Consider the following 56880-nt stretch of genomic DNA (forward strand, 5'->3'; position numbering starts at 1 on the left):
GGCGACCAGCCCGAGGTCGGCGACGGGCGCGAACATCGCCGCACGGGTGCCGACGACGACCTTGACGCTGCCGCGGCTGACCGCGAGCCAGCGCCGGTAGCGCTCCTGCGGCCCCGCGTCGGCGGTGAGCAGGACGTGGTGTCCGGCGCCGAGCAGTCCGGTCAGGGCGGCGTCCACGCGGGCGGCGCTGCGCCCGTCGGGCAGCACCGCGAGCGCGCCGCGGCCGGCGGCGCGCGCGGTGGCGAGCGCGGTGGCCAGTTCCTGCGGCCAGTGCGGTCCGGGCAGCGCGAGCCACACCGCGCGGGGGGTGTCACCGCGGGCGAGCGCCTGGAGGTAGGCGGGGCCGGTGGCGTACCGGGACCAGGTCGCGGGCGGCGGCAGCGGCGGGTCGGAGAGCGGGTCGGGCGAGGGGTCGCGTTCGGCGCGGGCCATCCGGGGCGGCACCGCGAGCTGCACCACGTCGGCGAGCGCGCCAGCGTACCGATCGGCGACCTGGCGGCACAGCCGCAGCAGCGGCTCGGTGAGCACCGGTTCGGTGGACAGCACCTGGGCGAGGGGCGCGAGCGGGCCGGCGTAGTCGCTGTCGGCGCGGCGCTCGACCACGAAGCCGTCGTGGAGGGTGCCGCCCTCGCGGCGGCCCTTGACCACGCGGGCGCCGAACCGGACCCGGACCCGCACGCCCGGCTGGGCGTCGGCGTCCATGGCGGCGGGCACCGCGTAGTCGAAGAACTGGTCGAGGTGGACCAGGCCCTTGTCGACGAGGACCCGAGCGACCGGCAGGCCCTCGGCAAGCGCGGCCCCGCGCCAGGTGCGCGGCTTCGCGCGCGGCTGCCTGGCCTTGCGGACCGTCTCGCGGATCAGCGCGAGCTGCTCCCCGCCGCCCGCCTCCGGCGGTTCGGCCGCTCCCTCCCGCTTCGGTCCCTCGTCACCGCTCACCTTGTGATTCTTACCAGACCCCTACGACACCGCGGCCCGGACCGGGAACGTGGCGGGCGTCGCCACCGGCCGGTGGAAAGCCGAACGCGCAGTCCTCCCCCCAGAGGCTTCGCCTGGGGGGGAACTGCGCGTGGCGGGGCGGCGGGCCGCTTACAGGCCGACCGCGGCGCGGAGCGCGTCGACCCGGTCGGTCTTCTCCCAGGTGAAGTCGTCCAGCTCGCGGCCGAAGTGGCCGTAGGCGGCGGTCTGGGCGTAAATCGGCCGCAGCAGGTCCAGGTCGCGGATGATCGCGGCCGGGCGCAGGTCGAACACCTCGCCGATGGCCTGCTCGATCTTCTCGACCTCCACGTTGGCGGTGCCGAAGGTCTCGACGAACAGGCCGACCGGCTCGGCCTTGCCGATCGCGTAGGCGACCTGGACCTCGCAGCGGGCGGCGAGCCGCGCGGCCACCACGTTCTTGGCGACCCAGCGCATCGCGTACGCCGCGGAGCGGTCCACCTTGGACGGGTCCTTGCCGGAGAAGGCGCCGCCGCCGTGCCGGGCCATGCCTCCGTAGGTGTCGATGATGATCTTGCGGCCGGTCAGGCCGGCGTCGCCCATCGGGCCGCCGATCTCGAACCGCCCGGTCGGGTTGACCAGCAGCCGGTAGCCGTCGGTGTCGAGCTTGATGCCCTCGTCGAGCAGGGCCTTCAGCTCGACCTCCACGACGAACTCGCGGATGTCGGGGGTGAGCAGCGACTCCAGGTCGATGTCGGAAGCGTGCTGCGAGGAGACCACGACGGTGTCCAGCCGGACCGCCTTGTCGCCGTCGTACTCGATGGTGACCTGGGTCTTGCCGTCGGGCCGCAGGTAGGGGATGGTGCCGTTCTTGCGGACCTCGGTGAGGCGCTTGGACAGCCGGTGCGCGAGCGTGATCGGCAGCGGCATCAGCTCGGGCGTCTCGTCGGAGGCGTACCCGAACATCAGGCCCTGGTCGCCGGCGCCCTGCTTGTTCAGCTCGTCCTCGTCGGCGGCGCCGCCCTCGACGCGCTTCTCGTACGCGGTGTCGACGCCCTGGGCGATGTCCGGCGACTGGGCGCCGATCGACACGGAGACGCCGCACGAGGCGCCGTCGAAGCCCTTCTTCGAGGAGTCGTAACCGATCTCCAGGATCTTCCCGCGCACCAGCGAGGCGATGTCGGCGTAGGCGGTCGTGGTGACCTCGCCCGCGACGTGCACCTGGCCGGTGGTGATCAGCGTCTCGACGGCCACCCGGGAGGTCGGGTCCGCGGTCAGCAGGGCGTCGAGAATGGTGTCGCTGATCTGGTCAGCGATCTTGTCGGGGTGACCTTCGGTCACGGACTCCGAGGTGAACAGACGGCGCGACACATCGCTCCCTGGGGTTGCAGCGGCTGCTGGCTCTAGCTGGTGGAGTGCACAGGGCTGCGCCCGGCGCTCCGCGGCTAGCTTAGCGTGAGCGCCCCCGGGACGGGCCAGGCATCTCGCTCTTTGGATATGCCACACCCTGCACCCCGATGTCCACTACTCGGCCACTCGCCGCCCGTCCGTCAGCCGATCGCACCCCTCCCGGTGACCGGGAAAGACGGCAGGTGGCGGCGGGCGCGGGCCGGGCGCGGGCCGGGCGGCCGGCGGGCCCGGCGGGCCGGTCGGCGGCTGGCCTGATTTCACCGGTTGTTCACAGGCCGCCCGGGCGTGGCAGGCCGCCGGCCGCCGACGGTACGTAACCGGCGGCCCACACGCCACTCCCCCACCACCGGCCCCGTACGCCCGCCGGTCCCCGGCGGCGGCTTTCGAAGCGGCCCTCAGGGGGCGTCCGAGGCCGTAGGGGTGACGGGGCCGGGCCGGGGCCTGGTCCAGGCGGGTGGCGCCGCCTGTGGCGGCGCCGTCAGAGGCGGGCGGCGACCAGGTCCCAGACCTGGTCGGCCAGCGCCTCCTTCGGGCCGTGCGGCACCGGCGTGGCGCTGCCGTCGGCGCCGAGCACCACCGCTTCGTTGTCGTCGGTGCCGAAGGCCTTGCCGCCGCCGACCTCGTTGACGACCAGCAGGTCGCAGCCCTTGCGGGCGAGCTTGGCCCGGCCGTTGGCCAGCACGTCGTCGGTCTCGGCGGCGAACCCGGCGACGATCTGCCCGGGCCGGGCGCGGTGCGCCGACAGCTCGGCGAGGACGTCGGGGTTGCGGACCAGCTCGACCGGTGCGGGCCCGGCACCGTCGTCGCTCTTCTTGATCTTGCTGGTGGCGTACGCGGCGGGGCGGAAGTCGGCGACGGCCGCGGCCATCACCACCGCGTCGGCGTCGGACGCGGCCGCCAGCACCGCCGCGCGCAGCTCCTCGGCGGTGCCCACGGCCACCACGTCGGCGCCCGCCGGGTCGGCGAGGGTGTCGGTGTTGGCGGCGACCAGGGTGACCCGGGCGCCGCGGGCGACGGCGGTGCGCGCCAGGGCGTATCCCTGCTTCCCGGAGGAGCGGTTGCCGAGGTAGCGCACGGGGTCCAGCGGTTCGCGGGTGCCGCCGGCGCTGACCACGACGTGCCGCCCGGCGAGGTCGGGGGCGGCGGTGCCGCGGGCGAGGACGCGCCGGCCGACCTGGAAGATCTCGTCCGGGTCGGGCAGCCGCCCCTTGCCGGTGTCCACACCGGTCAGCCGCCCGACGGCGGGCTCGATGACCACGGCGCCGCGGCGGCGCAGCGTGGCGGCGTTCTCCCGGGTGGCGGGGTGCTCCCACATCTCGGTGTGCATGGCGGGGGCGAAGACCACCGGGCAGCGGGCGGTGAGCAGGGTGTTGGTCAGCAGGTCGTCGGCGAGGCCGTGCGCGGCCTTGGCGAGCAGGTCGGCGGTGGCGGGCGCGACGAGCACGAGGTCGGCGTGCTGTCCGATCCGCACGTGCGGCACGTTCTCGACGCCGTCCCAGACCCGGGTGGAGACCGGCCGGCCGGACAGTGCGGCCCAGGTGGCCTCTCCGACGAAGTGCAGGGCGGCGTCGGTGGGCACCACCTGGACGTCGTGCCCGGACTCGGTGAAGCGGCGCAGCACCTCGCACGCCTTGTAGGCGGCGATGCCGCCGCTGACGCCCAGTACGACCTGTGGCCTGCCCATACCCGCTCCGCTCCCGCCGCGCCGTCACGCCGCCGTGGTCACCCGATGACACCACCCCATGACACACCACGGGCCCGGCGGTCGCGCCGCCGGGCCCGTGCTGAGGTGCCTACCGCCTCACTGGGTGGGCGGTGCCTCGACGGCCTCGGAGGTCAGCAGGCCGGCGTTGATCTCGCGCAGCGCGATGGAGAGCGGCTTCTCGTGGACGTGGGTGTCCACCAGCGGGCCGACGTACTCCAGCAGGCCCTCACCGAGCTGGGAGTAGTACGCGTTGATCTGGCGGGCGCGCTTGGCCGCGTAGATCACCAGGCTGTACTTGGAGTCGGTGGCTTCGAGCAGCTCGTCGATCGGCGGGTTGATGATGCCCTCGGGCGTGGTGATGGAAGAGGACACGCTCTACCTACCCCTACTTGTGGAAGGACTTCTGGGACGGGACCCCGGGACCGGGGGCTCGCTGCCGGGCGGCCGCGCGGAAGCGCGAGGTCACCCGATGTTCATCAAGGCTAGCAGCTCGCGTGCTACATCCTCGACGGAGGTGTTGACAAGCGTCTCGTCGAACTCGGACTCCGCGGCCAGTTCGATCCTCGCCGCCGCGAGCCGCCGCTCGATCACCTCGGGCGACTCGGTGCCGCGCCCGGTGAGCCGGCGGACCAGCTCCTCCCAGCTCGGCGGGGCGAGGAAGACCAACCGCGCCTCGGGCATCGAGGTCCGCACCAGCCGGGCGCCCTGCAGGTCGATCTCCAGCAGCACGGGCGCGCCGGAGGCGAGCCGGTCGAGTACGGCGCGGCGCGGGGTGCCGTAGCGGTTGCCCGCGAACTCCGCCCACTCCAGCAGTTCGCCGTTGGCGACGAGCTTGTCGAACTCGTCGTCGTCGACGAAGTGGTACTGCACCCCGTCGCGTTCGCCGGGGCGGGGTCTGCGGGTGGTGGCGGACACCGAGAGCCATACCTCGGGGTGGGACGCGCGCAGATGGGCGACGACCGTGCTCTTGCCGACCCCGGAAGGGCCGGAGAGCACGGTCAGTCGCGGGTGTCTGACCGGAGCGGCCGGGGAAGCCCCCTGCGAGGCGGGGGGCGTGGCCGGCCCCGGTGAGGCTGGAGAACTCATGAGGCGATTATCCCCGGTTCCCGAGAGCGGCGGGAACCGGTGTCACCGCCTCGTCTCCGCGAGGACGGCGCCGCCCCACCTGCGGGCGGGCTGCGGCGGCGTCCGGAGACGCGACTCAGGCGGGGGTGCCGCCGAACTCACGTTCCAGGGAAGCGATCTGGTTGGAACCCAGGCCACGCACCCGGCGGCTCTCGGAGATGCCGAGCCGCTCCATGATCTGCTTGGCGCGGACCTTGCCGACGCCCGGCAGGGACTCAAGGAGGGCGGAGACCTTCATCTTGCCGATGACATCGTTCTCCTGGCCCTGCTTGATGACCTCGTGCAGGCTGGCGCCGGAGTGCTTGAGCCGGTTCTTGACCTCGGCGCGCTCCCGGCGAGCCGCGGCGGCCTTTTCGAGCGCGGCAGCGCGCTGTTCAGGGGTAAGGGGCGGAAGAGCCACGCCTACGTCACCTCGGATGTAGATCAATCGGATAAGGAGTAGGAGCCGACCGGAGGCACCGGTCGACCTGCAGCGCACCTGGGCGGCGCGCTCCTGTCGGAGACTAGCGGTCCCAGCGGCCCAAGTCAGCGAGAACAGATGAAAAGTCCAGGTCAGCCTTGATCCGAGGGGATATACGGGACATACCGGAACGGGATTCGGCGTCAATGAGCCCAGTTGTTGAAACCGGCCCTTTTTTCGGCCGTTTCCCAGCCCATTCACCGGCCGATTCAGCGGCCGATCGAGCGGCGGATCGAGCAGCGGAATCAGGGTCCGATTCAGCGGCCGGCCGACCGTCCCGCGATACCGCCCGGTGCGGCCGCACCGTCCACGGCCGCCCGTACCTCCGCCACATACTCCCGTACCGATTTCAACAAAGCCGCCGGGTCCGGTCCGTGCCGCAGCACGTCCCGGCTCACGCTCGGCAGCACGTTCGGCAGCACCGCGCCGAAGAGCGCCGGCAGGTCCGCCGGCGTCGCGCCCTGGGCGCCGACACCGGGGGCCAGCAGCGGGCCGTTGACCGCGAGGTCCGCGCCCGCCTCGGCCAGCGTCGCCCCGACCACCGCGCCCACCGAACCCAGCGGCGCCGCGCCCTCGTTCTCCGCCGCGACGGCGTCCAGCATCACCTGCGCCACCGACCGCCCGTCGGCCGCGGTCGCCCGCTGCACCTGGCCGCCCTCCGGGTTGGAGGTCAGCGCCAGGACGAACACCCCCGTGCCCGCCGCCCGCGCCGCGTCCAGCGCCGGGCGCAGCGACCCGAACCCGAGGAACGGGCTGACCGTCAGCGCGTCGCTGAACAGCGGGGCGCCCGGGGCGAGATAGGTCGCCGCGTACGCGTCCATGGTGGAGCCGATGTCCCCGCGCTTGGCGTCCATCAGCACCAGCGCGCCCGCCTCCCGGGCTCGGGCCACCGTCTTCTCCAAGACCGCGACACCGCGCGAGCCGAACCGCTCGAAGAACGCGGACTGCGGCTTGAACACCGCGGTGTGCTCGCCCAGCGCCTCCACCACGGTCAGCGCGAAGCGCTCCAGGCCGGACGGGTCGAAGGGCAGCCCCCAGCGGCTGAGCAGGCCCGCGTGCGGGTCGATGCCGACGCACAGCGGCCCGCGGGTGTCCATCGCCCGGCGCAGCCGCGCGCCGAACGGCTCGGGCGGTGCGACGGACGTCTTGGGGGCGGGCGGCGGGGTGCTGCTGCCGGTCATGCGGTCACCTTCCGGGAGTGGGCGCCGACCGCGTCGGCGAGGGTGGCGTACGGGCTGGCGGCCAGCCGGGCGGCCAGCCCCTTGTGCATGCCGCGCATCCAGAACGGGCCGCGGTAGATGAAGGCGGTGTACCCCTGCACCAGGGTCGCGCCGGCCAGGATGCGCTGCCAGGCGTCCTCGGCGTCCTCCACGCCGCCGACGCCGACCAGCGTGACCTGGTCGCCGACCCGCCGGTACAGCCGGCTCAGCACCTGGAGCGAACGGTCCTTGAGCGGCGCGCCGGACAGCCCGCCGGCCTCCGCGGTCAGCGCCGCGGGCGAGCGCAGGCCCTCCCGGCCGATCGTGGTGTTGGTGGCGATGATGCCGTCCAGGCCCAGTTCGACGGCCAGGTCCGCGACCGCGTCCACGTCCTCGTCCGCGAGGTCGGGGGCGATCTTCACCAGCAGCGGCACCCGGCGGGTGGTCACCGTGCGGTCCGCGGCCGCCCGTACCGCCGCCAGCAGCGGGCGCAGCGCCTCGGTCGCCTGGAGGTCGCGCAGGCCCGGGGTGTTGGGCGAGGACACGTTCACCACGAGGTAGTCCGCGTGCTCGGCGAGGCGCTCGGTCGAGGTGACGTAGTCGGCGATCGCGTCCTGCTCGGCGACGGCCTTGGTCTTGCCGATGTTGACGCCCACGGTGGTCCGGAAGACCTGCCTGCGGGTGGCCAGGCGCGCGGCCACCGCGGCCGAGCCCTCGTTGTTGAAGCCCATCCGGTTGATCAGCGCGCGGTCCGCGACCAGCCGGAACATCCGCTTCTTCGGGTTGCCCGGCTGCGCCTGGCCGGTGACGGTGCCGACCTCCACGTGGTCGAAGCCGAGCATCGCCATCCCGTCGATGGCGACGGCGTTCTTGTCGAACCCGGCGGCCAGCCCGAACGGGCCGTGCATGCGCAGGCCCAGCGCCTCGGTGCGCAGGCTCGCGTACCGGGGGGCCAGCGCGGCCGCGACGAACGTGCGCACCACCGGTACCCGCGCCGCCAGCCGAATCCACCGGAAGGCCAGGTGGTGCGCCTTCTCCGGGTCCATCCCGCGGAAGACCAGCTTGAAGAACAGGGCGTACATGGCTCGCTTTCGTTCGTCAGGGGGCGCCCCGGTGCGGGGCGCCCCGAAGGCGCACAGGGGCGCCCGCCTACCGGGGCCGCGGCGCCGGCTACCGGGCCCGGGCCTGCTCCAGGGCCGCGGCGTGGTCCTGGAGGGACCGCACCCCGATGTCGCCGCGGGTGAGCGCGTCGATGCCCTGGACGGCCGCCGCCAGCGCCTGCACGGTGGTCAGGCACGGCACGCCGCGGGAGACCGCGGCGGTGCGGATGTCGTAGCCGTCCAGGCGGCCGCCGGTGCCGAAGGGGGTGTTGACGATGAGGTCGATCTCGCCCTCGTGGATGAGGGTGACCACGGTGGGCTCCCCGTCCGGTCCGGTGCCCTCGCTCTGCTTGCGCACCACGCGCGCCTCGATGCCGTTGCGGCGCAGCACCTCCGCGGTGCCGGAGGTGGCCAGCAGTTCGAAGCCGTGCTCGATCAGCGCCCGCGCCGGGAAGATCAGCGCCCGCTTGTCGCGGTTGGCGACGGAGACGAACGCGCGGCCCTTGGTGGGCAGCGCGCCGTAGGCGCCGGCCTGCGACTTGGCGTAGGCGGTGCCGAAGACCGCGTCGATGCCCATGACCTCGCCGGTGGAGCGCATCTCCGGGCCGAGGATGGTGTCCACGCCGCGGCCGGCGGCGTCGCGGAAGCGGCTCCAGGGCAGCACCGCCTCCTTGACGGAGATCGGCGCGTCCAGCGGCAGGGTGCCGCCGTCGCCGGCGGCCGGCAGCAGTCCCTCGGCGCGCAGTTCGGCCACGGTCGCGCCCAGCGAGATCCGGGCGGCGGCCTTGGCCAGCGGCACCGCGGTGGCCTTGGAGGTGAAGGGCACGGTGCGCGAGGCGCGCGGGTTGGCCTCCAGGACGTAGAGGATGTCCCCGGCCAGCGCGAACTGGATGTTGATCAGCCCGCGCACGCCGACGCCCGCGGCGATCGCCTCGGTGGAGGCCCGCAGCCGCTTGATGTCATGGCTGCCCAGGGTGATCGGCGGCAGCGCGCACGCGGAGTCGCCGGAGTGGATGCCGGCCTCCTCGATGTGCTCCATGACGCCGCCGAGGTACAGCTCGTGGCCGTCGTAGAGCGCGTCGACGTCGATCTCGATGGCGTCGTCGAGGAAGCGGTCGACCAGCACGGGGCGGGTCGGGCTGATCTCGGTGGACTCGGCGATGTACGCGGCGAGCCGGGTCTCGTCGTAGACGATCTCCATGCCGCGGCCGCCGAGCACGTACGAGGGGCGGACCAGCACCGGGTAGCCGATCTCGTCGGCGATGGCCTTGGCGCCGGTGAAGGAGGTGGCGGTGCCGTGCTTGGGCGCGGGCAGGCCCGCCTCGGCGAGTACCCGGCCGAACGCGCCGCGGTCCTCGGCGAGGTGGATCGCCTCGGGCGAGGTGCCGACGACGGGCACGCCGTTGTCCTTCAGCGCCTGCGCCAGGCCGAGCGGGGTCTGCCCGCCGAGCTGCACGATGACGCCCGCGATCGGGCCGGCGACGCTCTCGGCGTGCACGATCTCCAGCACGTCCTCCAAGGTGAGCGGCTCGAAGTAGAGCCGGTCGGAGGTGTCGTAGTCGGTGGAGACGGTCTCGGGGTTGCAGTTGACCATCACGGTCTCGTACCCGGCGTCGTGCAGCGCGAAGGAGGCGTGCACGCAGGAGTAGTCGAACTCGATGCCCTGGCCGATCCGGTTGGGCCCGGAGCCGAGGATGATCACTGCCGGGCGGGTGCGCGGCGCGACCTCGGTCTCCTCGTCGTAGGAGGAGTAGAAGTACGGCGTGCGGGCGGCGAACTCGGCGGCGCAGGTGTCGACGGTCTTGTACACCGGGCGCAGGCCCAGGGTGTGCCGGACCTCGCGGACGACGTCCTCGCGCAGGTCGCGGATCGCGGCGATCTGCGCGTCGGAGAAGCCGTGCCGCTTGGCCTCGGCGAGCACCTGCGGGTCGAGCTGGTCGGCGGCGGCCAGCTCGTCGGCGATCTCCTTGACCAGGAAGAGCTGGTCGACGAACCACGGGTCGATCCTGGTGGCGTCGAAGACCTCCTGGGGGGTGGCGCCAGCCCGGATCGCGGTCATCACGGCGTTGATCCGGCCGTCGGTGGGCACGCCCGCGACCGCCAGCAGCTCGTCCTTGGCGGCCGGGTCGACCGGGGTGGCGAAGTCGAACTGCGAGCCCTTGCGCTCCAGCGAGCGCAGAGCCTTGTTGAGCGCCTCGGTGAAGTTGCGGCCGATCGCCATCGCCTCGCCCACCGACTTCATGGTGGTGGTCAGGCTGGCGTCGGCGGCCGGGAACTTCTCGAAGGCGAACCGCGGGACCTTCACCACCACGTAGTCCAGGGTGGGTTCGAAGGACGCCGGGGTCTGCTCGGTGATGTCGTTGGGGATCTCGTCGAGGGTGTAGCCGACGGCGAGGCGCGCGGCGATCTTCGCGATCGGGAAGCCGGTGGCCTTGGAGGCGAGCGCGGAGGAGCGGGAGACGCGGGGGTTCATCTCGATGACGATGACCCGGCCGTCCTCGGGGTTCACCGCGAACTGGATGTTGCAGCCGCCGGTGTCGACGCCGACCTCGCGGATCACCGCGATGCCGATGTCGCGCAGGATCTGGTACTCGCGGTCGGTGAGGGTCATCGCGGGCGCCACGGTGATCGAGTCGCCGGTGTGCACGCCCATCGGGTCGAAGTTCTCGATGGAGCAGACCACCACGACGTTGTCGTGCTTGTCGCGCATCAGCTCCAGCTCGTACTCCTTCCAGCCGAGGATGGACTCCTCCAGGAGCACCTCGGTGGTCGGCGAGAGCGTCAGGCCCTGGCCGGCGATGCGGCGCAGCTCGGCCTCGTCGTGGGCGAAGCCGGAGCCGGCGCCGCCCATGGTGAAGGAGGGCCGGACCACGACGGGGTAGCCGCCGAGGGTGTCCACGCCGGCGAGCACATCGTCCATGGAGTGGCAGATCACCGAGCGGGCGGACTCGCCGTGCCCGATCTTCTGCCGTACCGCCTCCACGACGCCCTTGAACAGGTCGCGGTCCTCGCCCTTGTGGATGGCCTCGACGTTGGCGCCGATCAGCTCCACGCCGTGTTCGGCGAGCACGCCGCTCTCGTGCAGGGCGATCGCGGTGTTCAGCGCGGTCTGGCCGCCCAGGGTGGGCAGCAGCGCGTCGGGCCGCTCCTTGGCGATGATCTTCTCGACGTACTCCGGGGTGATCGGCTCGACGTAGGTGGCGTCGGCGATCTCCGGGTCGGTCATGATCGTGGCGGGGTTGGAGTTGACCAGGACGACCCGCAGGCCCTCGGCCTTCAGGACCCGGCACGCCTGGGTGCCGGAGTAGTCGAACTCGGCGGCCTGGCCGATGACGATCGGGCCGGAGCCGATGACCAGGACGGACTGGATATCGGTGCGCTTAGGCACGCTGGCCCTCCATCGAGACGGTGCTCATCAAAGCGGTGAAGCGGTCGAACAGGTAGGCGGCGTCGTGCGGGCCGGCGGCGGCCTCGGGGTGGTACTGGACGCTGAAGGCGGGCTTGTCGAGCAGCCGCAGCCCCTCCACGACGTTGTCGTTGAGGCAGACGTGGCTGACCTCGGCGCGCCCGTACGGGGTGTCGCTGACCTGGTCGAGGGGGGCGTCGACGGCGAAGCCGTGGTTGTGCGCGGTGACCTCGACCTTGCCGGTGGCGCGGTCCTGCACGGGCTGGTTGATGCCGCGGTGGCCGTACTTGAGCTTGTAGGTGCCGAAGCCCAGGGCGCGGCCGAGGAGCTGGTTGCCGAAGCAGATGCCGAACAGCGGGGTGCCGCGCTCCAGGACCGCCTTGATGACGGTGAGGTCGGCGGTGGCGGGGTCGCCGGGGCCGTTGGACAGGAACACCCCGTCGGGGTTGGTCGCGTAGACCTCCTCGACGGTGGCGGTGGCCGGCAGCACGTGCACCTCGACGCCGCGCTCGGCCAGGCGGTGCGGGGTCATGCCCTTGATGCCCAGGTCGAGGGCGGCGACGGTGAAGCGCTTGGTGCCGATCGCGGGGACGACGTAGGACTCGGCGGTGGCGACCTCGGCGGACAGGTCCGCGCCGGTCATCTGGGGGGCCTGGCGGACCCGGTCCACCAGGGCCGCGTCGTCGGCCGGGCCGGCCTGGAGCGCGGGGCCGGAGAAGATGCCGACCCGCATCGCGCCGCGCTCGCGCAGGTGGCGGGTGAGGGCGCGGGTGTCGATGCCGCTGATGCCGACCACGCCCTGCGCGGACAGCTCGTCGTCCAGGGAGCGCCGGGAGCGCCAGTTGGACGGGACGCGGGCGGGGTCGCGCACCACGTAGCCGGCGACCCAGATCCGGCGGGACTCGGGGTCCTCGTCGTTGACGCCGGTGTTGCCCACGTGCGGGGCGGTCATGACGACGACCTGGCGGTGGTAGGACGGGTCGGTCAGGGTCTCCTGGTAGCCGGTCATGCCGGTGGAGAACACGGCCTCGCCGAAGGTCTCCCCCACGGCCCCGTAGGCGCGGCCGCGGAAGATGCGGCCGTCCTCCAGTACGAGTACGGCGGGCGCGGTGGCCGCCCGGGTGGAGGTCGTCATCGTGCGCCTTCCTTTTCGGTGGTCGTTGCCACGGCTTCGGTGGTGAATGTCACGGCCCGGTCGCCGCTCAGCTCGGTGATCGCCTGGGCCCAGGCCGGGTGGTCCGCGGCGTGCTCGGCGCGGAAGCCGGAGTCGATCAGGGTGCCGCCGTGCTCCCAGGTGACGACCAGCAGGCCGCCTTCGGGCAGCACCTTCCCCGCGATGGCCTGGTCCAGCCGGGCGCCGCGCAGGGCGGCGGCCGGCACCAGGAAGCCGGGGGCGCCGGTGCGCTCGACCAGCAGGCCGCGCGCGGTCAGGGTGAGACGGGCCCTGCTGCGGACGCCCAGGCCGTGCGCGACGATCCGGTCCAGCCACTGCCCGGCGGTGGTCGAGCCGTGGTAGCGGCCGTCGGCGACCAGCAGCGGTGCGCCCAGTTCGGCGGCGTCGGCGGGGGCGGGCGGCAGCTCGGGCAGGCCGCCTTGCAGGGTGCGGCGCCACTGCCAGCCCTGCCGCATCAGCCAGTAGACCAGGCCGATCACCAGGGCCAGGCCGACGATCCAGCCGAGCCGGTCGGTCCAGTGGGTGACCTTCGCGGAGTGCTTGCCGCCCTCGGCGGCGGTGGCCGCCAGCGCTGTCAGAGTCGTCACGTGAGCTTCCCGTCCATGACCGTCGCACGGCCCCGCAGGAAGGTCGCGATGACCCGGCCGGGCAGCTCGCGCCCCGCGTAGGGGGTGTTGCGGCTGCGGGAGGCGAAGTCCGCGGGGTTGACGGTTCCACGGTATGCGGGATCGAGCAGCACCAGGTTGGCGGGCTCGCCGGGGGCGATCGGCCGGCCGTGTCCTTCGAGCCGTCCGATGGCCGCGGGCCGGGCCGACATGCGGTCGGCGACGCCGGCCCAGTCCAGCAGCCCGGTGTCGACCATGGTGTGCTGCACCACCGACAGCGCGGTCTCCAGGCCGACCATGCCCATGGCGGCCGCGGACCACTCGCAGTCCTTGTCCTCGTGCGGGTGCGGGGCGTGGTCGGTGGCGACGCAGTCGATGGTGCCGTCGGCGAGCGCCTCGCGCAGCGCCAGCACGTCGGCCTCGGTGCGCAGCGGCGGGTTGACCTTGTAGACGGGGTCGTAGCTGCGCACCAGTTCGTCGGTGAGCAGCAGGTGGTGCGGGGTGACCTCGGCGGTGACGTCCCAGCCCTTGGACTTCGCCCAGCGGACGATCTCGACCGAGCCGGCCGTGGACAGGTGGCAGATGTGCACGCGGGAGCCGACGTGCGCGGCGAGCAGCACGTCCCGGGCGATGATCGACTCCTCGGCGACCGCCGGCCAGCCGGTCAGGCCGAGCTCGCCGGAGACGGTGCCCTCGTTCATCTGGGCGCCCTCGGTCAGCCGCGGCTCCTGGGCGTGCTGGGCGACGACGCCGTCGAACGCCTTCACGTACTCCAGCGCGCGGCGCATGATCACCGCGTCGTCCACGCACTTGCCGTCGTCGGAGAAGACCCGCACCCCGGCGGCGGAGTCGGCCATCGCGCCCAGCTCGGCGAGCTGCTTGCCGGCCAGGCCCACGGTGACGGCGCCGACCGGCTGCACGTCGCAGTACCCGGACTCCTTGCCGAGCCGCCAGACCTGCTCCACGACGCCCGCGGTGTCGGCGACGGGGAAGGTGTTGGCCATGGCGTGTACGGCCGTGTAGCCGCCGACGGCCGCGGCGCGGGTGCCGGTCAGCACCGTCTCGGAGTCCTCGCGGCCGGGTTCGCGCAGGTGGGTGTGGAGGTCGACCAGGCCGGGCAGCAGGATGCGGCCGGTGCCGTCGACGACATCGACGACGTCGGCGCCCTCCCCGGACAGGCCGGCGCCGACCGCCTCGACCTTCTCGCCGTCGATCAGGACGTCCTGGGTCTCGCCGCCGAGCAGCCGTGCACCGCGGATCAGGATCTTGCTCATCGTCACTTGCTCTCCTCGGTACGGGCGGCTTCGGTGGCGGTGCCGGCCGCGCTGCTGACGGCGGGCCGGGCGGGCTCGGCAGGTGGGGCGGGCTCGGTACGGGCCGGGGCGATCGCCGGCTCCGAGCCGCCGAGCAGCAGGTAGAGCACGGCCATCCGGGTGCTGACGCCGTTGGCGACCTGCTCGACGGCGGTGCAGCGGGGCGAGTCGGCGACCTCGGCGGTGATCTCCATGCCGCGGTTCATCGGGCCGGGGTGCATGACGATCGCGTGCTCGGGCAGCGCCGCCATCCGCAGCCCGTCCAGGCCGTAGCGGCGGGCGTACTCGCGCTCGGTGGGGAAGAACGCGGCGTTCATCCGCTCGCGCTGGACCCGCAGCATCATCACCGCGTCGGACGTCGCGAGCACCGCGTCCAGGTCGTAGGAGACCGTGCAGGGCCAGGTCTCGACGCCGATCGGCAGCAGCGTCGGCGGCGCGACCAGGGTGACCTCGGCGCCCAGGGTGGTCAGCAGCTGCACGTTGGAGCGGGCGACCCGGCTGTGCAGCACGTCGCCGACGACGGTGATCCGCCGGCCGTCGAGGCCGCGGCCGACGCCCGAGAGGTGGCGGCGCATGGTCAGCGCGTCCAGCAGGGCCTGGGTGGGGTGCTCGTGGGTGCCGTCGCCGGCGTTGACCACGGAGGCGTTGATCCAGCCGGAGGTGGCCAGCCGGTGCGGGGCGCCGGAGAAGTGGTGGCGGATGACGACCGCGTCGGCGCCCATCGCCTCCAGGGTGAGCGCGGTGTCCTTCAGCGACTCGCCCTTGGAGACCGAGGAGCCCTTGGCGGAGAAGTTGATGACGTCGGCCGACAGCCGTTTCGCCGCGGCCTCGAAGGAGATGCGGGTGCGGGTCGAGTCCTCGAAGAAGAGGTTCACGACGGTGCGGCCGCGCAGGGTGGGCAGCTTCTTGATCGGCCGGTCGGCGACGCGGGCCATCTCCTCGGCGGTGTCCAGGACGAGGATGGCGTCGTCGCGGGTGAGGTCCGCGGCCGAGATCAGGTGGCGCTTCATGCAGGGGGCTCCGGGGGCTGGGTGGCCGGGCGGGCGGGTGCGGTGGGGGTTCGCACCCGGGCGCGGTCGGCCGGGCGTGCGGGCTCGGTCGGTACGGGCAGGGGCGGGCGCGCGGGACGGGGCGCTGCGTGCGGTCCGGCGGCGCGGCCGGGGCGGGCCGCAGCCGGGTGCGGCGGTGCGCTGCGGTGCGCGGCGGGCGGCGCCGCAGGCGCGGGCCGCCGTGCGAAGGGCGCTAGCCGTCCGCGGTGTGGCCCGCGCGCGGGCCCGGGTCCTTCTGGCCGAGCAGCACGCTGTCGCGGCCGTCCTCCTCCGCGAGCAGCACCTTGACCGTCTCGCGCAGCGAGGTGGGCAGGTTCTTGCCGACGTAGTCCGCGCGGATCGGCAGCTCGCGGTGGCCGCGGTCGACCAGCACCGCGAGCTGGACCGCGCGCGGGCGGCCGATGTCGCCGAGCGCGTCGAGGGCGGCGCGGATGGTGCGGCCGGAGAAGAGCACGTCGTCGACGAGGACCACCAGGCGGCCGTCGACGCCGTCGCCGGGGATGTCGGTGCGGGCGAGCGCGCGCGGCGGGTGCAGCCGCAGGTCGTCGCGGTACATCGTGATGTCGAGCGAGCCGACTGCGGCGGCGCGGCCGGTGATCTCGGCGAGCTTGTCGGCGAGCCGGCGGGCGAGGAAGACCCCGCGGGTGGGGATGCCGAGGAGCACCACGTCGTCGGCGCCCTTGGCGCGTTCGACGATCTCGTGGGCGATGCGGGTGAGTACCCGGGCGATGTCCGGGGCTTCGAGCACGGGGCGGGCGGTGCCGGCACTTTCGGCTCTGGCGCTGCCGCCGGGTGCCGTGCTCGTGGTGGTGCTGCGGTCGTCGACCATGGGCCGGGGACCTCCTTCCCCGCCTCACGGGACGGGCCTTAAAGGACGTCTGGAAGTACGTCCCCCACCGTAGCAGGCGACCGGGACGGCCCAGGTCAGGGCCCGGTCGGACGCTTTCCGCTTGACGAGCCCGGATTACGCTGCGTAACCTCACAGTGAGTCACCGAGTTTCCGTCCGGGGAGCCATATGTCCAGCGATTACGCCAAACAGCTCGGAGCAAAACTCCGTGCCATCCGCACGCAGCAGGGCCTGTCCCTGCACGGCGTCGAGGAGAAGTCCCAGGGCCGCTGGAAGGCCGTGGTCGTGGGGTCGTACGAGCGCGGCGACCGCGCCGTGACCGTGCAGCGCCTCGCCGAGCTCGCCGACTTCTACGGCGTCCCGGTGCAGGAGCTGCTGCCCGGGACCACGCCCGGCGGTGCCGCCGAGCCGCCGCCGAAGCTGGTGCTCGACCTGGAGCGGCTGTCCCAGGTCCCGCCGGAGAAGGCCGGCCCCCTCCAGCGCTACGCGGCCACCATCCAGAGCCAGCGTGGCGACTACAACGGCAAGGTGCTGTCGATCCGCCAGGACGACCTGCGCACCCTCGCGGTCATCTACGACCAGTCGCCCTCGGTGCTGACCGAGCAGCTGATCTCGTGGGGCGTCCTCGACGCGGACGCCCGCCGAGCGGTGCAGCACGAGGAGAGCTGACCGCTCAAGCGGCATCGCCGTTGCAGAAACGTCCCCGCGCCCGGCGCGGCGCCCCTCACGGGCCGCCGCGCCGGGCGCGGGCGTTTCCGGCGGCTCCGCCCGGGCGGCTGGGCCTTTCCCGGCCGGGCGGAGCCGCCGTGTACTGACCGTCAGCTCCCGGCACCCGCCGCGCCTGCCGGGGCCGGGGCGTACCCGGCCGGGCGGGTGGTGAAGGTGCCGCGGCCCCGGGTACGGCTGCGCAGGCGCGTCGCGTAGCCGAACAGCTCGGCCAGCGGCACCGCGGCGGTGACCACGGAGGTGCCCGCGCGGGCGGTGGAGCCGGTGACCCGGCCGCGCCGGGCCGCGAGGTCGCCGAGCACACCGCCGACCGCGTCGTCCGGCACGGTCACCGTGACCTCGACCAGCGGCTCCAGCACCACCGCCGCCGAGGCCCGCAGCGCCGCCCGCAGCGCGAAGCGGCCCGCGGCACGGAAGGCCGTCTCGGAGGAGTCCTTGGGATGGGTCGCCCCGTCGGTGAGCGTGACCCGCACCCCCGTGACCGGGTGCCCGCCGACCGGGCCCTCGGCGAGCGCGTCGCGGCAGCCGTCTTCCACCGCGCGCACGTACTCCCGCGGCACCCGCCCGCCGACCACCGTCGAGACGAACACGAACCCCTCCTGCGTACCGTCCTGCTCTCCTTCCCCCTGCCCGGCGGCGGGCCGCAGCGGCTCGACGTCGAGCACGACATGGGCGAACTGCCCGGCGCCCCCGTCCTGTTTGACGTGCCGGTACACCACACCGGTCACCCCGCGGACGACCGTCTCCCGGTAGGCGACCTGCGGCCGGCCGACCGCGACCTCCAGCCCCTGGGCGCGGCGGATCTTCTCCACCGCCACCTCCAGGTGGAGTTCGCCCCTCCCCGACAGCACGGTCTGCCCGCTCTCCGGGTCGGTCCGCACCACCAGTGACGGGTCCTCCTCGACCAGCCGGGCCAGCGCCACCGCCAGCCGCCCGGTGTCGCCGCTGCGGCGTGCCTCGACCGCGACGGACACCACCGGCTCGGCCGCCGAGGACGGTTCGAGCACCAGCGGGGCCGCCGGCGCGCACAGCGTCGCCCCGGCGCGCGCGGCCTTCACGCCGACGACGGCCACGATGTCGCCGGCCACCGCCTGCTCCGACTCGGTGTGCCGGTCGGCCCGCACCCGCAGGATGCGCCCGACCCGCTCGGTGCGTCCGGCGCCCGCGTCCAGCACCGTGTCCCCCTTCCGCAGCGTGCCCGAGTAGACCCGGAGGAACGTCAGCCGCCCGGTGGCGGTCGAGTTCACCTTGAACACCAGTCCCGCGAACGGCGCTTCGGGGTCGGCCGGGCGCTCCTCGGCGCCCTCCGGCCCGGCCGCGCTCCCCCGCCCGGCGGACGTGCCGCGCACCGGCGGTACGTCCAGCGGCGAGGGCAGGTAGGCCACGGCCGCGTCGAGCAGCGGCTCGACCCCGCGGTTGCGGTATGCCGAGCCGCACAGCACCACCACGGCCCCGCCCCCGCGGGTGAGGTCGCGCAGGGCCGCGGCGAGCGTCCCGTCCCGCAGCGCGGTGTGCGCGCAGAACTCCTCCAGCGCTTCCGGGTGCAGCTCCGCGACGGCCTCCTCCAGCAGCCGGCGCCGCCGCCGGGCCTCCACCAGCAGCCCGTCCGGTACCGCGCCCACGGCCATCCGTCCGGCGTCGTCCCAGGTCAGCGCGTTCATCGCGACCAGGTCCACCACGCCGGTGAAGCCGTCCTCGCGTCCGATCGGCAGCTGTACGGCCAGCGGTACCGGGTGCAGCCGCTGCCGGATCGACGCCACGGCCGTGTCCAGGTCGGCGCCGGCCCGGTCGAGCTTGTTGACGAACGCGATCCTCGGCACGCCGTGCCGGTCGGCCTGCCGCCACACCGACTCGCTCTGCGGCTCCACTCCGGCGACCGCGTCGAACACCGCGATCGCGCCGTCGAGCACCCGCAGGGAGCGTTCGACCTCGTCGGCGAAGTCGACGTGCCCGGGGGTGTCGATCAGGTTGATGCGGTGGCCGGCCCAGTCGCAACTGGCCGCGGCGGCGAAGATGGTGATGCCGCGGTCGCGTTCCTGCGGGTCGAAGTCGGTGACGGTGGTGCCGTCGTGCACCTCTCCGCGCCTATGGGTGGCGCCGGTCAGGAAAAGGAACCGCTCGGTGACGGTGGTCTTCCCGGCGTCGACATGGGCGAGGATGCCGAGGTTGCGTACGGCGGCGAGGGGGCCGGCGGGGCGGGGAAGAGGCGTACGCGGAACGGGGGTACGGAGAAGCGGGGTGCTGCGCATGGCCGTCGGGCCTTTCGGGACGGGTCCTGAACAGGGCAGCGCGATGCGCGGACGGCACGGCCGGGCCGGGTGGTCCCGGGGGTGGTGCGGACGTCGGGTGTACGGACGTCAGGCCGTCGTCGCGGACTTCCGGTGCCGGGCGCGCAGCGGGCACCGGGCGGAGGTGGACAGAAGCAGCACCTCGTGGCCGGCCTGGGGAACAGTGGCAGCAGTGCGGTGGCGCACGGCCTGCTCCCCTCTCGCGTCTCCAACGGCTCCTGGCGCGACCGACTGTAGGGCAGCGGCCTCGCCCACCGCACCGGGTTTTCCGGGCGCGGGAGACGCCGACGCCCCTCAGGGGCGCCGTCCTCACGTGGCGGACGGCACCCCGAGGGGCGTCGGGGAGCGGTGCGGGCGGCCCACCACCGGCAGGTGGTCCCGGAGCCGGCGGAAGGCACGGCCCCGGCGGGTCCGGTTACCGCTTCAGGGTGGGCTTCAGCTCCATCAGCCGGCCCAGCAGGCCGTTGACGAACGACGGCGACTCGTCCGTGGAGAACTCCTTCGCGAGCTGCACCGCCTCGTCGAGGACGACCGCGTCGGGCACGTCGTCCTCCCAGATCAGCTCGTAGGTGCCGAGCCGCAGCACGTTGCGGTCCACGGTCGGCATCCGGTCCAGCGTCCAGCCGACGGCGTACCCGGCGATCAGCTCGTCGATCCGCTCGGCGTGCGCGGTGTAGCCCTCGACGAGCTGCATCGTGTACGCGGTGACCGGCGGCTGCCGGTCGTCGGTCCGGGCGAGCCGAATCCAGTCCGCCATCACGACCGTGGGAGTCGCGCCCCGCTGCTCGGCCTCGAAGAGGATCTGGAACGCGCGCTTGCGGGCCTTGTTGCGGGCAGCCACGGTTAGCTGTTCACCCGGCCGAGGTAGTCGCCGGTGCGGGTGTCGACCTTGACCTTCTCACCGGTGGTGATGAAGAGCGGCACCGCGATCTCGTAGCCGGTCTCCAGGCGGGCGGGCTTGGAGCCGCCGGTGGAGCGGTCGCCCTGCACACCGGGCTCGGTGTAGTCGATGACCAGCTCGACCGAGGCGGGCAGCTCGACGTAGAGCGCGGAGCCCTCGTACATCGCCACGACCGCATCGAAGCCCTCGAGCAGGTAGTTCGCGGCGTCGCCGACCACCTCGGGGCTCACGATGATCTGGTCGTACGTCTCGGTGTCCATGAAGACGAAGTCGGCGCCGTCCTTGTAGGAGAACTGCATACCGCGCTTGTCGACGTTGGCCGTCTCGACCTTGAGGCCGGCGTTGAAGGTCTTGTCGACGACCTTGCCGGAGAGCACGTGCTTCAGCTTGGTGCGCACGAAGGCGGGGCCCTTGCCGGGCTTGACGTGCTGGAACTCGACTACGGTCCAGAGCTGGCCGCCCTCGAGCTTGAGCACGAGGCCGTTCTTGAGGTCGTTCGTGGTGGCCACGGTTGCGGAATCTCCTGAAAGTGCTGCTTCGGGACCGAGGACGTGCCGCCCGGCCCGACCACGGGGTGGTCACAGCGCGAGGAGTTCCTTGGTCGTGATGGTGAGTAGCTCGGGTCCGCCGTCCGCCGTGGGGCGTACGACGAGTGTGTCGCCGATGCGGACACCGCCGCGGCCCGGAAGGTGGACTCCCGGTTCGACGGTGACCGGCACGCAAGCGTCCAGTTTACCCACGGCCGCGGGTGACAACTGAGGGTCCTCGTCGATTTCCAGGCCGACACCGTGTCCGGTCCATGCCGCAAGGCCCTCCTCGTGGCCCGCCGCGCGCAGCGGATCACGGGTGGCGCGGTCCACGTCGCGGCAGGCCACACCGGGTGCGAGCACCTCGCGGCCGGCCCGCTGGGCGGCGAACACCAGGTCGTACAGCTCGATCTGCCACGAGGCGGGGGCGCTGCCGATCACGAAGGTGCGGCTCACCTCGCAGCGGTAGCCGTGGTAGCACGCGCCGAGCCGTACGGTGAGGAAGTCGCCCTCCTCCACGCGGCGGTCGGTCGGGACGTGGCGGGCTGCCCCGGAGTGCGGGCCGGTGCCGATGCACGTGGCGAAGGCCGGGCCGTCGGCGCCGTGGTCGACGAGGCGGCGCTCCAGCTCCAGCGCGAGGTGCCGTTCGGTGCGGCCGACCAGGATCGACTCCAGCAGTTCGCCCAGGGCCTGGTCGGTGATCTCCGCGGCGATGCGCAGGCTGGCGATCTCGTGCTCGTCCTTGATCAGGCGGAGCTGTTCGACGGCGCCGCCCAGGTCGGTGAGGTGCACCTGCGGCGCCACGGAGCGCAGGGCGCGGTGGCGGGTGACGGTGAGGTGGTGCTCCTCCACGGCGAGGCCGTCGGCGTGCTGCTGGCGGGCGAGGTCCGCGGCCGCGACGGCGGCGTCCGCCTCCGGCGAGGGGAGCACGACGTTGCGCAGGTCGTCCGTGGGCTGCGTGGTGTCGTCCGGTGGGGGGCGCAGGTGGACGAGGGTGTCGTCGGCGCCCGGGCCGACCAGGAGGGCCGCGCCGGGCGGGGCGCAGCCGGTCAGGTACCGCACGTTCGCGGGCAGCGTCACCAGCGCGGCGGCCGCGTCTGCCGCGGCGCAGCGCTCCCGGAGTCGTGCTCTGCGTACCGTATGCACCTCCGCCATGTCGCGAGCCTACGACGCGGTTCGCGGCTTGGCCTCCCCACGAGTCCCTCCGGGGGTAACAGGACCCCCCCGCCCAGCCCCGCCCCTCCCCCCGGGACCTTCTCTTGGGGGACGGCCCCCGGCCCCCGCCGCGGGGGTTTCTGCTTGGCCGCCGGGTGCGCCCGGCGGGCGCTGCGGCTCCCCGCCGCGGGGGTTCCGATCCGCTCCCGGGTGGGCCCCGGTGGGCGCTGCGGCTGCCCGCCGCGGGGGTTTCTGCTTGGCCGCCGGGTGCCGGGCGGTGGAGGGCTGGGCGCGCAGTTCCCCGCGCCCCTTGTTGCGGTTGCCCGCCGTCGCCGGGTACAGGCCGCACATGCCCAGGGGCGCGGGGAACTGCGCGACCGGCCACAGCGCACCCGCAGACAGGCACGCACCGCAAGGGGCAGGGCGCACAGGGCAGCCGCAGGCGACACGCGCTGTCAAGGGCAGAGGGTGACCGTGGAGAGGAGGGTGGCGAGGCCGGCGAGGGTGAGGGAGAGGGGTGGGCCGAGGGGAGTGGAGAGGGCGCCGAAGAGGGCGGGTGCGAGGCCTTGGAGGGTCATGGTGCCGGAGGTGAGGAGGCTGAAGGCGTGGCTGTGGGAGTGGGTGGGGAGGGCCTCGAGGAAGGGGCGTTGGAGCCCGAGGCCGTAGGAGAACCCGGTTCCGGTGAGGAGCAGGAGGAGGGCGCCGGCGGAGAGGCCGGGGCGGGTGGCGAAGAGGAGGAGGGGGAGCCCCATGAGGGCGATGAGGGGGCCGACGAGGCGTTCACGGGTGGCGGGCGGGAGGAACCGTCCGACGATGACGTCCCCGACGAGCATGCCGACGGGCAGACACGCCATGAGGAGGGCGTACCCGCCGGACGGAAGGTGCCGGGTGGCCGCGTAGGCGACGATCTGCCCCTCGGCCCCGGCCACGAAGGCCCCCGGCAGCCATTGGGCGAGCAGGAGCCGGCGCGGCCGCCGGGCCTTGAGCAGTGCGGCGGTGGCGGACAGGCTGGCCCGGACCGGGGAGGCGGCGGGCGTGGCGGCCCCGGGCGCGGGCAGGCGCGGCAGGGCGAGCCGGGCGTACCCGGCGGCAAGGGCGTAGAGCACGGCGCCGATCAGGAGTGCGCGACGGGCGCCGAGGAGGGCGACGGCGGTGCCGCTGAGCCCGAGCCCGGCGAGCTGCGCGACGGAGGAGGCGATGTTGTTCAGGGAGCGGCCGACTACGTAGGCGTCGCCGGTGAGCGTTTGGGCCACCAGCCCGTTCGCGGCGCCGCCGAACACCGGGGTGAGGAGCGCGACCAGGGCGATCAGCGCCAGCGAGGCGGCGATCGGCGGTGCGCAGAGGGCGAGCAGGAGTGCGGCGCCGCACTCCAGCAGGTAACCGCCGGTGATCAGGCCGCGGGTCGGCAGCCGGTCGGCGAGCGCGCCGAGCAGGGTGGCGCCGAACGCCTGCGGCAGGAAGCCCGCGCCGAACGCGACGCCGCTCAGCAGCGGGGAGTTCGTGGTCGCGTAGACCAGGACGGCAAAGGTGGAGATGCGCAGGGAGTCTGCGGTGACGGCGAGGGCGCGGCTGGTGAACAGGGCGCGGAAGCAGGGCTCCGCGAGGACTTCGCGGTAGGTCGTGCGCGCCGGGGCGCGCGGCGCGCTGTCGGTGGGGGCCATGCCCGGCAGCTTCTCCGGACCCGGCGGCGGGCGGCGAATGGTTCGCTCCTGGACGTAAGGTCCGGGGTGCCGGGCGTAGGGTCGGCGGCATGCTCCGCCTGGAAGTGGCCACCGAGGACCTGTTGCGCAGCCGGTTCGCGCTGTCCCCGGCCTTCGAACTCCACACGGTGCTGCGGGCACTCCACCACGGGCAGGGGCGGCTTCCCGCGGCGTGGGCGGAGCGACTGCGGCCGGGCTTCGCGCGGCTGCGCGCCGAGACCGACGTGGACGCGGTGCTGGCGCTCCAACTGCCGCGCGCGGGTGCGGACTTCCTCGCGGTGCCGCCGCGCGGGCCGGCGCAGAGCTGGCCGGACGACCTCGCGGCGATCCGGGCCACCGCCCCCGGGCAGGCCCGGGCGGAGATCGACCGGCTCACCGCCCGGCGACCGGTGCGGGACGCCCGGGTGCGGGCCGTGTTGGAGCGCCCGGACGTGGTCGAGCGCCTCGCCGCCGCACTGGACCGGGCTTGGCAGGAGTTGCTCGCGCCGGACTGGCCGCGGCTGCGGGCGCTGTGCGAGCGGGATGTGGTGCACCGGGTGGGGGTGATCGGAGAGCGCGGCTGGGCGGCGGCGATCGGCGACCTGCACGACGGGGTGCGGTGGCGCGACGGGGGGATCGAGCTGGAGCCGATCGACGGGGGGACGGTGCGGCTGCGGGGCGAGGGGCTGCTGCTCATCCCGTCCGTCTTCACCTGGCCGGGGCTCGCGGCGTACTTCGACGATCCCTGGCCGCGGACCCTCGTCTACCCGGCCCGCGGCACGGCGGTGCTGCACGAGTCGACGGCTCCCCCGGCGCCCGATGCGCTCGCCGCACTGCTCGGGAGGTCCCGGGCGCGGGTTCTCACGGCGCTCGACGTGCCGGCCAGTACGACGCAGCTCGCCCGACAGCTCGCGTTCGCGCCGGGTGCGGTCGGGGATCACCTCGCGGTGCTGCTCCGCTCGGGGCTCATCGCAAAGGCCCGCGCGGGGCGGTCCGTGCTCTACCGGCGCACCGGCTTGGGCGACGCTCTCGCCGCACCGCCGCTCCCCTGACCCGCTCCCCCGGGTGCGGCTGCGGCTCCCCGCCGCGGGGGTTTCTGCTTGGCCGCCGGGTGCCGGGCGGTGGAGGGCTGGGCGCGCAGTTCCCCGCGCCCCTTGTTGCGGTTGCTCGCCGTCGCCGGGTACAGGCCGCACATGCCCAGGGGCGCGGGGCCCGGGGGCAAGTGCGTGCCGGGAGGGGGGCCGTGTTACCAGATGGGGGGGCCTTGGAGGCTGCGGGTTACTACGCGGTCGAGGGCCGCGGAGGCCGCTTCGACGTCGAGGTGGGAGTTGTCGATGATGGGGAGGCCGGAGCCGTACCAGCCGGCCATGCGCCCGTGGATACGGGCGACCTCCTCGTCGGAGAGCCGGCGGTTGCCGGAGCGTTCGGCGTTGCGGGTGAGAACGATGTCGAGGCCGGGCAGGAGGACGACGGGCAGCAGCCCGGGCCCCACGTGCCGCTTCCAGCCGCCGAGTCCGACGGTGGGCCGGTCGGGGAAGACCGCGTCGTCGATGATGCAGGACACCCCGTTGGCGAGGAAGTTGCGCGCGGCGAAGCCGCAGGTGCGGCGGGCGAGCCGGTACTGCGCCTCGGAGTTCTCGTTCCACCCGGCCTGCGGGTCGGCGAAACCGGAGCGGACCCACTCCCGTACGTCGTCGAGGCTGATGTGGGCGGTGGGGACGCCGCGGTGGTCGGCCCAGTGCCGGGCGATCGTGGTCTTGCCCGCGCCGGCCGCGCCGATGAGCAGCACCGCTATGGGGCCGTGCGCGGCCCCGGGCAGCGAGCCGCCCGCGGGGGCGGTGGGCGCCTGCACGGGGGCGGGCGGCGGCATCGGAAAGTGACCGGTGCTGCCGGTCTGGCTCGGTGCGGGCGCAGGGCCCGGCGGGGGCGGGGGGCCCTGACCCGGGCCGGGCGGCTGGGGCGCCCCCACGGCGTGCTGCATGTCGGCCACTCCATCCCGTACCCGAGGTCTGTGCGGTTCGCTCTGTGTGACCACGGCGCGCCGCGCTTGAACGGTACCGTGCGCCCCGGCTCTCGCCCAACCACCCCTGCCCGCAAGGGAACCCTTCGTGGGGCGGCGCCCCTGGACGGGGGTGCCGCCCGGGCGGTCAGCCCGCCGCTTCCTCGGCCACCGCGCGCAGCGCCAGCCGGTAGGAACCGATGCCGAACCCGGCGACGACCCCGGAGGCGACCGCGGAGAGCACCGACGTGTGCCGGAACTCTTCCCGCGTGTGCGGGTTGGAGATGTGCACCTCGATCAGGGGCGCGGTGCGCTGCGCCGCGGCGTCGCGCATCGCGTACGAGTAGTGCGTGAACGCGCCCGGGTTGATGACGACGGGCACCTTGCCGTCGGCCGCTTCGTGCAGCCAGCCGATGAGTTCGGCCTCGTCGTTGGTCTCGCGGACCTCGACGTCCAGGCCGAGTTCCGCGCCGAGCTGCCGGCAGGTCTCGACGAGGCCGGCGTACGAGGTGGAGCCGTAGACGTCGGGCTCGCGGGAGCCGAGGCGGCCGAGGTTGGGGCCGTTGAGCACCAGCACGGGGCGGGCGGTCACGCGGTCACCTCACCGTAGGCGGCGAGCAGGACCGCGGGGTCGGGGCCCTCCAGGACGGTGGGCTTGGCCAGGCCGTCCAGGACGATGAAGCGCAGCAGGTCGCCGCGGGACTTCTTGTCGAGTTTCATGGTCTCCAGCAGCCGCGGCCACTGGTCGCCGCGGTAGGTCAGCGGCAGCCCGACGGAGCCGAGCACGGCGCGGTGCCGGTCGGCGGTCGCGTCGTCCAACCGCCCGGCGAGGCGGCCGAGTTCGGCGGCGAAGACCATGCCGACGGAGACCGCGGCGCCGTGCCGCCAGTTGTAGCGCTCGTTCTTCTCGATGGCGTGGGCGAGGGTGTGGCCGTAATTGAGGATCTCGCGCAGCCCGGACTCCTTCAGGTCCGCGGAGACCACCTCGGCCTTGACGCGGATGGCGCGCTCGACGAGTTCGGCGGTGTGCGGGCCGGCCGGGTCGCTCGCGGCCTGCGGGTCGGACTCCACGAGGTCGAGGATGGCCGGGTCGGCGATGAAGCCGGCCTTGATCACCTCGGCGAGGCCGCTGACGTAGTCGTTGCGCGGCAGCGAGGTCAGCGCGGACAGGTCGCACAGCACGCCGGCCGGCGGGTGGAAGGCGCCGACGAGGTTCTTGCCCTCGGCGGTGTTGATGCCGGTCTTGCCGCCCACGGCCGCGTCCACCATGCCGAGCACCGTGGTGGGCACCGCGATCCAGCGCACCCCGCGCAGCCAGGTCGCGGCGACGAACCCGGCGAGGTCGGTGGTGGCGCCGCCGCCGACGCCCACCACCACGTCGCTGCGGGTGAAGCCGGTCTGGCCGAGCGCCTTCCAGCAGTACGCCGCGACCTCGGCGGTCTTGGCCTCCTCGGCGTTCGGCAGCTGGATCGCGACGGCCTGGTAGCCCTGCTCGGCCAGGTCCTGCCGGATCGCCTCACCGGTGCCGGCGAGCGCCTCGGGGTGCAGCACCGCCACGCGCAGCGCCTTCGGTCCGATCAGCCCGGGCAGCTCGCCGAGCAGCTGGTGGCCGACCAGTACCTCGTACGGTTCGGTGCCGGCGGTGCCGCCGACCTGGATACGGGTGGGCGGTGTCGCGCCGCTCCACTCCTGGTCGCCCCCGCCGTTGGTCTCGCGCGCTTCGTCGTGACTCATGCGTCCTTCAGTTCCAGTGCGTCCAATACCGCCGCCGCCACCTCGTCGGTGCCGCGGTCCGCGGTGTCGACCACCGCGCGGGCCACCTCGGTGTACAGCGGGCGGCGCTGTTCCATCAGTTCGCGCCAGCGCTGCCGCGGGTTGATCGCGAGCAGCGGGCGGGGGGCGTCCAGGCCGACCCGTCGCACCGCGTCGTGCAGGCTGACGTCGAGGAAGACGACGGGCCGCCCGGCGAGCAGCGCGCGGGTGCCGTCGTCCATCACGGCGCCGCCGCCGAGGGAGAGCACCCCGTCGTGTTCGGAGAGCGCGGCGGCGACGGCAGCCCGCTCCAGCGCGCGGAAGTGCGGCTCCCCGTCGTCGACGAAGATGTCCGCGATCGGCTTGCCCGCGGCCTGGACGACGTCCTCGTCCGTGTCGCGGTAGGCGACGCCGAGCAGGGCGGCCACGGCGCGGCCGACGGTGGTCTTGCCCGCCCCGGGCGGGCCGACCAGCACGACGACGGGCGCGGTCACCGGATGGCCAGGTGGTCGAGGAAGTCCCGCACGTTGCGCCGGGTCTGCGCGACGGAGTCCCCGCCGAACTTCTCCGCGACGGCGTCGGCGAGCACCAGCGCGACCATCGCCTCGGCGACGATCCCGGCGGCGGGCACCGCGCACACGTCGGAGCGCTGGTGGTGGGCCTGCGCGGGCTCGCCGGTGACGACGTCCACGGTGGCCAGGGCGCGCGGCACCGTGGCGATCGGCTTCATCGCGGCGCGCACCCGCAGTACCTCGCCGGTGCTCATGCCGCCCTCGGTGCCGCCGGACCGGCCGCTGGCGCGGCGGATGCCGTCGGGGCCGGGCACGATCTCGTCGTGCGCCTTGGACCCGGGCACCCGGGCGAGGTCGAAGCCGTCGCCGACCTCGACGCCCTTGATGGCCTGGATGCCCATGAGCGCGCCGGCCAGGCGGGCGTCCAGCCGCCGGTCCCAGTGCACGTGGGAGCCGAGGCCGACCGGGGCGCCGTAGACCAGCACCTCGACGACGCCGCCGAGGGTGTCGCCGTCCTTGTGGGCCTGGTCGATCTCGGCGACCATCGCCTTGCTCGCGTCGGCGTCCAGGCAGCGCACCGGGTCGGCGTCCAGCCGCGCCTCGTCCGCGGGCACCGGCACGACCCCGTACGGGGCCTTCGCCGCGGCCAGTTCGACGACGTGGGAGACGATCTCGATGCCCGCGGTCTCCTTGAGGTAGGAGCGGGCGACGGCGCCGAGCGCGACCCGGGCCGCGGTCTCGCGGGCGCTGGCGCGCTCCAGCACCGGGCGGGCCTCGTCGAGGTCGTACTTCTGCATGCCGGCCAGGTCGGCGTGGCCGGGGCGGGGGCGGGTCAGCGGCGCGTTGCGGGCGAGGCCGGCCAGGATCTCCGGGTCGACCGGGTCGGCGGCCATCACCTGCTCCCACTTGGGCCACTCGGTGTTGCCGACCATGATCGCGACGGGGCTGCCCATGGTCCGGCCGTGCCGTACGCCGCCGAGGAAGGTGACCTGGTCCTGCTCGAACTTCATCCGGGCGCCGCGGCCGTAGCCGAGCCGGCGCCGGGCCAGCGCGTCCGCCACCATCGCGGTGGTGACGGGCACCCCGGCGGGCAGTCCTTCCAGCGTCGCGACGAGTGCGGGTCCGTGCGACTCCCCCGCGGTCAGCCAGCGCAATCTGCTCAACGGTGCTCCCTGGAAAACGGCCGTGCCTGTGGGCCGATCCTCCCACGTTTCGTCCGCGGGTCAGGACGCCTGTCCGGGGAGCGGACCGCCGCGGGCGGCCAGCGCCGCCTCGCCCGCGGCCCGCATCTCCGCGAGCGGGGCGGGCGCGCGGCCGGTGTGCTGCTCGACCTGGAGGACGGCCTGGTGGACCAGCAGGTCCAGGCCGGAGGCGACCTGCCCGCCGCGGGCGGACCACGCGGCCGCCAGCGGCGTCGGCCACGGCTCGTAGAGCACGTCGAAGAGGGTGCCGGGGGCGGCCGGGACCGCGGCGGCCAGGTGGTCGGCGGCGCCCGCGGGGGTGGTGGCGATGACCAGCGGCGCGGCCAGCGCGTCGGCGGCGGCGCTCCAGTCGGCGGTGCGCACGTCCACCCCGAGCCGCTCGCCCCAGCGGATCATCTCCTTGGCGCGGGCCGGGCCGCGTACGTAGGCGGTGACCTCGCCGGTGCAGATCCGGGCGAGGGCGGCGAGCGCGGACGACGCGGTGGCGCCCGCGCCGAGCACGGCGGCCGACGGCACCGAGGTGACGCCGTGCTCGGCGAGCGCCGCGACCATGCCGGGGATGTCGGTGTTGTCGCCGTGCCGCCGCCCGTCGGCGCCGAACACGACGGTGTTGACCGCCTCCACCGAGGCGGCGGTGTCGCTGACCGCGTCGAGCAGCGGGATGACCGCGCGCTTGAGCGGCATCGTCAGCGACAGCCCGGCCCACTGCGCCGGGTCGAGGCCGGCCACGAAGCCGGGCAGCGCCACCTCGTCGACCTCGAAGCGGTCGTAGCGCCGCTCGGAAAGTCCCAGGGCGGCGTACGCGGCGCGGTGCAGCACCGGGGAGAGGGAGTGCGCGATCGGGGAACCGAGCACGGCGGCGCGCGGGGCGCCGTCGTGCGGCCGTGCGGTGCGGTCCAAGGAGAGTGCCCTGCTACTGGGAGTTGTACTGGTCGTAGAGCTTGTCGAACTGGGCCTTGGTCTGGGTGAAGTCGGTGGTCTTGCCGTCCAGCGAGATGAAGTACCACCAGTCGCCGCTGTCCGGCGCCATCGCCGCCTTGAGGGCGTCGACGCCGGGGTTGCCGATCGGGCCGGGGGGCAGGCCCTGGTGCTTGTAGGTGTTGTAGGGGCTGTCCAGCGAGTTGACCTCGGCGGTCGAGATGTTCGTCTTGCTGGTGTTCTTGACGTAGTTGTACGTCGAGTCGAACTGCAGCAGCCCCTGCGTCTCCGGGTTGTTCGGCACCATCCGGTTGTAGACGACCTTGGCCATCTTCTTGAAGTCCTCGTCGGTCTTGCCTTCGGCCTGGACGAGGCTGGCGACCGTGACGAGTTCGAGCGGGTTCTTCAGGCCCTGCTTCTTCGCCTCCGCGGCCATGTCGAACTGGGCGTACTGCTTGGTCGCCTCGTCGATCATCTGCTTCAGCAGCACCTCGGGCTTCTCGCCCTTGGCGATGCTGTAGCGGGAGGGGAAGAGGAAGCCCTCCAGCGGGTCGGAGATGTCGGGGTCGGTGTCCGCCCAGGACGGCAGCCCGAGCTGCTTCGCCTGGGAGTGCGCGGTCTTCTCGGTGGTGCCCGCGGCCAGCTTCAGCTTGGCGTCGATGGCCGCGTAGATCTGCTTGTCGCGCATGCCTTCGGCGATGATCAGGGTGTTCTGCGACTTGGGGTCGAGCATCATCGTGACGGCCGCGGTACCGGACATCTGCTTGTGCAGGTCATAGACGCCGGCCTGGATGAAGTTGCCCTTGGGGTCCTTGTTCGCGGCCTTGGTGAAGGCGCCGACGCTCTTGACGACGCCGGCCTGCTTGAGGATGTTCCCCATGGTCGTCGTCGTGGAGCCGGCGGGGATGTTCACCTGGACGTCCCCGCTGCCGTTGCCCGAGAAGTCCGGCGGCGGGCCGAACCGGCTCTCGTACATGTTGTAGCCGACGTAGCCGACTCCGCCGACGCCGCCGACCAGGACGGCGAGCACCACCACGCAGGCGCAGCCGCTGCGGCGCTTCTTGGTGGGTTGGCCCTGGGTACGGCCGGACCTGCGGCCGCCGGACCGGTTCTGCTCGGGCGCGTGCCGGTCGTCGTCGTCCTCGTCGTCGCGGTGGTCTGCGAAGAAGGCGTGGTCGCGCGGGTCGTCCGCGGTGTCGGCGTCCCAGTCGGTCTCCGCCTGTGCGGTATGGGCGGCGGGCTGCGCCGGTTGGCCCGGCCGGCCGGCGCCGCCCCGCTGCGGTTGGGGCTGCTGGGGCTGGGGCGGTTGCTGCTGGTGGGGCTGCTCGGGCTGCTGCTGGGGCTGTCCCTGGTACGGGGCCTGCTGCGGGTAGCCCTGCTGCTGGGGCTGCTGGGGCTGTTGCTGCGGCTGGCCGTAGTAGCCGGGCTGCGGCTGCTGCTGCCCGTACGGGTCCTGGGCCGGGTGGCCGCCGTACGGGTCCTGGACGTAGCCGTCGGCCTGGCCGGGTTGGTAGGAGCCGGTGTCGTAGCCCTCGTACGCGTCGTAGCCGTCGTACCCGGTCTGCTGCGGGTAGCCGTGCTGGACGTGCCCCTGCTGCGGGTACTGCTGCTGCGGCGGCTGCTGCTGGTACTGCTGCTGGTCGTACTGCTGCGGGTAGCCGCCCTGCTGGGGCTGCTGCGGGTACTGCTGGTGCTGCTGACCGGTGGCGTACGGGTCCTGCCAGTCGCCCTGCTGCGGGAAGTGCTGGGGCTGCTGCTGGGGGTACCCCTGGTCGTACACGTCGCCGAAGAGGGGGTCCTCGGGGTGCCACGGTTCTGAGCCGGAACCCCGGCCGTAGTCAGTCATCGGCATCCATCAGTCGGTCTTCCTGCTCGCACCCACTGCGGAGGACCGGTGCCCGGTCGTCCGCCACGGCTGCTCGGGCGTAGGCCCTCGGTCCCGTCGGTACGCGGTCGGCATCAGGTCCACCGACCTTGCGAAACGGGCGGCGCCCGAAGGCACCGCCGTGTCGCGCGGAACGTTACCGTATCGCGATCAGATGACCACTTCGACGTTCTCGCCCGGAGGGATGCCGGACACCCGCTCGGCTTCCAGGGCGCTTTGCAGGATAACGACAGCCGCCGCCTGGTCGACCACGGAGCGTCCCTTTTTCGCCCGGACACCCGACGCGCGCAGTCCCTGGGTCGCCGTGACGGTGCTCATCCGCTCGTCCACGAGGCGGACCGGCACCGGCGCGATGATTTTCGCCACAGCGAACGCAAAGGCGCGGACCTTGACGGCGGCCGGGCCTTCTGTTCCGTTCAGCGAGGTGGGCAGGCCGACGACGACCTCGATCGGTTCGTACTCGCCGACGAGGGCCGCCAGCCGGCGCTGCGCGGCGGGCACGTCGCGGCCGGGCACGGTCTCCACGGGGGTGGCGAGGATGCCGTCGGGGTCGCAGGAGGCCACGCCGATCCGGGCGTCGCCGACGTCCACGGCGAGCCGGCGGCCGCGCCTGATCCCGCCGGAGCCACCAGTGCCGCCCGCACCGCCGCTGCCGCTGCCTGCCGAGCCGCCCGGACCACCCGGACCGCCCGGCCCACCCGTACCGTCTGCGGAACCCCCGCTGCCCGGGCCGTCCGCGCCGAAGGCGCCGGGCCGCGCCACGCCCCGGCCCGCGGCGGAGCGCCGGGCCCGCGGCCGCTCCCGGCCGCGCTCCGCGCCCCGCCGCCGCTCGGTCATGTCACGCCTTCTCGCCGACGAGCCGCCGCACGGCCTCGATCGCCTCGGGCACCGCGGCCGGGTTCTGGCCGCCGCCCTGGGCGACGTCGTCCTTGCCGCCGCCCCCGCCGCCGAGCGTCTTGGCCGCGGTGCGGACCAGCTCGCCGGCCTTCAGGCCGCGGTCGCGCCCGGCGTCATTGGTCGCGATGACCGTCAGCGGGCGGCCGCCCGCCACGGTGAAGAGCGCGACGACCGCGGGCCGGCCGCCGCCGATCCGCTGCCGCACGTCGAGCACCAGCTTGCGCAGGTCGTCCGCGCCGGTGCCGTCCGGCACCGTGCCGGTGACCAGGGCGACGCCCTTGACGTCCTCGGCGCCGGCGGCGAGCCCGGCCGCGGCCTGGAGCACCTTCTCGGCGCGGAAGCGCTCGATCTCCTTCTCGGCGTCCTTGAGCTTGGCGAGCATCCCCGAGATCCGGTCGGGCAGCTCCTCCGGGCGGCCCTTGACCAGTTCGGTGAGCTGGGCGACCACGGTGTGCTCGCGGGCCAGGAAGTTGTACGCGTCGACGCCGACCAGCGCCTCGACACGGCGCACCCCCGAGCCGATCGAGGACTCGCCGAGCAGCTTGACCAGGCCGAGTTGGGCGGTGTTGCCCACATGGGTGCCGCCGCACAGCTCCTTGGAGAAGTCGCCGATGGTCACCACGCGGACGTGCTCACCGTACTTCTCGCCGAACTCCGCGATGGCGCCCTGCCGTTTGGCCTCCGCGATGGGCATCACCTCGGCGGTGACGTCGAGTTCGCGGGCCAGCACTTCGTTGATCTTCTGCTCGACGTCGGAGAGCACGGTGCCGGGCACCGCCGCCGGGGAGCCGAAGTCGAAGCGGAAGCGGCCGGGCGAGTTCTCCGAGCCGGCCTGGGCCGCGGTGGGGCCGAGCGCGTCGCGCAGCGCCTGGTGGGTGAGGTGGGTGGCGCTGTGCGCGCGGGCGATGGCGCGGCGCCGGGTCAGGTCGATCTGGGCGTGGGCGGCGGCGCCCACGGTGACCTCGCCGACCTGGACGACGCCCTTGTGCACGCTGACGCCGGGCACCGGGCGCTGCACGTCGCGGACCTCGATGACGGCGCCGCTGTCCAGCCGGATGCGGCCGGTGTCGGCGAGCTGGCCGCCGCCCTCGGCGTAGAAGGGGGTGCGGTCGAGGACGACCTCGACCTCGTCGCCCTCGGTGGCGGCGGGCGAGGGCACGCCGTCGACCAGCAGCCCGACGACGGTGGCCTCGCCGTGGTCGAGGACGTAGCCGGTGAACTCGGTGGCGCCGGAGCGGTCGGCGACCTCGCGGTAGGCCGACAGGTCCGCGTGGCCGGTCTTCTTCTTCTGCGCGTCGGCCTTGGCCCGGTCGCGCTGCTCCTTCATCAGCCGGCGGAAGCCGTCCTCGTCGACGCTCAGACCCTGTTCGGAGGCCATCTCCAGGGTGAGGTCGATCGGGAAGCCCCAGGTGTCGTGGAGCAGGAACGCCTGCTCGCCGGGGAGCACCCGGCCGCCGGCGGCCTTGGTCTCGGTGACCGCGGTGTCGAGGATGTTGGTGCCGGCCGAGAGGGTCTTGAGGAAGCGGGACTCCTCGGCGAGGGCGACGGACTCGATCCGCTTGCGGTCGGTGATCAGCTCCGGGTACTGCTCGCCCATGGTGCCGATGACGACGTCCACCAGCTCGGCGACGACCGGGCGGTCCGCGCCCAGCATCCGCATGTTGCGGATGGCGCGGCGCATGATGCGGCGCAGGACGTAGCCGCGGCCCTCGTTGCCGGGGGTGACGCCGTCGCCGATGAGCATGACGGCGGTGCGCATGTGGTCCGCGACGACCCGCAGCGACACGTCGGACGCGTCGGCGGCGCCGTAGTGCACGCCGGTCAGCGCGGTGGCGGTGTCGATGACCACGCGCAGGGTGTCGGTCTCGTACATGTTGTGCACGCCCTGGAGGATCATCGCAAGGCGTTCGAGGCCGAGGCCGGTGTCGATGTTCTGGGCGGGCAGGTCGCCGAGGATCTGGAAGCCGTCCTTGCCCTGGCCCGGGCCGCGCTCGTACTGCATGAAGACCAGGTTCCAGATCTCCACGTAGCGCTCGTCATTGACCGCGGGGCCGCCCTCCTCGCCGAACTCGGGGCCGCGGTCGTAGTTGATCTCGGAGCAGGGGCCGCAGGGGCCGGGCACGCCCATGGACCAGAAGTTGGGGCCCATGCCGAGGCGTTGGATGCGCTCGGCGGGCACGCCGACGACGTCGCGCCAGATCCGCTCGGCCTCGTCGTCCTTCTCGTAGACGGTGATCCACAGCTTCTCCGGCTCCAGGCCGAAGCCGCCGTCGGCCTGCGAGCTGGTCAGCAGCTCCCAGGCGTACTTGATGGCGCCTTCCTTGAAGTAGTCGCCGAAGGAGAAGTTGCCGCACATCTGGAAGAACGTGCCGTGCCGGGTGGTCTTGCCGACCTCTTCGATGTCCGGGGTGCGCACGCACTTCTGCACACTGGTCGCGCGGTCGAAGGGCGGCTTGACCTCGCCGAGGAAGTACGGCTTGAAGGGGACCATGCCGGCCGGGACGAGCAGCAGCGTCGGGTCGTCCGCGATGAGGGAGGCCGACGGCACCACGGTGTGCCCGCGCTCCTCGAAGAAGCGCAGCCAGCGGCGGCGGATTTCTGCCGACTCCATCAGTGTTCGTCCTTCCGGTTCTTGTGCTTGCGGTCCCCGCGCCCGGCCCGGGTGGGCAGGGCGGAGCCGCTGTCCGCGGTGGTCCCGGGCAGGGTGGCGCGCGGTGTGGGCAGCGGCTGGGGTGCGTCGGGGGCGCTCTGGGTACGCAGGCCCAGGGCGTCGTGCAGTTCGGTCTCGCGCTGGGCCATGCCGACCCGTACGTCCTGGGCGAACAGCCGCAGCCGCGCGCCGGTCTCCAGCGCGCGGTCCGCGGCGGTCACCGCGAGGCTGTCGGGGTTGAGGCGGCGCACCGCGCGTCCCACCTTGACGGTGGCCCACGCGCCGGTGGCGGCGCCGGTGAAGAACCAGAACAGACGGCGGAACATGGCCTCAGTCCTTAGTGCGGCGGTCGCGGCGGTCCCGGCGCGAGGTGGGCAGCACCCGGCCGGTGAGGGTACGGGCCCGGGCCTTGCCGGAGTCGCCGGCCTGCATGCCGACCGCGCGCCGCACGCCGTAGCCGAAGGCAGCGACCTTCACCAGCGGTCCGCCGAACGTCGAGGCCACCGTGGAGGACAGCGCGGACGCGTTGGCGGTCACCTCGGCGACGTCGGAGGTGATGGTGTCGACCCGGTCCAGCTGGGTGTTCGCGTTGCGCAACGCGTCCGAGGCCTCACCGAGCAGCGGTACGGCCTGTTCGGTGACGCTGGCGACCAACTCCGTGGTGCGGCGCAGGGTCTGCGCGAGCCGGGCGAGGGCCACGGCCAGGAACGAGACGAGGATCGCCCAGAACACGGCGACGATGAGGCCCGCCACCTCTCCACCGGACACGCTGCCGCACCCCTCTTGCTCCCACCCGACCACGAACACAGGCGAGCTTATCGCGCTCCGCGGGCCGGACCCTCCAGGCTGCCCCGTCCGGTCGGCCCCGGGACCGGCTGCCGGTGGTGGGCGTGCCGCGCAGTTCCCCGCGCCCCTTGGAACCCTCAGCGCGGGGAACTGCGCACCCTCCTACCGCTCAGCGGGCGTAGAACTCGACGACGAGCTGCTCGTCGCAGATCACCGGGATCTCGCGGCGGTTGGGGTCGCGGTCGAGGCGGAACGCGAGGGCCTGGAGGTTGACCTGGAGATAGCGGGGGGTCTCGCCGTCGGGCGCCCAGCCGCCTTCGCGGGCGACCAGGAACGGGGTCTTCTCCCGCGAGCGCTCCCGGACCTGCACGACGTCGTCGGGGCGGACCCGGAAGGACGGCTTGTCGACCTTGCGGCCGTTGACCTCGATGTGGCCGTGCACGACCATCTGGCGGGCCTGGTAGATGGTGCGGGCCAGCCCGGACCGGAGCACCAGCGCGTCAAGTCGGCGCTCCAGCTCGACGATCAGCGCCTCGCCGGTCTTGCCCTCGACCTTCTTCGCGCGGTCGTACGCGCGCTGCATCTGCCGCTCGCTGATGTCGTACTGCGCGCGCAGCCGCTGCTTCTCCAGCAGCCGGGTCTTGTAGTCGCTGTTCTGCTTGCGACCGCGGCCGTGCTCACCCGGCGGGTAGGGGCGGGCCTCGAAGTACTTGACCGCCTTCGGGGTGAGCGCGATGCCGAGCGCCCGCGACTTCTTGACCTTGGGACGCGACTGATTCACGTGCGTCGAACCTCCGTGTAGATTAGGTAAGGCTTACCTTAGCTGAGGAGTACGCATGATTCGACCCGGGAACCCCGCACCCGAACGGCCGTCGTGGCAGCAGGAGAACGGTCAGCCGCGTCCCGAAGAGGAAGAAGCGCCCCGGCAGCCCTCGGCCGCCGAACGCGCGCGCACTCTCGTCGAGGGTAACCCGTCCCTCGCCCTGGCCATTCCCGCGCTGCGCCCCGCACCGGCCGAGCCGATGGTGCCGCTGCGCTGCTCCGTCGGGCCCGACGGGGACGTCTTCCTGCTCTTCCCGCGCGCGGCGCCCGCGGCGCGGGCGGCACGGCACGCCAGCGACGACGAGGTACCCGCTGTGCTGGAAGTCACCGATGTCGCGCCGGTCGCGGTGCCGCACCGCATCCGCGGCCGCGCCTGGGTGGCCGGGTGGCTGACCCACGTGCCCGGCGGCGGGTTCGAGGCCGACGCGGAGCTGCTGCGGCTGGAGCCCGGGGAGATCTCCGTGGACGACCTGTGGGGTGCGGCGCTCGTGGAGCCCGACGAGTTCGCCGCGGCCGGGCCCGATCCGCTCGCGCCCTTCGAGACGGATGTGCTCCAGCATCTGGCCGGGTCGCACCCGGAGGAGGTGGCGCTCCTGTGCGGGCTCGTCGGCGAGCCGTGCGTCGCAGGCGCCGCGCAGGCGGTGCCGCTGGCGCTGGACCGGTTCGGGCTGCGGGTCCGCTTCACCGGCGCGGCCGGGACGTACGACGCCCGCTTCGACTTTCCGGCGCCGGTGGAGGGGCCGGCCGCCGCCCGGCGCGCCCTTCGGCACCTTTTCGCTTCCGCGCGGGCGTGACCCTCCGGGGCCCGTACCTCAGCTGTCGCCGGCGAGGCGGCTTCTGACGCGGTCGAGCACATCCGCGTAGCGGGCCTCGGCTCCGTAGCGGGTGGGTTCGTAGTAGCGGCGGTCGGCGAGGTCGTCCGGGAGGTAGCGCTGGGCGGCGATGGCGCCGGGCACGTCGTGGGGGTAGACGTAGCCCTGCGCGTGGCCGAGCTTGGCGGCGCCCTTGTAGTGGCCGTCGCGCAGGTGCGCGGGGACCGGGCCGGCCTTGCCGGCCCGGACGTCGGCGAGGGCGGCACCGATCGCGGTGGTCGCCGCGTTGGACTTCGGCGCGAGGGCGAGCGCGATGGTGGCGTGGCTGAGGATGAGCGACGCCTCGGGGAAGCCGATCATCGCCACCGCCTGGGCCGCGGCGACCGCGGTGGGCAGCGCGGTGGGGTCGGCGAGACCGATGTCCTCGCTCGCGGAGATCATCAGGCGGCGGGCGATGAAGCGCGGGTCCTCCCCCGCCACGATCATCCGGGCCAGGTAGTGCAGCGCGGCGTCGACATCGGAGCCGCGGATCGACTTGATCAGGGCGCTGGCCACGTCGTAGTGCTGGTCGCCGTCGCGGTCGTAGGCGACCGCGGCGCGGTCGACGGCCTCCTCGACGGTGGCCAGCGTGATGGTCTCCTCGCCCTTGGCGAGCGCGGAGCCGGCGCCCGCCTCCAGCGCGGTGAGCGCGCGGCGGGCGTCGCCGCCGGCGATCCGCAGCAGGTGCTCCTCGGCGTCGGGCTGGAGGGTGACGGCGCCGCCGAGCCCGCGCTCCTCGGTGAGCGCGCGGTGCAGCACCCCGCGGATGTCGTCGTCGGTGAGCGATTCGAGGGTGAGCAGCAGGGAGCGGGACAGCAGCGGTGAGATCACCGAGAAGTACGGGTTCTCGGTGGTGGCCGCGATCAGGGTCACCCAGCGGTTCTCGACCGCGGGCAGCAGCGAGTCCTGCTGGGCCTTGCTGAAGCGGTGGATCTCGTCGAGGAACAGGACGGTCTCGCGGTCGTACCCGCCGGCTTGGCGCTTGGCGGACTCGATGACCGCGCGGACCTCCTTGACGCCCGCGGTGATCGCCGACAGCTCCACGAACCGCTTGTTGGTGGCCTTGCTGACGACGTAGGCGAGGGTGGTCTTCCCGGTGCCGGGCGGGCCCCACAGGATCACCGAGGAGGCGCCCGCGGGTCCGGTGCCGCCCTCCCCCACCAGCCGCCGCAGCGGGGACCCCTTGCGCAGCAGGTGCTGCTGGCCGACCACTTCCTCAAGGGTGCGCGGCCGCATACGGACGGCGAGCGGGCTGTTTCCCGGGTCCCGCTCCTGCCGCTCCTCCGCGGCCGCGCTGAACAGATCTGGCTCCACTCGTGAAGGGTATGCCACCGCTGTGACACACCCCGGATCACGAGGTCAGATGACGGTCTTCCAGTAGTACCAGAAGTGGGTGAGGATCAGCAGGCCGATCACCGCATACCACATCACCGGCACCACCCAGTGGAACTCCAGCACGGCGGAGCGGACCGGGCGGGGGAGCTTGATCAGGCCGTTGCGGATGTTGTGCACGGCGGTGTACCAGAAGATCAGGATCGTGACGACCCAGGCCAGGCAGCACCACAGGCAGACCGCGTGGATGTTGTAGATCGTCTGGTACTGGAGCCAGGAGATGAAGCAGACGCCGAAGAGGCCGCCGGCCTGGAGCCCGTACCAGAACCACGGCTTGTAGCGGCCGCCGGCGAAGACGCCCATGGCCACGCAGATCACCACGCCGTAGGCGACCAGGCCGATGATCGGGTTCTGGAAGCCGAAGGCGTGGGCCTGCTTGCTCTCCATCACGCTGCCGCAGGCGATGACCGGGTTGAGGCTGCACGAGAAGTGCGTCGGCTTGCCGTCCACGGTGTTCTGCAGCAGGACGAACTTGTCGTTGGTGATCACGAAGGAGGCGAGCAGGCCGAGTGCGCCGGAGATCAGCAGCAGCCAGGTGAACGGCTTGCTCGGCACGATCTCGGAGCCGGCGCGCGGGGTGCGGTCGTCGTCCGTTCGCGTGTCGTCCAACGCGGAAGTCGTCATGATCGCCGATCTCTCATCGAATCCATGGGGCGGGCACAGACATTGTGCACCCGGGGCGGTGAGTACGGTGTAAGGTACGCCGCCCCGGTACACGTTCGAGGGGTTTAAACCAGCCGTTCCTTGACGGTTCCGGCCACCTCGTCCAGCGCCACCGGACCCTGCTCGCCGCTGGCGAGGTCCTTGATCTGCACGACGCCCTCGGCCAGGTCCCGTTCGCCGGCCACGATCGCCAGCCGGGCGCCGGAGCGGTCCGCGGACTTCATCGCGTTCTTGATGCCCTTGCCGCCGAAGGCGAAGTCCGCGGCGATCCCCTCCCGCCGCAACTGCGTGACCAGCGCGAAGAGGGTGCGCCGGGCCTGCTCGCCGAGCGGCACCGCGTACACGTCGGTGGCGGCGGGCAGCGCGAGTTCGACGCCCTCGGCCTTGAGCGCGAGCACCGTGCGGTCCACGCCCAGCGCCCAGCCGACCGATGGCAGCGACGGGCCGCCGATCATCTCCGACAGGCCGTCGTACCGCCCGCCGCCGCCGACCGCGGACTGCGAGCCGAGCGCGTCGTGCACGAACTCGAAGGTGGTGCGGGTGTAGTAGTCCAGCCCGCGCACCAGCCGGGGGTCGTCCTCGTAGGCCACACCCGCCGCGGTCAGCAGTTCCCGGACCTGCTCGTGGTACTCCTTGCACGCCTCGCACAGGTGGTCCACGATCAGCGGCGCGCCGGTGAGTTGGCGCTGCACCGCCTCGCGCTTGTCGTCCAGCACCCGCAGCGGGTTGATCTCGATCCGCTTGCGGGTGTCGTCGTCGAGGTCGAGGCCGCGCAGGAAGTCCTGGAGCGCGGCGCGGTAGGCCGGGCGGCACTCCTTGTCGCCCAGCGAGTTGAGCAGCAGCCGGAAGTCGCGCAGGCCCAGCGAGCGGTACGCGTCGACGGCCAGGATCACCAGTTCGGCGTCCAGCGCCGGGTCCTCCGCGCCGATCGCCTCGGCGCCGACCTGGGAGAAGTGGCGGTAGCGGCCGGCCTGCGGGCGCTCGTAGCGGTAGTAGGAGCCGGAGTACCACAGCTTCACCGGCAGGTTGCCGGCCTTGTGCAGGTTGGCCTGGAGGGCGGCGCGCAGCACCGACGCGGTGCCCTCGGGGCGCAGTGCCAGCTCGGTGCCGCCCTTGGTGCTGAAGGCGTACATCTCCTTGGTGACGATGTCGGTGGACTCCCCGACACCGCGGGCGAACAGCTCGACGTGCTCGAAGCCGGGGGTCTCGACGTATCCGTAGCCGGCGCGGCGGGCCGGGGCGGCGATCGCCTCGCGCACCGCGAGGAAGGCCGCGGAGTCGGGCGGCAGGAGGTCGTAGGTGCCCTTGGGGGCCTGGAACGTGCTCACGGCAGTGACAGTCACAATCCTCGTCGTGGAGCCGGGTCGTCGCCGGTTCCGTGGCCGCCGGCCACCTTGCCCAGGAAGGGGTTGGTGGCGCGCTCGCGGCCGATGGTCGTCTGGGGGCCGTGCCCGGAGAGCACCACCGTCGAGTCGTCGAGCGGCAGGCACACGCGGGCCAGCGACTCGTACAGCTCGGCGGTGTCGCCACCGGGCAGGTCGGTGCGTCCGACGGAGCCGGCGAACAACAGGTCGCCCGAGAAGAACACCGACGGGATGTCGGCGGTCTCGGGCAGCCGGTAGGTCACCGACCCCTTGGTATGGCCGGGCGCATGCGCGACGCCGAACTCCAGACCGGCCAGCGCGAGGGTCTCGCCGTCGGTCAGCTCCCGAAGGTCGTCGGGCTCGCCGACGGTCAGGCCGGCCAGCAGCGGGGAGCCGACGGAGGCGCCGATCGCCGTCGCCGGGTCGCTGAGCATGTACCGGTCGGCGGGGTGCAGCCAGGCGGGCACGTCGTGCGCGCCGCAGACCGGCAGCACCGAGGCGACGTGGTCGACGTGGCCGTGGCTGAGGATGACCGCCACGGGCTTGAGCCGGTGCTTGGCGAGGACGTCCTGGACGCCCTGGGTCGCGTCGACCCCCGGGTCGATGATCACGCACTCCTCGCCTGCGGCGGGCGCGACCACGTAGCAGTTGGTGCCCCACGCCCCGGCGGGGAACCCGGCAATGAGCACGTTCGTCCTTCTGTCGTCCGCTGTGGGCTGCCCCCGAGCCTACCGGCGAGCGGGGCGCGGCTGCGAACCGGTTGCGAGGTGGTGCGCGGACTGGACGGCAGGTGCGGCGTGACGCGAAGATCTGCGGCACGTACATTCGCATACGGCAGCTTCGACACCGGCTGTGTCCCCTTCGATACAGCCGGCGCACAGGAAACATACAACGCAATGCGTCGGTGCGCGGCACGGACGGACAACCGACGCCCAGACAGACGACGGAGACGGCGAAGTGACCACCAAGGATCAGCGGCGGCGGCAGCTCGCCCGGGACAAGTTCGCGCGCCAGCAGCAGCGCCGGGTGAGCGCGCAGCGCAAGACGCGGGTGCGCAACTCGGTGATCGCCGTGGTGGTCGCCGTGGTCGTCGCCTCGCTCGGCGGGGCGTACGCGGCCGGCGCGTTCGACGGCAGCAGCAAGAAGAAGGACGACGCCGCCGCGACCAGTGCGACCGCGTCCGCCTCGGCGAGCCCCACCGTCTCCAAGGGCCCGGACCCGTGCGAGAAGGCGGCGGCGGGCAAGCCCGGCACCAAGCAGTGGAAGAAGGAGCCGGCGATGACCATCGACAAGTCGGCCGGCTACACCTTCGACCTGGCGACCACCTGCGGCGACATCTCGATCGCGCTGGAGACGGCGAAGGCCCCGCACACCGTCAACTCCTTCAAGTTCCTCGCCGACCAGGGCTACTTCGACCACACCAAGTGCCACCGGCTGACCACGACCGGCATCTACGTGCTCCAGTGCGGCGACCCGACCGGCCAGGGCTCGGGCGGCCCGGGCTACACCATCCCGGACGAGAACCTGACGGCGTTCGGCAAGGCCGACTCCTCCACCGGCTCGGTCACCTACCCGGCGGGCACCATCGCGATGGCCAACACCGGCCAGGCGCACACCGGCGGCAGCCAGTTCTTCCTGGTCTACAAGGACAGCCCGCTGCCGCCGAGCTACACGCCGTTCGGCACCGTCTCCAAGGCCGGCATGAAGGTCCTGGACAAGATCGCCGCCGACGGTGAGAGCACCGGTCAGGGCGACGGTGCGCCCAACGCGACCGTGGTGATCAACAAGGCGACGGTCAGCAAGTCCTGACCCGCGGCCGGGTGCCCGGGCTGCCCGCGGGCGGCCGGACCGAGTCCTGATCGGTATCCGAATTCGCGATTGAGCGCGTATCGGATGCGGACAGCCGGGGCGCCGGTCGCCTATGTTGGCCGTTGGAACCGGTCAGGGCGTGCGGCCCGGCCGGAGGGAAACTGTGGACGATGCCCGCCGGCGGTGACGCGGGTGGGCATCACATGAGGGAGGCGCTGTGAGCAGCGACCCGTGGGGCCGCGTCGACGAGACGGGGACCGTGTACGTGCGTACGGCCGACGGTGAGAAGGAGGTCGGTTCGTGGCAGGCGGGTTCCCCTGACGAGGCGCTCGCCTACTACGAGCGCAAGTACGAGGGGCTCGTCGTGGAGATCGGCCTCCTCGAACGGCGGGTGCAGACGACCGATCTGGCGCCCAAGGAGGCGCTGGCCGCGATCGAGCACCTGCGCACCTCGGTGACCGAGGCGCACGCGGTGGGCGACCTGGCGGCGCTGGGCACCCGGCTGGACGCGCTGGTGGCGCTCGTGGACACCCGGCGCGAGCAGCGCCGGGCGGAGCGGGCGAAGCAGGGCGAGGAGGCGAAGGCCGCCAAGGAGAAGCTGGTCGCCGAGGCCGAGGAGCTGGCCGCGAGCGAGCAGTGGCGCACCGCCGGTGAGCGGCTGCGGGCCCTGGTGGACACCTGGAAGGGTCTGCCGCGGCTGGACCGCAAGGCCGACGACGAGCTGTGGCACCGCTTCAGCCACGCCCGTTCGGTCTTCTCCAAGCGGCGCAAGGCGCACTTCGCGTCGCTGGACGCGCAGCGCGAGGAGGCCCGCCGCACCAAGGAGAAGCTGGTCACCGAGGCGCAGTCGCTGTCGGGCTCCACGGACTGGGGGCCGACCGCGGCCCGCTACCGCGAGTTGATGGCGGAGTGGAAGGCGGCCGGCCGCGCCCAGCGCGAAGCGGAGGACGACCTGTGGAACCGCTTCCGCGGTGCGCAGGACGTGTTCTTCGCCGCGCGTTCCGAGGTGTTCGCCGAGCGGGACTCCGAGCAGCGGGAGAACCTCGCGCGCAAGGAGGAGCTGGTCATCGAGGCGGAGAAGCTGCTGCCGGTGACCGACCTGAAGTCGGCGCGGGCGGCGTTCCGTTCGATCAACGAGCGGTGGGAGGCGATCGGCCATGTGCCGCGCGACGCCCGGCCGCGGATCGAGGGCCGGATGCACACCGTGGAGCGGGCGCTCCAGGAGTCCGAGGAAGCGGAGTGGCGGCGCACCAACCCGGAGGTCCGGGCGCGTGCGGCGGGTCTGACCGGCCAGTTGCAGGCCGCGGTCGACAAGCTGCGCGACCAGGTCGAGGCGGCGCGCGCCGCGGGCAACACCGCGAAGGCCGACAAGCTCCAGTCCGAACTGGACGGCCGGCAGGCGCTGTTGGACGCGGCCTTGAAGGGCATGGGCGAGTTCCGCTGAGCGGAGGCTGACGCCGGCATCCACCAGAGAAAGAGGTCCCCCGCGCCCGTGGCGCGGGGGACCTCTTCGTGTCCCGGGTGGCGGGCGGCCGTTCAGCGCTGCTGGCGGCCTGAGGTGACGCGGTAGACGTCGTAGACGCCCTCGACACCGCGGACCGCCTTGAGGACGTGGCCGAGGTGCTTGGGGTCGCCCATCTCGAAGGTGAAGCGGGAGATCGCGACGCGGTCGCGGGAGGTCTGCACCGCCGCGGACAGGATGTTGACGTGCTGGTCGGACAGTACCCGGGTGACGTCGGAGAGCAGCCGGGCCCGGTCCAGCGCCTCGACCTGGATCGCGACGAGGAAGACCGAGGACTGGGTGGGCGCCCACTCGACGTCGATCATCCGCTCGGGCTGCTGCGAGAGCGACTCGACGTTGACGCAGTCGGCGCGGTGCACCGACACGCCGTTGCCCCGGGTGATGAAGCCGATGATCGGGTCGCCCGGGACGGGGGTGCAGCAGCGGGAGAGCTTCACCCACACGTCGCTCTCGCCCTTGACGATGACGCCCGGGTCGGCGTTCTTCCGCCGCTTGGTGCGGCCCTGGGTGGGGGTGGTGATCTCGGCGATGTCCTCGGTGGCGCCGTCCTCCCCGCCGAGCGCGTCGACCAGCTTCTGCACCACGGACTGCGCGGTGATGTGGCCCTCGCCGATCGCCGCGTAGAGCGCCGAGATGTCGGGGTAGCGCATCTCGTGCGCGAGGGTGACCAGCGAGTCGCCGGTCAGCACCCGCTGGATCGGCAGGTTCTGCTTGCGCATCGCGCGGGCGATCGCTTCCTTGCCCTGCTCGACCGCCTCCTCGCGGCGCTCCTTGGAGAACCACGCGCGGATCTTGTTGCGGGCCCGGGGTGACTTGACGAAGCCCAGCCAGTCCTGGGACGGCCCGGCGCCGGACGCCTTGGAGGTGAACACCTCGACGGTGTCGCCGTTGTCGAGGGTCGACTCCAGGGGCACCAGGCGGCCGTTGACGCGGGCGCCGATGGTGCGGTGCCCGACCTCGGTGTGCACCGCGTAGGCGAAGTCGACCGGGGTAGCGCCGGCCGGCAGCGCTATCACGTCGCCCTTGGGCGTGAAGACGAAGACCTCGCTCTGCGACAGGTCGAAGCGCAGCGACTCCAGGAACTCCCCCGGGTCCTCCGTCTCCTTCTGCCAGTCCAGCAGCTGGCGCAGCCAGGCCATGTCGTTGACCGCGTCGTCCTTCTTGTCCGAACGCGGGCTGTCGGTGCGCACCTTGGAGGCGCCGGCCACCGCTTCCTGCTTGTACTTCCAGTGCGCGGCGATGCCGTACTCGGCGCGGCGGTGCATGTCGAAGGTGCGGATCTGCAACTCGACGGGCTTGCCGCTGGGGCCGATCACGGTGGTGTGCAGCGACTGGTACATGTTGAACTTCGGCATCGCGATGTAGTCCTTGAACCGGCCGGGGACCGGGTTCCATCGCGCGTGGATGGTGCCGAGCGCGGCGTAGCAGTCCCGGACGGTGTCGACGAGGACCCGGATGCCGACCAGGTCGTAGATCTCGGCGAAGTCCCGGCCGCGGACGATCATCTTCTGGTAGACGCTGTAGTAGTGCTTCGGGCGCCCGGTGACGGTGGCCTTGATCCGGGCCGCGCGCAGGTCCTGCTGGACCTGGTCGGTGACCACGGCCAGGTACTCGTCCCGCTTGGGGGCGCGTTCGGCGACGAGGCGGACGATCTCGTCGTACATCTTCGGGTAGAGGATCGCGAAGGCGAGGTCCTCCAGTTCCCACTTGATGGTGTTCATGCCCAGCCGGTGGGCGAGCGGGGCGTAGATCTCCAGCGTCTCGCGGGCCTTCTTCTCCTGCTTCTCCCGCTTGAGGTAGCGCATGGTGCGCATGTTGTGCAGCCGGTCGGCGAGCTTGATCACCAGGACCCGGGGGTCCTTGGCCATCGCGACGACCATCTTGCGCACCGTCTCGGCCTGCGCGGCCTCGCCGAACTTGACCTTGTCCAGCTTGGTGACGCCGTCGACGAGCAGGGCGACCTGGTCGCCGAAGTCGCGGCGCAGCTGGTCCAGGCCGTAGTCGGTGTCCTCGACGGTGTCGTGGAGCAGCCCGGCCATCAAGGTGGCGGGGTCCATGCCCAGCTCGGCGAGGATGGTGGTGACCGCCAGCGGGTGCGTGATGTAGGGGTCGCCGCTCTTGCGCTTCTGGCCGCGGTGCCAGCGCTCGGCGACCTGGTAGGCGGCCTCGATCTGCCGCAGCTGCGCGCTGTCGCCCTTGGGGTCGTTGCCGCGCACGACCCGCAGCAGGGGTTCGAGCACCGGGTTGTACGCGCTGGAGCGCTGCACGCCGAGGCGGGCGAGCCGGGCGCGGACCCGGCTGGAGGAGGCGCCGGGCCGGGTGGGGGCGACGCTGCCGGGGGTACGCACCGGCCGCAGGGCGGCGGGGGTGGGCGCGGGAGCGGGGGCCGGGCCGGACTTGGGCGCGAGCGTGGCGCCCTTGGCCTGGTCGGCGGCCTTGGCCTGGTCGGCGGCCTTGCCGGCGCCGCTGTCGGAGCTCGGGTGGGCCCCGGCGGGCGGGGGCGCGGACTCGGGGGTGGGAGCGGGCGCCGGCGCGCCGGTCGCAGGCGTGCCCCGGCGCCCGTCGGCCGGGCCCGTCCCCTGGGCGGTCCCGTCGGCGGCGTCGAGCGGCTGGGCCTGGTCTGGCAAGGGCACTCCTCACGCGGTCGAAGTCCCATGGTAACGAGCGGCGGCACCCGGCGGGCGCGCGGCGGAGCAAGGCGGCTCCGCCCGGCCCGGCCGGCGCACACGCACCGGCGTACGCCGGTCCGTACGCCGCGCCGGGCACGCCGTACGCCGGCGAAGCGCCTCAGGGGCGCCGTACGGGCCTGCGCGGCCCTGCGGCGGCCCGGGGGCGGCCGATCCGCTGCGGACCGCTCAGACCACGACGAGCGCGTCCAGCGGGACGTCCTTCAGGACCGGGGCGAGCCGCTCCCGGCCGCCGAGCGCGCCCAGCTCCAGCATGACCGCGACGCCGACGACGCTCGCGCCGGTGCGCGCGATCAGGTCGAGCGCGGCTTCGGCGGTGCCGCCGGTGGCGAGCACGTCGTCGATGACGATCACCCGGTCGCCGGGCCCGAAGGCGTCGGCGTGCACCTCGATCTCGGCGGTGCCGTACTCCAGCGCGTAGCCCTGCGCCAGCGTCGGTCCGGGCAGCTTGCCGGCCTTGCGGACCGGTACGAAGCCGAGCCGGGCGCGGGCGGCGGCGGGCGCGGCGAGGATGAAGCCCCGCGCCTCCAGGCCGACGATCTTGGTGGCCGCGTGGCGGGTGCACAGCTCCGCGAGCGCGTCGACCAGGGCGTTGAACGCCACCGGGTCGGCCAGCAGCGGGGTGATGTCCTTGAAGACCACCCCGGGCTGCGGGTAGTCCGCCACGTCGCGGATACGGGAGAGCAGCAGGTCCCGCAGCTCGGGGGAGGCGGCTTCCGTCGTCGTCATGATGCTTCTTTCGGTGCTCGGTGCTCGGTGCTCGGTGCGCGGTGCGCGCGGGCTCGGTGCGCGGGCGGGAAAACGCCCGCCGCCGCCCGGCGGGTACTCCCGGGCGGCGGCGGGCGAGGGCTCAGCGGCGCTTGCCGGAGGGGCGGCCGCGGCCGCGGCTGCCCCGGTTGGACGGCTGGCTGCGGTTCGGGCGGACCCCGGAGTCACTGCTGCCGGTGGCGCGCGGGCCGACGACCGCGGCCGCGGCGTCCTCCTCGCCGTCCTCGGGCTGCTCGTCCTCGGGCTCGTCGGCCGCGGACTCGCCCGCGGCGGCCCGGGCCTTCGCCTTCGCCGCGTCGGACGCGCGCTTGGCGAGCACCCGCTTGCGCAGCGACTTCATCTGCGGGTCGCGCTCCTTCAGCTCCGCCACGATCGGGGTCGCGATGAAGATCGAGGAGTACGCGCCCGCGGTGAGGCCGACGAACAGCGCGAGCGCGATGTCGTTGAGCATGCCGGCGCCGAGGATGCCGCCACCGATGAACAGCAGCGCGGCGACCGGCAGCAGCGCGACCACCGTGGTGTTGATCGACCGCACCAGGGTGCTGTTGAGGCTGCGGTTGGCGACCTCGCTGTAGGTGGAGGTGTTCTTCTTGGTGATGTCCTTGCTGGCTTCCTTCAGCCCGTCGAACACCACGACCGTGTCGTAGAGCGAGTAACCGAGGATGGTCAGCAGGCCGATCACGGTGCCGGGCGAGACCTCGAAGCCGACGATCGCGTAGACGCCGACGGTGATGGTGAGGTCGTGCAGCAGGGCGACGAGGGCGGCCAGCGCCATGCGCCACTCGAAGGCGATGGCGAGGTAGATGACCACCAGCACCAGGAAGATGATCAGGCCTTCCAGTGCCTTGTGGGTGATCTCCTTGCCCCAGCTCGGGCCGACGATCTCGGCGTCGATCTTCGACGCCGGGATCTTCAGGTCCGCGGCGATCTCCTTCTGGACCTTCTTCGACTGGTCGGTGGAGAGGCCGGCCACCTGGATGCGCATGCTGCCGTTGCCGAGCTTCTGCACGGTCGCGTCGCGGCCGTCGGTGTCCCCGGAGATCTTGTTCTGCACGTCGGAGACGGACAGGGACGTCTTCGGGGTGTTGAAGACCGCGCCGCCGGAGAAGTCGATGCTCTCCTTGAGCCCGTTCACCACCAGGCCGATGATCGCGACGATCGTGACCAGGATGGAGATCGAGTACCAGATCTTCCGCTTGCCGACGAAGTCGTAGCTGACCTCGCCCCGGTGCAGCCGGTGACCGAGAGTGCCGAGCTTGGACATCAGGCTTCCTTCGTCTCGGAGGACTGGCGGCGGATACGGCGCAGCGGTGCCTTGACCCCGAGGCTCTCCGGGTTGAGGCCGGACCACTTGTGGCCCTTGGCGTAGAAGGCGCGGCGGGCGAGGATCGTCATCAGCGGCTTGGTGAACAGGAAGACCACGGCGACGTCGAGCAGGGTGGTCAGGCCGAGCGTGAACGCGAAGCCCCGGACCTTGCCGACGGACACGACGTAGAGCACCGCGGCGGCGAGGAAGGACACGAAGTCCGACACCAGGATGGTGCGCCGGGCGCGCGGCCAGCCGCGGGCCACCGCGGGTTGCAGTGTCCTGCCGTCGCGCAGCTCGTCCCTGATCCGTTCGAAGAAGACGATGAACGAGTCGGCGGTGATACCGATCGCGACGATGGCACCGCACACCGCGGGCAGGTTCAGCGCGAATCCGACCGCCTCACCCAGCAGGCACATGATCGTGTAGGTCAGTGCGGCGGAGACGACCAGGCTGAGCACGGCGACGAAGCTCAGGCCGCGGTAGTAGGCCAGCAGGTAGATGACCACGAGGGCGAGGCCGACGGCGCCGGCGATCATGCCGCCGCGCAGCTGCTCGCCGCCGAGCGCGGCGGAGACGGTGGTCTTGTCGGAGATGTTGAAGGCCAGCGGCAGTGAGCCGTACTTCAGCACGTTCGCCAGGTCGGTGGCGGACTGCTGGGTGAAGCTGCCGGAGATCTGCGCGGTGCCGCCGGACAGGGTCGAGGACACCGAGGGGGCCGACACCACGTTGCCGTCGAGGTCGATGGCGAACTGGTTGTTCGGCGAGGACTGCGCCGCGAGGTTCTTGGTGACGCTGGTGAACTGCGAGGAGCCCTTGGAGTCGAAGCTGAGGTTGACCACCCAGCCGTTGCCGCTCTGGGTGTCGAAGACCGCGTTGGCGCTGGTGACGTGCTTGCCGTCGATCTGGGACGGGCCGAGCAGGTACTTCACCCACTGCTTGTCGATCTGGCCGCAGGCGATCACGTTGTCGGTGGGCTTGGTGCCCTCGCTGGCCTTGGCGCGCTGGGCGGGCTTGGTGCAGTCCAGCGCCTCGTACTTGGCCTGGAGCGCGGCCGAGACGCCGGAGGTGGCGTCGGTGGTGCTGGTGCTGGTGCCGCTGGTGTCGGTCGTGCCGTCCGAGGCGCTGCTCGACGCCGTGGCGGTGGCCTGCGGGGTCGGGGCCTTGTCCGTGCCGGACTTCAGGGCGTCGGTGACCGCGCGGCCCTGGCTGCTGGTGGACGAGGGGGTCGCGGTGGACTTGCCGGTGCTGGAGGCCGTCGCGCTCGAGGTGGCCTTCGGGCTGGCGGTGCTGGACGACTTGCTGGTGGCGGAGCCGGTGGGCGTGGGCGTCGGCGTCGTCGTCGCGGTCGGCGAACCGTCGCCGTCGGCGAGGACCTGCCGGAAGTACAGCTGGGCGGTGGTGCCGACCTGCTGCTCGGCCTGGTCGGCGTTGGTGCTCTTGGGGATGTCGACGATGATGTTGTCGTTCCCCTGGGTCTGCACCTCCGCCTCGGAGACGCCCAGGCCGTTGACGCGGTTGTTGATGATGTTGACCGCGGTGTTCATGTTCGCCTTGGTGACGGCCTTGCCCTGGTCGGGCTTGGCGGTCAGCGTGATCTCCACGCCGCCGGCGAGGTCGATGCCGAGCCGCGGGGTCTTGTGGCCGGAGAGGAAGATCCCCCCGGTCAGCGCCACCAGGGCGATGAGGATCACGGCCAGAGCGCGCCCGGGGTACCCCTGGCTCCCCGAGGACCTACGGCCCTTTTTGGCTGCTGCCACCTTGTTGTCTCTCCCTGTCCTACCGCCCCCGGGCATGCGGGCCCGGGGGCGGCCACGAGTGGATGAAGCAGGACGCTTACTTCGCGGCGGAGCCGTTCGGCTCCTTGGCGGCCCCGTCCTCGGCGGCGGGCGCGTCCGTCGACGACGGGGCCGCGGCCTCCTCGGACTTGTCGAGGCTGACCTGCTCCTCGCCGCCCTCGGCGGCGTCCGCGTCCGTCGCACCGTCGGCCGGCGCGGCGTCCCCCGCGGCCGCGTCGGCGTCGCTCACGGCGTCGTCGTCGAGCCCCGCGGGCTCCTCGGGCTCGATGCCGTGCACGATCCGGTTGAACTCCTCCTCGGAGAGCACCGTGCCGATGGCGGACTTGGTGAAGTGCGCGTGGACACCGTCGGTGATCTCCAGCAGGACGGTCTCCTCGTTCACCTCCTTCACCACGGCGTACATGCCACCGATGGTGCGCACGCCGGTGCCCGGCTCCATCTTGTTGCGCATCTCCAACGCCTGGCGCTGCTTGGTCTTCTGCGACCGGGTCATCATGAACATGACGCCGATGATCAGGATCAGGGGGAGGAGAATTCCGATGCTCACGGTGTGGACATTCCTTCGCACGGCCAACGTGGGGGATGGCCTGGATTTCGGGATGTGGGTGCCGATCCAGAGGAAGGGCGTCGGCGGAGTCTAAGCGCTGGCTCGCCGATGGAACAACGCCCAGCATTGCATGGGGGTTCCTGATCGTAGGAGTCTAGCGGAGGTCAGGGACCGAACAGGCCGGTCTGTCCGGTTCCGCCCTGACTCGTCCCCCCGCCCTGCTGGGGCGGTACGAGGCCCAGGTGGGACCAGGCCGCGGGGGTCGCCACCCGCCCCCTGGGGGTGCGGGCGAGCAGTCCCTCGCGGACCAGGAAGGGCTCCGCGACCTCCTCGACGGTCTCCCGCTCCTCCCCCACCGCGACCGCGAGCGTGGACAGGCCGACCGGGCCGCCGCCGAAGAGCTTCAGCAGCGCGTGCAGCACCGCCCGGTCCAGCCGGTCCAGGCCGCGGCCGTCGACCTCGTAGACCTCCAGGGCCCGGGCGGCGACCTCGCGGCTGACCACGCCGTCGGCCCGTACCTGTGCGTAGTCGCGGACCCGGCGCAGCAGCCGGTTGGCGATCCGGGGGGTGCCGCGGGAGCGGCCGGCGATCTCGGCGGCGCCGTCGGTGTCGATCGCCACGTCCAGCAGGCCGGCCGAGCGCTGGATGACCCGCTCCAGTTCGGCGGGGGCGTAGAACTCCATGTGGCCGGTGAAGCCGAACCGGTCGCGCAGCGGCGGCGGCAGCAGCCCGGCCCGGGTGGTGGCGCCGACCAGGGTGAAGGGCGGCAGCTCCAGCGGGATCGCGGTCGCGCCGGGCCCCTTGCCGACGATCACGTCGACCCGGAAGTCCTCCATCGCCATGTAGAGCATCTCCTCGGCGGGCCGGGACATCCGGTGGATCTCGTCGAGGAAGAGCACCTCGCCCTCGGTGAGCGAGGAGAGGATCGCGGCGAGGTCGCCGGCGTGCTGGATGGCCGGGCCCGAGGTGATCCGGATCGGCGCGGACATCTCGGCGGCGATGATCATCGAAAGAGTGGTCTTGCCGAGCCCGGGTGCACCCGACAGGAGTACGTGGTCGGCGGTGGCACCGCGCTGGCGGGCGGCCTTGAGCACCAGGTCGAGCTGCTGGCGGACCCGCTCCTGGCCGATGAACTCGTCGAGCTCCTTGGGCCGCAGCGCCGCCTCGACCGCCTGGTCGTCGTGGTCGGCGGCCGACCCGACCAGCCGGTCGGGTGTGTCGGCGGGGGCGTCGTCCCAGTTCATGGCAGGTCTCTCGGGTCGGGCGGTCGGCAGGCGGTCGGGGTTCGCGGCCGGTCTCGGGTCGGTCAGGGTGCGGATCGGTCAGGGTGCGGGTCGGGCGGGGCGTGGGGGCGGCAGGCGGGTCGGGGTGCGGTCAGCGGGTGCGGTTGAGGGTCTGGAGGGCCGCGCGCAGCAGTGTGCCGACGTTCGGCTCGGCGGCGGCCTCGGCCTGCGGGGTGACCGCGGTCACCGCCTCCTCCGCCTCGCGCGGCGCGTAGCCGAGCCCGACGAGCGCGGTGAGCAGCTGCTCGGACCAGGACGGCGGGGCGGCCGCGCGGGCCGCGCTCCCGGCCGCCGGGGCGCCCGCGGCGCCCACCGGCGCCCCCAGCCGGTCCTTGAGCTCCAGCAGCAGCCGCTGGGCACCCTTCTTGCCGATGCCGGGCACGGCGGTCAGCGCCTTCTCGTCCCCAGCCGCGACAGCGGCGCGCAGGGCGTCGGGGCTGTGCACGGCGAGCATGGTCTGCGCCAGCCGGGGGCCGACCCCGCTGACGGTCTGGAGCAGCTCGAAGACCTGCCGCTCGTCGTCGTCGGCGAAGCCGTAGAGCGTCAGGGAGTCCTCGCGGACCACCAGCGAGGTCGCCAGCCGGGCGGGCTCGCCGAGCCGCAGCGCGGACAGGGTGCCGGGCGCGCACTGGACCGCCATGCCGATCCCGCCGACCTCGATGACCGCGGAGTCCGGGGCGAGTGCGGCCACCGGGCCGCTGACGAAGGCGATCACGCGGTGGGCTCCTGGCTGCTGGGTGCGGAAGGCACGGGGTGTACGGGTGCGGCGGGCGGTCGGACGGCGGCGCGGTGGGCCGCGGCGGCCTGCTGGAGGCGGTTCCCGGCCACGGCCCGCTGGAGGCGGTTGGTGGCCGGGGAGCGCCAGATGTGGCAGATGGCGAGCGCGAGGGCGTCGGCGGCGTCGGCGGGCTTGGGCGGGGCGTCCAGCCGCAGCAGCCGGGTCACCATGGCGCCGACCTGCTCCTTGCCGGCCCGGCCGCTGCCGGTGACGGCCGCCTTGACCTCGCTGGGGGTGTGCAGGTGCACCGGCAGGCCGCGCCGGGAGGCGCACAGGATGGCGACCGCGCTGGCCTGGGCGGTGCCCATCACGGTGCGGACGTTGTGCTGGCTGAAGACGCGCTCGACGGCGACGGCCTCGGGGCGGTGCTCGTCGAGCCACTCCTCCAGGCCGCGTTCGATCAGCACCAGCCGGTGGCCGATCTCCGCGTCGGACGGGGTGCGGATCACCCCGACGCCGGCCATCGCCAGCGCCCGGCCGGGCACGCCGTCGACCACACCGACACCGCACCGGGTCAGCCCCGGGTCCACGCCGAGCACCCGCATGCCGCCCCTTCCCGCGCGTCCGCCGCTGTCGGCGGTCGTTCGCCAACCTGTTCGTGCAGGTTAGCGGTTGGCACCGACAAACAGCGGAGGGGCCGGCGGGGTGTGTCCCCGCCGGCCCCTCCCTGACGTCGCGTCAGGCGCCGCGTCAGGCGTCGACCTTCTCCATGACCTCGTCCGAGACGTCGAAGTTGGCGAAGACGTTCTGCACGTCGTCGCTGTCCTCCAGCGCGTCGATCAGCTTGAAGATCCGGCGGGCCCCGTCCTCGTCCAGCTCGACCTGCATGGTGGGCAGGAAGTTGGCGTCGGCGGAGTCGTAGTCGATCCCGGCCTCCTGGAGGGCCTTGCGGACCGGCACCAGGTCGGTGGCCTCGCTGATCACCTCGAAGGACTCACCGAGGTCGTTGACCTCCTCGGCGCCGGCGTCCAGCACCGCGCCGAGCACGTCGTCCTCGCCCAGCTCGCCCTTGGGGACGATCACCACGCCCTTGCGGTTGAACAGGTAGGACACCGAGCCCGGGTCGGCCATCGAGCCGCCGTTGCGGGTCATCGCCACCCGCACGTCGGACGCGGCGCGGTTGCGGTTGTCGGTCAGGCACTCGATGAGGACGGCGACGCCGTTCGGCCCGTAGCCCTCGTACATGATCGTCTGGTAGTCGGCGCCGCCGGCCTCCAGGCCCGCGCCGCGCTTGACCGCGCTGTCGATGTTCTTGTTCGGTACCGAGCTCTTCTTCGCCTTCTGGATGGCGTCGAAGAGCGTCGGGTTGCCGTCCGGGTCGGCCCCGCCGGTCCGGGCCGCGACCTCGATGTTCTTGATCAGCTTCGCGAAGAGCTTGCCGCGCTTGGCATCGATCACGGCCTTCTTGTGCTTCGTCGTAGCCCATTTAGAGTGGCCGGACATCCGACAGTCTCCTTCGCGTCACCAGTACTGTTCTTCGTCGCGCGCCCGATCCTACCGGGATACGGTCAGCTCCCCGCGCGCACGGCGGACACGAAGAGTTCATGCACCCGGTGGTCGCCGGTCAGCTCCGGGTGGAAGGACGTGGCCAGCACGTTCCCCTGCCGCACCGCGACGATGTGGCCGCCGTACTCGGCGAGCACCTCGGTGTCCGCGCCGACCGACTCCACCCACGGCGCGCGGATGAAGACGCCCTCGACCGGTCCGCCGGGCACGCCCCGCACGTCGACGAACGCCTCGAAGGACTCGTTCTGCCGGCCGAAGGCGTTGCGGCGCACGATCATGTCGATGCCGCCGAACGTCTCCTGCCCGGACCTGGGGTCCAGGATCTTGTCGGCGAGCATGATCAGCCCGGCGCAGGTGCCGTAGACCGGCAGTCCGCCGCGGATCGCGTCCCGCAGCGGCTCGGTGAGCCCGAAGAGCGCGGCGAGCTTGGAGATGGTGGTGGACTCGCCGCCGGGTATCACCAGGCCGTCCAGCCCGGCCAGTTCCTCCGGGCGCCGGACCGCCGTGGCCGCGGCGTCCGCCGCGGCCAGGGCCGCCAGGTGCTCCCGGACGTCGCCCTGGAGGGCCAGGACGCCGATGGTGGGAGAGCTCGTCATCGTCGCCTTACCAGCCGCGGTTCGCGTAGTGCTCGGACTCCGGCAGCGTGTCGATGTTGATGCCGACCATCGCCTCGCCGAGGTTGCGGGAGGAGTCCGCGATGACCTTCGGGTCGTCGAAGAAGGTGGTGGCGCGGACGATGGCCGCGGCGCGCTTGGCCGGGTCGCCGGACTTGAAGATGCCCGAGCCCACGAAGACGCCCTCGGCGCCGAGCTGGCGCATCAGCGCCGCGTCGGCGGGGGTGGCCACACCGCCGGCGGAGAACAGCACGACCGGCAGCTTGCCCAGCTCGGCGACCTCGCGGACCAGCTCGTAGGGCGCGCGCAGCTCCTTGGCGGCGGCGAACAGCTCGTTGTGGTCCAGGCCGCGCAGCCGGGATATCTCGCCCTTGATCTGCCGCAGGTGGCGGACGGCCTCGACGACGTTGCCGGTGCCGGCCTCGCCCTTGGAGCGGATCATCGCCGCGCCCTCGGCGATCCGGCGCAGCGCCTCACCGAGGTTGGTGGCGCCGCACACGAACGGGGTGGTGAACGCCCACTTGTCGGAGTGGTTGACCTCGTCGGCCGGGGTGAGCACCTCCGACTCGTCGATGTAGTCCACGCCGAGCGACTGGAGCACCTGGGCCTCGACGAAGTGGCCGATCCGGGACTTGGCCATCACCGGGATCGACACGGCGCTGATGATGCCGTCGATCATGTCCGGGTCCGACATGCGGGCCACGCCGCCGTCCTTGCGGATGTCGGCGGGCACCCGCTCCAGCGCCATGACGGCGACCGCGCCGGCGTCCTCGGCGATCCGCGCCTGCTCGGGCGTGACGACGTCCATGATCACACCGCCCTTGAGCTGCTCGGCCATGCCGCGCTTGACGCGCGCGGTGCCGGTCTCGGGGGACGCTGCGGAGGACGGGGAAGCGGTGGACAAGGTGACCTCACTCCAGGCTGTGGATGGCTTGTGCATCCATCGTCCGGCGGCGCGTGGACCA

Annotated in this window: 51 protein-coding genes (1 of these 51 cut by a window edge); 5 read left to right on the forward strand and 46 right to left on the reverse strand. The window is 72.9% G+C overall.

All coding sequences use genetic code 11. The features are described from left to right. From AC3EVP_RS09730 to pyrR, 14 genes are all read right to left on the reverse strand, one after another. On the reverse strand, nt 1-936 hold the 5' portion of the coding sequence (locus tag AC3EVP_RS09730; RefSeq protein ID WP_435128129.1) for a primosomal protein N'. The gene continues 1188 nt to the left of window position 1, outside the view; 936 of the gene's 2124 nt are visible here — the first part of the coding sequence; it begins with the start codon at nt 934-936; its stop codon lies beyond the left edge, outside the window. Nucleotides 937-1086: 150 nt separating this feature from the next. Beyond that, entirely contained in the window at nt 1087-2304 is a 1218-nt protein-coding gene (gene metK / locus AC3EVP_RS09735) for a methionine adenosyltransferase (protein ID WP_335975927.1), read from the reverse strand. A 517-nt stretch (nt 2305-2821) separates the two neighbouring features. Beyond that, on the reverse strand, nt 2822-4027 hold the full coding sequence (gene coaBC, locus AC3EVP_RS09740) for a bifunctional phosphopantothenoylcysteine decarboxylase/phosphopantothenate--cysteine ligase CoaBC (protein WP_435128132.1): 1206 nt from the start codon (nt 4025-4027) through the stop codon (nt 2822-2824). Between the two features lie 117 nt (nt 4028-4144). Continuing rightward, the gene (gene rpoZ, locus AC3EVP_RS09745; RefSeq protein WP_103887663.1) at nt 4145-4420 is read right to left on the reverse strand and encodes a DNA-directed RNA polymerase subunit omega; all 276 of its coding nucleotides are present in this window, start codon (nt 4418-4420) and stop codon (nt 4145-4147) included. Between the two features lie 90 nt (nt 4421-4510). Continuing rightward, the gene (gmk, locus tag AC3EVP_RS09750) at nt 4511-5134 is read right to left on the reverse strand and encodes a guanylate kinase (protein WP_335975914.1); all 624 of its coding nucleotides are present in this window, start codon (nt 5132-5134) and stop codon (nt 4511-4513) included. Nucleotides 5135-5249: 115 nt separating this feature from the next. Next, nucleotides 5250-5573: an integration host factor gene (locus AC3EVP_RS09755; RefSeq protein WP_073502779.1), complete on the reverse strand. Its 324-nt coding sequence runs from the start codon at nt 5571-5573 to the stop codon at nt 5250-5252. Between the two features lie 317 nt (nt 5574-5890). Then, nucleotides 5891-6814, reverse strand: coding sequence for an orotidine-5'-phosphate decarboxylase (pyrF, locus tag AC3EVP_RS09760; protein ID WP_435128135.1), 924 nt, complete (start codon nt 6812-6814; stop codon nt 5891-5893). Next, nucleotides 6811-7914: a quinone-dependent dihydroorotate dehydrogenase gene (locus tag AC3EVP_RS09765; RefSeq protein ID WP_335975903.1), complete on the reverse strand. Its 1104-nt coding sequence runs from the start codon at nt 7912-7914 to the stop codon at nt 6811-6813. The genes pyrF and AC3EVP_RS09765 overlap by 4 nt, the downstream gene beginning before the upstream one ends. A gap of 88 nt (nt 7915-8002) precedes the next feature. After that, nucleotides 8003-11320: a carbamoyl-phosphate synthase large subunit gene (gene carB / locus AC3EVP_RS09770; protein ID WP_335975897.1), complete on the reverse strand. Its 3318-nt coding sequence runs from the start codon at nt 11318-11320 to the stop codon at nt 8003-8005. After that, nucleotides 11313-12473, reverse strand: coding sequence for a glutamine-hydrolyzing carbamoyl-phosphate synthase small subunit (gene carA, locus AC3EVP_RS09775; RefSeq protein WP_435128138.1), 1161 nt, complete (start codon nt 12471-12473; stop codon nt 11313-11315). The genes carB and carA overlap by 8 nt, the downstream gene beginning before the upstream one ends. After that, the gene (locus tag AC3EVP_RS09780) at nt 12470-13099 is read right to left on the reverse strand and encodes a PH-like domain-containing protein (RefSeq protein WP_435128140.1); all 630 of its coding nucleotides are present in this window, start codon (nt 13097-13099) and stop codon (nt 12470-12472) included. The genes carA and AC3EVP_RS09780 overlap by 4 nt, the downstream gene beginning before the upstream one ends. Beyond that, complete coding sequence (locus tag AC3EVP_RS09785) at nt 13096-14391, reverse strand: dihydroorotase (protein WP_335975885.1); 1296 nt, start codon at nt 14389-14391, stop codon at nt 13096-13098. Before AC3EVP_RS09785 ends, AC3EVP_RS09780 begins: the two co-directional genes overlap by 4 nt. Before the next feature lie 2 nt (nt 14392-14393). After that, nucleotides 14394-15440 (reverse strand): aspartate carbamoyltransferase catalytic subunit, encoded by a 1047-nt coding sequence (locus AC3EVP_RS09790; protein ID WP_335975882.1) that lies wholly within the window; start codon nt 15438-15440, stop codon nt 14394-14396. Nucleotides 15441-15672: 232 nt separating this feature from the next. Next, the gene (gene pyrR, locus AC3EVP_RS09795) at nt 15673-16308 is read right to left on the reverse strand and encodes a bifunctional pyr operon transcriptional regulator/uracil phosphoribosyltransferase PyrR (protein ID WP_335975878.1); all 636 of its coding nucleotides are present in this window, start codon (nt 16306-16308) and stop codon (nt 15673-15675) included. A 187-nt stretch (nt 16309-16495) separates the two neighbouring features. On the opposite strand from pyrR, the gene bldD reads away from it, so the two are divergent. Next, nucleotides 16496-16996, forward strand: a complete 501-nt coding sequence (bldD, locus tag AC3EVP_RS09800) for a transcriptional regulator BldD (RefSeq protein WP_335975875.1) — start codon at nt 16496-16498, stop codon at nt 16994-16996. Nucleotides 16997-17145: 149 nt separating this feature from the next. Here the strand turns inward: bldD and fusA are convergent, their stop codons facing one another. From fusA to AC3EVP_RS09825, 5 genes are all read right to left on the reverse strand, one after another. Further along, complete coding sequence (gene fusA, locus AC3EVP_RS09805) at nt 17146-19302, reverse strand: elongation factor G (protein WP_435128143.1); 2157 nt, start codon at nt 19300-19302, stop codon at nt 17146-17148. Between the two features lie 454 nt (nt 19303-19756). After that, the gene (gene nusB, locus AC3EVP_RS09810; RefSeq protein ID WP_335975867.1) at nt 19757-20182 is read right to left on the reverse strand and encodes a transcription antitermination factor NusB; all 426 of its coding nucleotides are present in this window, start codon (nt 20180-20182) and stop codon (nt 19757-19759) included. Nucleotides 20183-20184: 2 nt separating this feature from the next. Beyond that, nucleotides 20185-20751, reverse strand: a complete 567-nt coding sequence (efp, locus tag AC3EVP_RS09815) for an elongation factor P (protein ID WP_335975862.1) — start codon at nt 20749-20751, stop codon at nt 20185-20187. Nucleotides 20752-20820: 69 nt separating this feature from the next. Next, nucleotides 20821-21924 carry an aminopeptidase P family protein gene (locus AC3EVP_RS09820; RefSeq protein ID WP_335975856.1) on the reverse strand — a complete coding sequence of 368 codons (1104 nt, stop codon included), beginning with the start codon at nt 21922-21924 and terminating at the stop codon, nt 20821-20823. Between the two features lie 455 nt (nt 21925-22379). Continuing rightward, complete coding sequence (locus tag AC3EVP_RS09825) at nt 22380-23585, reverse strand: MFS transporter (RefSeq protein WP_435128146.1); 1206 nt, start codon at nt 23583-23585, stop codon at nt 22380-22382. A gap of 89 nt (nt 23586-23674) precedes the next feature. Between AC3EVP_RS09825 and AC3EVP_RS09830 the strand changes: the two genes are divergently transcribed. Beyond that, entirely contained in the window at nt 23675-24655 is a 981-nt protein-coding gene (locus tag AC3EVP_RS09830) for a DUF5937 family protein (protein WP_435128148.1), read from the forward strand. A 194-nt stretch (nt 24656-24849) separates the two neighbouring features. Here the strand turns inward: AC3EVP_RS09830 and AC3EVP_RS09835 are convergent, their stop codons facing one another. The 12 genes from AC3EVP_RS09835 to rpsD form a co-directional block, all read right to left on the reverse strand. Next, nucleotides 24850-25584, reverse strand: coding sequence for an AAA family ATPase (locus AC3EVP_RS09835; RefSeq protein WP_335975853.1), 735 nt, complete (start codon nt 25582-25584; stop codon nt 24850-24852). Between the two features lie 166 nt (nt 25585-25750). Then, entirely contained in the window at nt 25751-26194 is a 444-nt protein-coding gene (gene aroQ / locus AC3EVP_RS09840; protein WP_335975850.1) for a type II 3-dehydroquinate dehydratase, read from the reverse strand. Continuing rightward, nucleotides 26191-27336, reverse strand: a complete 1146-nt coding sequence (aroB, locus tag AC3EVP_RS09845; protein ID WP_335975846.1) for a 3-dehydroquinate synthase — start codon at nt 27334-27336, stop codon at nt 26191-26193. Before aroB ends, aroQ begins: the two co-directional genes overlap by 4 nt. Continuing rightward, entirely contained in the window at nt 27333-27848 is a 516-nt protein-coding gene (locus AC3EVP_RS09850) for a shikimate kinase (RefSeq protein ID WP_335975842.1), read from the reverse strand. Before AC3EVP_RS09850 ends, aroB begins: the two co-directional genes overlap by 4 nt. Beyond that, nucleotides 27845-29029 carry a chorismate synthase gene (aroC, locus tag AC3EVP_RS09855; protein ID WP_335975837.1) on the reverse strand — a complete coding sequence of 395 codons (1185 nt, stop codon included), beginning with the start codon at nt 29027-29029 and terminating at the stop codon, nt 27845-27847. Before aroC ends, AC3EVP_RS09850 begins: the two co-directional genes overlap by 4 nt. 60 nt (nt 29030-29089) lie before the next feature. Beyond that, a complete protein-coding gene (locus tag AC3EVP_RS09860) occupies nt 29090-29968 on the reverse strand; it encodes a shikimate dehydrogenase (protein WP_435128152.1) in 879 nt (292 codons plus the stop codon). A 13-nt stretch (nt 29969-29981) separates the two neighbouring features. Further along, nucleotides 29982-31832 carry an endolytic transglycosylase MltG gene (gene mltG / locus AC3EVP_RS09865; protein ID WP_435128154.1) on the reverse strand — a complete coding sequence of 617 codons (1851 nt, stop codon included), beginning with the start codon at nt 31830-31832 and terminating at the stop codon, nt 29982-29984. 189 nt (nt 31833-32021) lie between these two features. After that, nucleotides 32022-32486, reverse strand: coding sequence for a Holliday junction resolvase RuvX (gene ruvX, locus AC3EVP_RS09870; protein WP_335976266.1), 465 nt, complete (start codon nt 32484-32486; stop codon nt 32022-32024). A 223-nt stretch (nt 32487-32709) separates the two neighbouring features. Continuing rightward, nucleotides 32710-35379: an alanine--tRNA ligase gene (alaS, locus tag AC3EVP_RS09875; RefSeq protein ID WP_435128156.1), complete on the reverse strand. Its 2670-nt coding sequence runs from the start codon at nt 35377-35379 to the stop codon at nt 32710-32712. After that, on the reverse strand, nt 35379-35744 hold the full coding sequence (locus AC3EVP_RS09880) for a DUF6167 family protein (protein ID WP_435128158.1): 366 nt from the start codon (nt 35742-35744) through the stop codon (nt 35379-35381). The genes alaS and AC3EVP_RS09880 overlap by 1 nt, the downstream gene beginning before the upstream one ends. Before the next feature lie 4 nt (nt 35745-35748). Beyond that, complete coding sequence (locus tag AC3EVP_RS09885; RefSeq protein ID WP_335975818.1) at nt 35749-36186, reverse strand: DUF948 domain-containing protein; 438 nt, start codon at nt 36184-36186, stop codon at nt 35749-35751. A 187-nt stretch (nt 36187-36373) separates the two neighbouring features. Beyond that, entirely contained in the window at nt 36374-36985 is a 612-nt protein-coding gene (gene rpsD, locus AC3EVP_RS09890; protein WP_435128161.1) for a 30S ribosomal protein S4, read from the reverse strand. 55 nt (nt 36986-37040) lie between these two features. Here rpsD and AC3EVP_RS09895 point away from each other — a divergent pair, with 55 nt between their 5' ends. After that, nucleotides 37041-37820, forward strand: a complete 780-nt coding sequence (locus AC3EVP_RS09895) for a DUF2470 domain-containing protein (protein ID WP_435128163.1) — start codon at nt 37041-37043, stop codon at nt 37818-37820. An 18-nt stretch (nt 37821-37838) separates the two neighbouring features. Here AC3EVP_RS09895 and AC3EVP_RS09900 read toward each other — a convergent pair whose 3' ends face one another. The 4 genes from AC3EVP_RS09900 to AC3EVP_RS09915 form a co-directional block, all read right to left on the reverse strand. Then, entirely contained in the window at nt 37839-39191 is a 1353-nt protein-coding gene (locus tag AC3EVP_RS09900) for a replication-associated recombination protein A (protein ID WP_335975808.1), read from the reverse strand. Nucleotides 39192-39236: 45 nt separating this feature from the next. Beyond that, nucleotides 39237-39893: a vitamin K epoxide reductase family protein gene (locus AC3EVP_RS09905; protein WP_335975804.1), complete on the reverse strand. Its 657-nt coding sequence runs from the start codon at nt 39891-39893 to the stop codon at nt 39237-39239. Between the two features lie 104 nt (nt 39894-39997). After that, nucleotides 39998-41260 carry a histidine--tRNA ligase gene (gene hisS / locus AC3EVP_RS09910; RefSeq protein ID WP_435128165.1) on the reverse strand — a complete coding sequence of 421 codons (1263 nt, stop codon included), beginning with the start codon at nt 41258-41260 and terminating at the stop codon, nt 39998-40000. An 11-nt stretch (nt 41261-41271) separates the two neighbouring features. Then, entirely contained in the window at nt 41272-41985 is a 714-nt protein-coding gene (locus tag AC3EVP_RS09915; RefSeq protein ID WP_435128167.1) for an MBL fold metallo-hydrolase, read from the reverse strand. Nucleotides 41986-42253: 268 nt separating this feature from the next. On the opposite strand from AC3EVP_RS09915, the gene AC3EVP_RS09920 reads away from it, so the two are divergent. Continuing rightward, entirely contained in the window at nt 42254-43105 is an 852-nt protein-coding gene (locus AC3EVP_RS09920) for a peptidylprolyl isomerase (protein WP_435128169.1), read from the forward strand. Between the two features lie 217 nt (nt 43106-43322). Continuing rightward, nucleotides 43323-44549 carry a DUF349 domain-containing protein gene (locus tag AC3EVP_RS09925; protein ID WP_335975792.1) on the forward strand — a complete coding sequence of 409 codons (1227 nt, stop codon included), beginning with the start codon at nt 43323-43325 and terminating at the stop codon, nt 44547-44549. A gap of 92 nt (nt 44550-44641) precedes the next feature. Here AC3EVP_RS09925 and AC3EVP_RS09930 read toward each other — a convergent pair whose 3' ends face one another. The 11 genes from AC3EVP_RS09930 to pdxS form a co-directional block, all read right to left on the reverse strand. Further along, nucleotides 44642-47254, reverse strand: a complete 2613-nt coding sequence (locus tag AC3EVP_RS09930; RefSeq protein ID WP_435128172.1) for a RelA/SpoT family protein — start codon at nt 47252-47254, stop codon at nt 44642-44644. Nucleotides 47255-47482: 228 nt separating this feature from the next. Then, nucleotides 47483-48043, reverse strand: a complete 561-nt coding sequence (locus AC3EVP_RS09935) for an adenine phosphoribosyltransferase (RefSeq protein WP_335975788.1) — start codon at nt 48041-48043, stop codon at nt 47483-47485. A gap of 121 nt (nt 48044-48164) precedes the next feature. Then, on the reverse strand, nt 48165-49346 hold the full coding sequence (gene secF, locus AC3EVP_RS09940; RefSeq protein WP_335975785.1) for a protein translocase subunit SecF: 1182 nt from the start codon (nt 49344-49346) through the stop codon (nt 48165-48167). Continuing rightward, nucleotides 49346-51148 (reverse strand): protein translocase subunit SecD, encoded by a 1803-nt coding sequence (gene secD / locus AC3EVP_RS09945; RefSeq protein WP_335975781.1) that lies wholly within the window; start codon nt 51146-51148, stop codon nt 49346-49348. The genes secF and secD overlap by 1 nt, the downstream gene beginning before the upstream one ends. 76 nt (nt 51149-51224) lie before the next feature. Then, on the reverse strand, nt 51225-51734 hold the full coding sequence (gene yajC / locus AC3EVP_RS09950; RefSeq protein WP_335975779.1) for a preprotein translocase subunit YajC: 510 nt from the start codon (nt 51732-51734) through the stop codon (nt 51225-51227). 164 nt (nt 51735-51898) lie between these two features. Beyond that, nucleotides 51899-52978: a Holliday junction branch migration DNA helicase RuvB gene (gene ruvB / locus AC3EVP_RS09955; RefSeq protein WP_435128175.1), complete on the reverse strand. Its 1080-nt coding sequence runs from the start codon at nt 52976-52978 to the stop codon at nt 51899-51901. A gap of 130 nt (nt 52979-53108) precedes the next feature. Continuing rightward, nucleotides 53109-53732, reverse strand: coding sequence for a Holliday junction branch migration protein RuvA (gene ruvA / locus AC3EVP_RS09960; RefSeq protein WP_335975772.1), 624 nt, complete (start codon nt 53730-53732; stop codon nt 53109-53111). Further along, nucleotides 53729-54340 (reverse strand): crossover junction endodeoxyribonuclease RuvC, encoded by a 612-nt coding sequence (gene ruvC, locus AC3EVP_RS09965; RefSeq protein ID WP_435128177.1) that lies wholly within the window; start codon nt 54338-54340, stop codon nt 53729-53731. The genes ruvA and ruvC overlap by 4 nt, the downstream gene beginning before the upstream one ends. Nucleotides 54341-54485: 145 nt before the next feature. Further along, nucleotides 54486-55238 carry a YebC/PmpR family DNA-binding transcriptional regulator gene (locus AC3EVP_RS09970; protein ID WP_335975765.1) on the reverse strand — a complete coding sequence of 251 codons (753 nt, stop codon included), beginning with the start codon at nt 55236-55238 and terminating at the stop codon, nt 54486-54488. Between the two features lie 65 nt (nt 55239-55303). After that, nucleotides 55304-55897, reverse strand: coding sequence for a pyridoxal 5'-phosphate synthase glutaminase subunit PdxT (gene pdxT, locus AC3EVP_RS09975; RefSeq protein WP_335975761.1), 594 nt, complete (start codon nt 55895-55897; stop codon nt 55304-55306). 7 nt (nt 55898-55904) lie between these two features. Beyond that, on the reverse strand, nt 55905-56819 hold the full coding sequence (gene pdxS / locus AC3EVP_RS09980) for a pyridoxal 5'-phosphate synthase lyase subunit PdxS (RefSeq protein WP_488179795.1): 915 nt from the start codon (nt 56817-56819) through the stop codon (nt 55905-55907). Nucleotides 56820-56880: the final 61 nt, after the last annotated feature.

Source organism: Actinacidiphila sp. bgisy144, assembly GCF_057708105.1.

What these genes read in the sequence shown, in the direction of transcription:
- AC3EVP_RS09765 (WP_335975903.1), bottom strand. Translation starts at nt 7,914, where the DNA reads ATGTACGCCCTGTTCTTCAAGCTGGTCTTCCGCGGGATGGACCCGGAG.
- ruvB (WP_435128175.1), bottom strand. Translation starts at nt 52,978, where the DNA reads ATGAACTGGGACGACGCCCCCGCCGACACACCCGACCGGCTGGTCGGG.
- bldD (WP_335975875.1), top strand. Translation starts at nt 16,496, where the DNA reads ATGTCCAGCGATTACGCCAAACAGCTCGGAGCAAAACTCCGTGCCATC.
- AC3EVP_RS09970 (WP_335975765.1), bottom strand. Translation starts at nt 55,238, where the DNA reads ATGTCCGGCCACTCTAAATGGGCTACGACGAAGCACAAGAAGGCCGTG.
- AC3EVP_RS09905 (WP_335975804.1), bottom strand. Translation starts at nt 39,893, where the DNA reads ATGACGACTTCCGCGTTGGACGACACGCGAACGGACGACGACCGCACC.
- alaS (WP_435128156.1), bottom strand. Translation starts at nt 35,379, where the DNA reads ATGGAGTCGGCAGAAATCCGCCGCCGCTGGCTGCGCTTCTTCGAGGAG.
- pdxT (WP_335975761.1), bottom strand. Translation starts at nt 55,897, where the DNA reads ATGACGAGCTCTCCCACCATCGGCGTCCTGGCCCTCCAGGGCGACGTC.
- mltG (WP_435128154.1), bottom strand. Translation starts at nt 31,832, where the DNA reads ATGACTGACTACGGCCGGGGTTCCGGCTCAGAACCGTGGCACCCCGAG.
- pyrR (WP_335975878.1), bottom strand. Translation starts at nt 16,308, where the DNA reads ATGGTCGACGACCGCAGCACCACCACGAGCACGGCACCCGGCGGCAGC.
- carA (WP_435128138.1), bottom strand. Translation starts at nt 12,473, where the DNA reads ATGACGACCTCCACCCGGGCGGCCACCGCGCCCGCCGTACTCGTACTG.
- coaBC (WP_435128132.1), bottom strand. Translation starts at nt 4,027, where the DNA reads ATGGGCAGGCCACAGGTCGTACTGGGCGTCAGCGGCGGCATCGCCGCC.
- pyrF (WP_435128135.1), bottom strand. Translation starts at nt 6,814, where the DNA reads ATGACCGGCAGCAGCACCCCGCCGCCCGCCCCCAAGACGTCCGTCGCA.
- ruvC (WP_435128177.1), bottom strand. Translation starts at nt 54,340, where the DNA reads ATGCGGGTGCTCGGCGTGGACCCGGGGCTGACCCGGTGCGGTGTCGGT.
- AC3EVP_RS09880 (WP_435128158.1), bottom strand. Translation starts at nt 35,744, where the DNA reads ATGTTCCGCCGTCTGTTCTGGTTCTTCACCGGCGCCGCCACCGGCGCG.
- AC3EVP_RS09830 (WP_435128148.1), top strand. Translation starts at nt 23,675, where the DNA reads ATGCTCCGCCTGGAAGTGGCCACCGAGGACCTGTTGCGCAGCCGGTTC.
- AC3EVP_RS09895 (WP_435128163.1), top strand. Translation starts at nt 37,041, where the DNA reads ATGATTCGACCCGGGAACCCCGCACCCGAACGGCCGTCGTGGCAGCAG.
- AC3EVP_RS09820 (WP_335975856.1), bottom strand. Translation starts at nt 21,924, where the DNA reads ATGGCGGAGGTGCATACGGTACGCAGAGCACGACTCCGGGAGCGCTGC.
- gmk (WP_335975914.1), bottom strand. Translation starts at nt 5,134, where the DNA reads ATGAGTTCTCCAGCCTCACCGGGGCCGGCCACGCCCCCCGCCTCGCAG.
- AC3EVP_RS09935 (WP_335975788.1), bottom strand. Translation starts at nt 48,043, where the DNA reads ATGACGACGACGGAAGCCGCCTCCCCCGAGCTGCGGGACCTGCTGCTC.
- AC3EVP_RS09835 (WP_335975853.1), bottom strand. Translation starts at nt 25,584, where the DNA reads ATGCAGCACGCCGTGGGGGCGCCCCAGCCGCCCGGCCCGGGTCAGGGC.
- secF (WP_335975785.1), bottom strand. Translation starts at nt 49,346, where the DNA reads ATGTCCAAGCTCGGCACTCTCGGTCACCGGCTGCACCGGGGCGAGGTC.
- fusA (WP_435128143.1), bottom strand. Translation starts at nt 19,302, where the DNA reads ATGCGCAGCACCCCGCTTCTCCGTACCCCCGTTCCGCGTACGCCTCTT.
- aroB (WP_335975846.1), bottom strand. Translation starts at nt 27,336, where the DNA reads ATGAGTCACGACGAAGCGCGCGAGACCAACGGCGGGGGCGACCAGGAG.
- AC3EVP_RS09790 (WP_335975882.1), bottom strand. Translation starts at nt 15,440, where the DNA reads ATGAAGCGCCACCTGATCTCGGCCGCGGACCTCACCCGCGACGACGCC.
- AC3EVP_RS09825 (WP_435128146.1), bottom strand. Translation starts at nt 23,585, where the DNA reads ATGGCCCCCACCGACAGCGCGCCGCGCGCCCCGGCGCGCACGACCTAC.
- AC3EVP_RS09785 (WP_335975885.1), bottom strand. Translation starts at nt 14,391, where the DNA reads ATGAGCAAGATCCTGATCCGCGGTGCACGGCTGCTCGGCGGCGAGACC.